Source organism: Streptomyces lichenis (assembly GCF_023218175.1).
Lineage (GTDB): Bacteria > Actinomycetota > Actinomycetes > Streptomycetales > Streptomycetaceae > Streptomyces > Streptomyces lichenis.
The window spans coordinates 168385-217200 of sequence record NZ_JALPTH010000008.1 but is presented as its reverse complement, the minus strand read 5'-3'; the positions used below and the strand labels follow the sequence as shown (position 1 = coordinate 217200).

Sequence of the window (48816 nt, the reverse complement as noted above, 5' to 3'; positions counted from 1 at the left end):
GCGGTCGCCGTGCCGCCGCCGCGCGGGGTGTCGTCGGCGCACAGGGCCCAGATGACGAAGACGGCGATCGCGATGGAGATGACCGCCCAGACCGGCTGGTACGGCAGCCAGAGGAAGTTGGCGATCAGCGCCAGCGCCGCCAGTGCCACGCCCCCGGCCCTGGCCCAGGTGGCACCGGACAGGATGCCCGCGCCGATCAGCGCCACGATCAGGCCGATCACCAGGTGGATCCAGCCCCAGGTGCGGGCGTCGAACTCGAAGACGTAGTCGCCGATCTCCGCGTACACGTCGTTGCGGGCGATGCCGACGATGCCCTGGAGCATGTCGATGATGCCGAGCACCATCATCAGCACACCGGCGAACATCGCCCCGCCGGCGGCCCAGCCGGTGCCGGGGGAGCGGCCCTGGGTGCTCCGGGCGCCCGGGGCGGCCCCGGAGGCGGTGTGATGGGCGTAGGCGTGCGGGGCGGACCCGGCGGGGTCCTGGGGTGCGTTGCTCATGCTTACGAGAGTGGCCCCGCCCGGCCGGGGCGGCGACGGGACGGGGCCGTTCGGGTGAAGCGTCCCCGGCGCGCTCAGCGCAGCCGGGCGACCAGCAGGGCCACGTCGTCCTGGCCGTCCGGCGGGAAGCGCTCCAGCAGGTGGTCGCAGAGCCGATCCGGGTCCTCCGGCGCCTCGGCCAGCGCCTTCTGGAGCAGCCCGAGGCTGGTGTCGATGTCGATGCCCCGCCGCTCGATCAGCCCGTCGGTGACCAGCAGGATCTCGGTGCCGGGCGGGGCGGTGACCTCGGTGGGCGGAGCGTGCGGCAGGCTCAGCCCCAGCAGCGGGCCGTGCTCGGTGACCATGCGGATCCGGCCGTCCGGACCGCGCAGCAGCGGCGGGATGTGCCCGGCGTTCGATATCCGCAGCACGTTCCCGTCATGCGGTACGTGGATGATGCACAGGGTCACCGCGACCACCCGCTCATGGGTGCCGAGGAGCCGTTCGAGGCGGCGGTGGATCTCGTGCGGCGCGTGCCCGTCCAGGGCGTAGGCGCGCAGCGCGTGCCGCACCTGCCCCATCAGCATGGCCGCCTCCAGCGAGTGCCCGGCGACGTCCCCGACCGCGATGACCAGGCCGGTCGGCGTGTCCACCGCCTCGTAGAAGTCGCCGCCGATCTCCGCGTGCTCGCTGGCCGGCGCGTACCGCACGGCCAGGTCGGCCCGGCCGCTCGCGGGCAGCGCCTCGGGCAGGAAGCTGCGCTGGAGGGTCAGCGCCAGGGCGTGCTCCTCGTTGTAGGAGCGCAGGGCGTCCAGGGCGAGCGCCGTGGTGTGGGCGAGCTGGGTGAGCAGGTCCCGGTCGTGCGGGGTGGTCACGGCGGCGGCCGGCACCACCACGGCGGCGGGCGGCCGGCCGGGCTTGGTACGCGCCAGGGCGACGGCCAGCGCGCCGTCACCGTCACCGGTGTCAGCGCCGGAAGGCCCGCCGTCACCGTCACCGCCGTCACCGCCGTCACCGCCGTCGCCGTCGTCGGTGTCCTTGCCGGCGCCGGCGGGCCCGATGGGCAGCGGCCAGTCGGCCCGGGCCACCGTGTCCACCGCGGCGCCCACCCGCTCGCCCAGGCTGTGCCCCTCCCAGTACGGACGGGCCCCCGGCGCCGACGGCAGCGCCTCGGCCGGGAGTTCGGCACCCGGGCCGGCCAGATGGGTCACCTCCCCGTCCGGAGCGGTGAGCAGGGCGTCGGCCGGGGCGTCCAGCACCGCGGCGGCGCCCTCGGCGGCGGTGCGCGCCAGTTCGCCGGTGGTGATCGCCCCGTACAGCCGCAGGGTGATCTGGTTCAGCCGGGCCAGCCGGCCCGCCAGGTCCTCGGCCCGCCGCCGGGCCCGGGTGTAGCGCAGGGTGGCGGTGAGCGTGGCGAGCAGCTCGTCCGGGGCGATCGGCTCGGTGAGGTAGGCGTCGGCGCCGCGGTTGAGGCCCTGGGTGCGGTCGGAGACGGTGATCGCGGAGGCCGAGATATGGATGACCGGCAGGTACGCGGTGCGGGCGTCGGCCTTGATCCGCTCGCAGACGTCGAAGCCGGTCATGTCCGGGAGGCGCACGTCGATGATGGCGGCCTCGGGGCGCGGCCCGGCCCGCTCCAGCAGCGCCAGCCCCTCCGTGCCGTCCGCGGCCTCGACGACCTGGTGCCCGGCGCGGCGCAGCGTGGTGCCCAGCACATAGCGGTTGGTCGGGTTGTCGTCCACCACCAGCACCAGGGCCGGCCGTTCGTCGTTCTGCCGCTGGAGGGTCACGCGATCCCCGTATCGGTCTCGGTGCCGGTGTCCGCGCCGGTGTCCGCGCCGGGGGACGGCCGGGGCTCGCGGTCGGGCCGGACCACGTCCAGGGCCGCGGCGAGGCGTTCGGGGGTGAGATGGGTCTTGCTGAGCACGGCCCGGGCGCGGGTGAGCCGCGAGCGGTCCAGGGTGTCCTGGTCGGTCGAGGTGAGGACCAGCACCGGCACCTGGGACAGCGCCGGTACGGCGGCGATCTGCTGGAGCACCTGGTAGCCGTCGGGTGCCGGCATGGCGAGGTCCACCAGCACCGCGTCCGGCATGGTGGTGCGGATCATGCGCAGCGCCTGGCTGCTGTCGGTGACCTCGGTGGTGTGCTCGGCCAGCTTGTCGAGGACGGGCCCCAGGGTCCGTACGAAGTCGGGGTCGTCGTCGATGATCACCACACTGCGCAGCAGCGGGCCCTCGCCGAGGGTGCCGGGCCGCCCCTGGGCCGGGGGGTCGGCGGGCAGTTCGATGACCACCCGCGTACCGCTGCCGACCCGGCTGGTGAGGGTCAGCCGGCCGCCGAGCAGTTCGCTGAGCCGGCGGGCGTACGGCAGTCCCAGTCCGGTGCCGGAGCGGCCGCGCTGGTGGGCGCCGCGTACCTGGTAGAACTCCTCGAAGACCCGGTCGAGCTGGTCCTCGGGGATGCCCACACCGGTGTCCGTCACGGTGAACACCGCCCACAGGCCGTCCGCGCGCTCCTCGCCCCGGATGGTGAGCCGCACCGAGCCGGCGGCGGTGAACTTCAGCCCGTTGGAGAGCACGTTGCGCAGGATGCGGGTGAGCATCACCTCGTCGGTGGTGAACCGGCCCGGGAACGGCACGTCCTCGATGTCGAGCTCCACCCCCTCCCCGGCGGCGGTGGAGAGGGTGCCGCGCAGCTGGTAGAGCACGGTCCGCAGATCCGTCTCCACCAGCTGCGGCTCCAGCCGGCCGGACTCGGCCTTGGCGGTGTCCAGCAGCTCCTCGACCAGGGCGAGCAGGGTGTTGCCGGAGGAGGCGATCAGCGACACCTGGCGGTGCTGCTCACCGGTGAGCGGATCGGCGTCCGCTGCCAGCAGCAGCTGGGCCAGCGCGATCACCGCGTTGACCGGGGAGCGCAGCTCATGGCTGACATTGGCCCAGAACCGGGTCTTGGCGGCGCTGGCCAGGCGGAGCTGGCGGCTGCGGTCCTCCAGGTCGGCGTAGAGGGCGACGACGCCCCGGTTGGTCTCCTCCAGCTCGTTGGAGAGCTCCTTGTAGAGGGCCATCACCCCGGTGTTGGTCTCCTCCAGCTCCTGGTTCAGGCGCTGCAGTTCCTCCTGCTGGGCCCGCGCCTCCTCCAAGGCGGCCAGCAGTTCGCGGTTCTGGTTGCGGAGTTCCTCGCTCATGTCGGTCCCGCGCAATGCTGCCAGTTCCTCCTGGACCCGCGCCGAGAGGTCCTCGGCGCTACGGGGGCCGGGCAGGTTCTGCCCGAGCACCAGACGGTGCCTGTCGTGCGCGCACAGGTCAAGCAACCGGCGCGAGGCCGCCATGATCTCGGCCGACGGCTCCCGTTCCTCCGCCCACCCGAAGCGCACCTCCAGCCGGTCCGGCCCGGGCGCGGACAGCCGGAAGGCGAACTCGGCGGACAGCCCGGCGGCGCCCAGCAGACTCGACCCGGCCTCGCTGACCAGGGTGATCAGACGGACCCGCTCGGGCTCCGCCAGGCCCAGCGCGCGGCACAGCGCCTGGCCGTGGCGGCGCAGCCGGAAGAGATCGGGATGACCGGCCAGTTCCACCCGCGCGAGCACGCGGGCCGCTTGCGCGCGGTCCGCTTCCGCGCGGACATGGCGGTCGTCGGCCGGGGGGCCGCTCACGGCCGGGGCGCCTTGACGGCCAGGATGCCGATGTCGTCCCGGCGGCCGCCCGCCTCGCGCAGGATCTGCGCGCTGATCACGGTGGAGCGCCGGGCGAACAGCCCCGGGAAGGTCTGCGGCGACCAGCGGTCGCTGAGCCCGTCGGTGTGCATCACCAGCACGCTGCCCGGACCCGCCTCGGCGCCGAACGACCGGGTGTGCGGCATGTGGTGGCCGACGATCCCCGGGACGGAGAGCAGCGAGGAGCGCCGCTCGTCCCGTACCAGGAAGGCGCTGACGTTGCCGACCCCGGAGAACTCGACGGTGCCCGCGGCGAAGTCCACCCGGGCCACGGCCACCGCCGCGCCGCGGGTGCCGCGCAGCGCCCGGTGCAGGTCCTCCAGCACCCGGTGCGGCCGGGTGTGGGCGCTGTCCCGGAAGGCCTCCCGGGCCACGTCGCCGGCCCGGGCCGCCTGCGGCCCGTGGCCCAGCCCGTCGCACATCATCGCCAGCACCGGCCCGGCGTCCGGCCCCGGGGCGGACACGTCCTGCGCGGAGCCGCCCCCCGGACCCGTCTCCGATACGGATCCCGGGCCGTTCGCCGATACAGGTCCCGAGCCGCCCCCCGGACCCTGCGCCGGTACGAGTCCCGGGCCGTTCGCCGATACGGATCCCGGGCCGCCCCCCGCGCCCCTGCCCGCGGAGGCGTTCGCCGAGCGGAGCGCCCAGGTGTCCCCGCACAGCTCCTCCCCGCCGATCGGCCGGGTCAGCCCGCCCGCGTCGATCCCGGCGGGCTCCGCGCGGCGGGCCTCCTCGCCCGCCCAGAACTGGGCCAGCACCGTCGTGCCGCGCCCCGGCAGGGTGTGGATGTCGAACACGTCCGCCAGCCGGGCGATGGCGCCCAGGCCCACCCCCAGGGTGCCGGTGGAGGAGGTGCCGTCGGCGAGCGCGCTCGCCAGGTGGGTGATACCCGGACCGGTGTCGGTGGCGACGAACTCCACCCCGGCGCGCGGCCCGGACCGGGTCACCCGCAGCGCCAGCGCCCCGTCCACCGCGTGCTTCTGGAGGTTGGTCGCCGCCTCGGTCGCGGCCAGCTCCACCGCCGAGACCCGGTCGGGCGGCAGCCCGACGCGCTTGGCCAGCCGGGACGCCTCCCGCCGGGCGGACATCGCCAGCCCGACATCCACCCGGAGCCAGGTGATGTGCTCGGCCTCGGTCAGGATGGGGGAGTTCACCGGGGAGCTCAACGGACCCACTTCACGATCGTGACCTGGGTGCCCTTGCCGACCTCGGTCTCCAGTTCGAACTCGTCGACCAGGCGCCGGGCGCCGCTCAGACCGAGGCCCATACCGCCGCCGGAGGTCCAGCCGTCGGTGAGCGCCAGCTCCACGTCCGGGATGCCGGGGCCGGTGTCGGTGAACGCCAGCCGTACGCCGGAGCGGCCGTTGACCGTCAGCGTCTCGGCCTGCATCCGGCCACCGCCGCCGTAGACCAGGGTGTTGCGGGCCAGCTCGCTGGCCGCCGTCACCAGTTTGGTCTGGTCGACGAGCGAGAGCCTGGCCTCCTGGGCCAGGGTGCGCACCAGCTGGCGTGCCTTGACCACCCCCGCGCTGCTGTCCAGGACCACCTCGTCCCGCCGCTGCGCGGTGCCGCCGGGCGGATGGCCGCTCATCACGTACGGTCCGGGCGGAAGCCGGAAGTGGGACGCCCCGGAACGTACCCGAGGCCGGCGGCCCGGGCCCGGCGCAGCACGGCGAGACCGGACTCCAGGTTGAGCGCGGTGCGGACCCCGCCCAGCGACAGGCCCAGCTCGACCAGGGTGATGGCCACCGCGGGGCGCATGCCCACGACCACGGTCTCCGCGTCGAGCACCCGGGACATCGCGGCGACGGTCGCCAGCATCCGCCCGACGAAGGAGTCCACGATCTCCAGCGCGGAGATGTCGATCACCACCCCGCGGGCACCGGTCTCCACGATCCTGTTGGACAGGTCCTCCTGGAGGTCCATGACCACCCGGTCCTCCAGGTCCACCTGGATGGACACCAGCAGGACGTCGCCGATCCGCAGGATCGGCACGCGCTCGGTCACAGCAGGCCACCCCCGTACTCCTCGGCGAGCTTCCTGTCCCGCTCGATCGCGGACAGCGCGTGCCGCAGGGCGTCCGCGAGGGTGCCCTTGGTCGGGATGTCGCCGAACTCGATGCCCAGCGCCACGATGGTCTGCGCGATCTGCGGGCGGATACCGGAGATGACGCACTCGGCGCCCATCATCCGGGCCGCCACCACGGTCTTCAGCAGGTGCTGCGCGACCTGGGTGTCCACCGCGGGCACCCCGGTGATGTCGATGATCGCCTGGGTCGAGTCATAGTCGATCAGCGCCTGGAGCAGCCGCTCCATCACCACCTGGGTACGGGCCGAGTCCAGCGTGCCGACCAGCGGCACCGCGACGACCCCGTCCCACAGCTTGACCACCGGCGTGGACAGCTCCAGGAGCTGGTCGGCCTGCGAGGAGATGATCTCCTCCCGGGTCCGGGCGTAGGACTCCACGGTGAACAGGCCCAGGTCGTCCAGCAGCCGGGCGAACTGGAGGTAGGCGCGCACGTCCTCCTCGCCGCCCCCGCTGAGCGAGCGCTCCAGCACGTCCTTCAGCGCGAAGACGCTGATCGCGGTCTCGGTCGGCGTGAACCCCTGGCGGGCGCGGTTGCGGGACAGCTCCATCAGCAGGCTGCGCACCTCGGCGAAGGCCTCGCCGCGGGACGCCAGGCCGCCGTGCTGCAGACCGCTGAGGATCGCCGCGTAGAGCTCGTTCAGCTCCTGGCCCAGCTCGGTCAGGCTGATGCGCCCCCTGAGCGATTCGCCCACGGACCGTACCCATTGGGAAATGAATTCGTCACTCTGCGCGGTCAGCAGATCGACCAGTCGCTGAGCTCCACCGTCGTGGGTCACGTTCACGCTCCTCGGTATCGACGGCCGATGCTACGGCACCGTCCCCTCCCGCCCCCGGGCCGCGGAACCACCCGCTCACCGGCCCGTCCGCCGGCTTGTCCGCCGTGGTCGCGGCCCCTTCCCCGTCCGCGGCCGCGGTCCGGAGCCCCCTGGGGCAGGACGGGGGCGAGCTGCCATGATGTCGCGCCGGAGGACGAAGGACGGGGGAACGGTGGCGGAACGGGGGAGACCGTGATCGAGACACGGGAGGAGCGGGGGCCCGGGCTCCGGGAGCCGGCGGTGGCGGCCGGGGTGCCGCAGCGGACGGACGAGGCCCGCGACCTGGTGGCGGCGCTGCTGGCCGAGCAGGCCGGGGACGCCGACCCGTTCGCGGTGGCGGACGCCCTGCTGGTCACCTCCGAGGTGGCGACCAACGCCCTCCGGCACGGCGGCGGCATCACCGGCTTCGAGGCCGCGGTCACCCGGGACGGCCCGCGGCCGGTCCTGGTGGTCTCGGTCGCCGACCGCTCCCGCGCCCTGCCCGCCTCACCGTCCGGGCCGCGCCCGCCCGGAGCCGTCGGCGGCTACGGCTGGGCCATGGTCCGCCGACTGGCCGCGCACACCGCCACCACCGCCACGGCCGACGGCAAGGTGGTCCACGTCCACCTCCCGCTGGCCACGGGTGGGTCTACGGGGCCGCCGGCGCCAGCGCCTCCCACCGCACCGTGACCTCCCCCTGGCGCCGGCGGCGGCCGTCCACCAGCGGCCAGTCACCGGCCAGCGCCCCGGCGGCCGCGATCCACCGCTGCCGGGCCCCCAGCGAGGCGTACGGCGCCGCCGCCGCCCACGCCCGGTCGAAGTCGCGCAGGAAGGCGTGCACCGGCTCACCCGGCACGTTCCGGTGGATCAGCGCCTTCGGCAGCCGCTCGGCCAGGTCGGAGGGGCGCTCCAGCGAGCCGAGCCGGGTCGCGAAGGTCACCGTCCGCGGCCCCTCAGGCCCCAGCGCCACCCACACATGGCGGCGCCCCACCTCGTCGCAGGTCCCCTCCACCAGCAGCCCGTCCGGCGCCAGCCGCCCGCACAGCCGCGCCCACACCGCGGCGACCTCGTCCTCCTCGTACTGCCGGAGCACGTTCGCCGCCCGGATCAGCGACGGCCGGCCGTCCACCGGCACCTCGAAGCCGCCGTGCGCGAACCGCAGCCCCTCCCGCTCGTACGGCCCGGCTGCGGCCACCCGCTCCGGGTCGATCTCCACCCCGACCACCCGGACCCGCGGGTCCGCCGTGCGCAACCGCGCCAGCAGCTCGACGGCGGTCCAGGGCGCGGCCCCGTAACCGAGGTCCACCGCGACCGGCGGCCTCTCCGCCCGCCGCAGCACCGGGCCGTGCACGGCGGCGATCCAGCGGTCCATACGGCGCAGGCGGTGGGGATGGGTGGTCCCGCGGGTGGCGGTGCCGACCGGGCGGGTGGTGCGCGGGGCCATGGCACGAGGGTACGGGCCACGGCCCGGCCCATGTCTCACGCCCATGCCCCATGCCCCATGCAACGAATTGGCAAAGCGGAAATGCGGGGAGGACCGCCCGCTGTTGACCGTGATGACACCGCCCGTGTGCCGCCCGCCCCTGAAGTCTCCCCTCTCCCCGCAGCGGAAGGACCCGCGCCCCCGTGAGCCAGTACGCGTCCCGGATCGCCGGCTCCCTGTCGTCCCCCCACCGGCTCCGGCTGCCGAGCCTGGCCGGCCTCTCCGGCCGGGCGCGCACCCCGCGCCGGGTCGCCATGCTCAGCGTCCACACCTCCCCGCTGCACCAGCCGGGCACCGGGGACGCCGGCGGGATGAACGTCTACATCGTGGAGCTGGCCCGCCGGCTGGCCGCCATCGGCATCGAGGTGGAGATCTTCACCCGGGCCACCACCGGCGCCCTGCCCCCGGCCGTCGAACTCGCGCCCGGGGTCCTGGTACGGCATGTGGACGCCGGTCCGTACGAGGGGCTGGCCAAGGAGGAGCTGCCGGCCCAGCTGTGCGCCTTCACCCACGGGGTGATGCGGGCCTGGGCGGGGCACCGGCCCGGCCACTACGACCTGGTCCACTCCCACTACTGGCTCTCCGGGCACGTCGGCTGGCTGGCCGCCGAGCGGTGGGGGGTGCCGCTGGTGCACGCCATGCACACCATGGCCAAGGTGAAGAACGCCGCACTGGCGGAGGGGGACGCGCCGGAGCCGGCGGCCCGGGTGATCGGCGAGACCCAGATCGTGCGCGCCGCCGACCGCCTGATCGCGAACACCGCCGAAGAGGCCGACGAGCTGGTCCGCTTCTACCAGGCCGAGCCGCACAAGACCGCCGTCGTCCACCCCGGGGTCAACCTCGACCGCTTCCGCCCCGCCGACGGCCGCGCCGCCGCCCGCGCCCGCCTCGGGCTGCCCCCCGACGCCTTCATCCCCGTCTTCGCCGGCCGGATACAGCCCCTCAAGGCCCCCGACATACTCCTCCGCGCCGCCGCGCTCCTCCTCGACCACGATCCGACCCTCCGCGGCCGGATGCTGGTCCCGGTGGTCGGCGGGCCCAGCGGCAGCGGCCTGGCCAAGCCCGAGAAGCTCCAGAAGCTCGCCGCCCGGCTCGGCATCGCCGACGTCGTCCGCTTCCACCCGCCCGTGGACCAGGATCGCCTCGCCGACTGGTTCCGCGCGGCCTCCGTCCTCGTCATGCCGTCCTACAGCGAGTCCTTCGGCCTGGTCGCCATCGAGGCCCAGGCGGCCGGCACCCCGGTGGTCGCCGCCGCGGTGGGCGGGCTGCCCGTCGCCGTACGGCACGGCGAGACCGGCTTCCTCGTCCCCGGCCACGACCCCGCCGCCTACGCCGAGGCCCTGCGCCCCTTCACCACCGACCCCTCCCTCTCGGCCCGCCTCGGCCGGGCGGCGGCCCGGCACGCCCGCTCCTTCGGCTGGGACACCGCCGCGGCCGCCACCGCCGAGGTCTACACCGCCGCCCTGCACGAACACCGCCGTCACGTACGCTCGCGCCATGTCTGACTCTTACGCGACCGTCATCGAGTCGGCCCTCACCGATGCCGAGCTGACCTGGGAGTCCCCGCGCCCCGGCGACTACGTGGTCACCCTCCCCGGCACCGCCAAGCTCTCCACCACCCTCTCCCTCCGGGTGGGCAACCACTCCCTCTCCCTCAACGCCTTCGTCATCCGGCACCCCGACGAGAACGAGGCAGGCGTCCACCGCTGGCTGCTGGAGCGCAACCTCAAGCTCTACGGCGTCTCCTACGCGATCGACACCCTCGGCGACATCTACCTCACCGCCAAGCTCCCCCTCTCCTCCCTCACCCCCGAGGAGATCGACCGCCTGCTCGGCTCCGTCCTGGAAGCGGCCGACGGGGCCTTCAACACCCTCCTCGAACTGGGCTTCGCGAGCGCGATCCGCAAGGAGTACGAGTGGCGGACCGCCCGCGGCGAGTCCACCCGCAACCTCGACGCCTTCAGCCACCTCACCAAGCCCTCCACCGGCTGACCGCCCCTCCGCCCGCGGGGAAACCCGGGGGATCGGGACGGGCCCCGTTCGCTACGATGGCGGTCGCCGCCCGCACCGCCCCGTCACCCGCCGTGACGCGCACGCGACGGCCCCGGGGCCCACTCGCCCCCTCATCCCCTCATCCATGAAATGGAGCATCCAAGGATGGCTCGACACCTGGTAACCAGCGCGCTTCCCTACATCAACGGGATCAAGCACCTGGGCAACATGGTCGGGTCGATGCTTCCGGCGGACGTGTACTCCCGGTACCTCCGCCGCCGTGGTCACGACGTCCTCTACATCTGCGCCACCGACGAGCACGGCACCCCCGCCGAGCTGGCCGCCAAGGAGGCCGGGCTTTCCGTCGCCGAGTTCTGCGCCCAGGCGCACGACGCCCAGAAGGCCGTGTACGACGGCTTCGAGCTGGCCTTCGACTACTTCGGCCGCAGCTCCTCGCAGCAGAACGTCGAGATCACCCAGCACTTCGCGCGCCGGCTGCACGAGAACGGCTTCATCGAAGAGCGCGCCATCCGCCAGGTGTACTCGCCCGTCGACGGCCGCTTCCTCCCCGACCGCTACGTGGAGGGCACCTGCCCGCACTGCGGCTACGACAAGGCCCGCGGCGACCAGTGCGAGAACTGCACCCGCGTCCTGGACCCCACCGACCTGATCGACCCCCGCTCCGCCATCAGCGGCTCCACCGACCTCGAAGTCCGCGAGACCAAGCACCTCTTCCTCCTCCAGTCCACGCTGCAGCACGAGGTCGAGGCCTGGATCGCCACCGTCGGCGACCAGTGGCCGGCGCTCTCCTCCTCCATCGCCCGCAAGTGGCTGACCGAGGGGCTCAACGACCGCGCCATCACCCGCGACCTGGACTGGGGCGTGCCCGTCCCGGCGGACACCTGGCCCGAACTGGCCGCCGAGGGCAAGGTCTTCTACGTCTGGTTCGACGCCCCGATCGAGTACATCGGCGCCACCAAGGAGTGGGCCGACGCCGCGCCCGCCGGCGAGACCCGGGACTGGAAGTCCTGGTGGTACGAGGCCGACGACACCGTCCGCTACACCCAGTTCATGGCCAAGGACAACGTCCCCTTCCACACCGTGATGTTCCCCGCCACCGAGCTGGGGGTCAGGGAGCCGTGGAAGAAGGTCGACGTCGTCAAGGGCTTCAACTGGCTGACGTACTACGGCGGCAAGTTCTCCACCTCGCAGAAGCGCGGCGTCTTCACCGACGCCGCCCTCGCCACTCTCCCCGCGGACTACTGGCGCTACTTCCTGATCGCCAACGCCCCCGAGTCCGACGACTCCTCCTTCACCTGGGAGCACTTCACCGCCACGGTCAACAAGGACCTGGCGGACACCCTGGGCAACTTCGTCAACCGCGTCCTGTCCTTCTCCCGCAAGCGCTTCGGTGACGAGGTCCCCGCCGGCCACGCCGCCGGCGACCCGGAAGCCAACCTCGGCGCCGAGATCGCCCGCCTCCTCGCCGAGTACGAGGAGCACATGGACGCCCTCCAGTTCCGCAAGGCCGCCGCCGCCCTGCGCGCCCTCTGGTCCGCCGGCAACTCCTACCTGGAGGAGAAGGCGCCCTGGCTGGAGATCAAGTCCGACCCCGACGCGGCCGCCCTCACCCTGCGCACCGCGATGAACCTGATCCACCTCTACGCGGTCGTCTCCGAGCCCTTCATCCCGGCCACGGCCGCCGCCATGCGCGGCGCCTTCGCCCTGGAGTCCGACACCGCCACCTGGGCCACCCCCGAACAGGCCCGCGCCCTCTCCTCCGTCCCCCCCGGCACCCCCTTCACCGTCCCCCCCGTCCTCTTCGCCAAGATCACCGAAGAGGACCTCGACTCCTACCGCACCCGCTTCGGCGGCTCCCCGGAGTCCTGACCCGCCGCCCCTCCTCACCCGCAGGGCCGCCCCACCTACTTCCCGTGCCGGCCCTGCGGCCGCGTCGTCCCACCTCTCACCGTGGACATCCGCGGACAGCCGCAGGGTCATCTCCGCCGAGGCAAGCATCCGGACGATCTCGACGGACGGGCTCCGGAGTTCCCCCTGCACCACATCCACCGGGTCGATCCTGCGGGTCTCCCCATCGCGCCCTACCACCTCGATGACGAAGCGGTAACCGCGCGAGGTGCCGCCCCGGGCCGGCCCGGGTAGCCGCCTGGCGGTGCTGGGCGCAGGGTGGGGTGCATCGCCCCTCGGCTACCGGCGGGCGCGGGATGATCGCGTGCCGCGGGGGTCGCAGGGAGGTCCTGGGAATCGCCTACGGTGATCGAGCGGACTGGGGTCCTGGTGGCGACCGTGGTGCTGGATGACCCGCGATGGGTCGAGTGGCGCGGCGGCCCCGCGCACCAGCGGACGGCCACCACCACGGCGGGCCATCCGCCCAGACCCACCCGGTGGGTCGAACCCGTCGGACACGGAGCGAGCGCACCCGCCCCCACGGCTCCGGGGAGTGGGCGCCTTTCCGTAGCAGGGTGCTCAGCCGGCCTGGGTGTCTCCTGGTTCCGGAGCTATCCTCCCGGCCATGAGCGACTACGTGCAGGTATCGACCGCCACGGAGACTGAGGAGCAGGCCGTCGAGCTCGCCGGAGGGGCAGTCCGGAGGCGTCTCGCCGCTGGCGCCCAGATCGACCAGGTGACGTCCGTGTTCTGGCACCTCGGGGAGTACGGCACCGGGCAGGAGTACAAGGTGCTTCTCACTACGACGCGGGATCGGTACCCGGAGCTGGAGACGTATCTCCGGAAGGAGCACCCATGGGAGACGCCGGAGGTGATCGCCGTTCCGATCGTGGCCGGCTCTCCGAGCGCCCTGGAGTGGATTCGGGAATCCGTGAGCCCGCAGAGGGGCTAGGACGCCACGCGATCGAGTACCGCTCGTACCTGGGGGAGCCCTTTGTGAGGGCGTAGGCCATGCAGAAGGGGCGTGATGCGCTGCATAGGGCGGATGGATGAGACGCCTACGGCGAGGTCGAGCGCGCGTCCAATGGTCACGGCGGCCTGTTCTGCTTCCCCGGCACCCAGGTACGCCTCCGCGAGCCAGGAGAGATAGAGCGCCTTGTCGCGGGCGTACTCGTCCGGGTAGCGGTCTAGTGCGTCCGTGAGCGCGGGGACGGCGCGGAGCGGGCGGGCGAGCTCCGTCCAGCAGCGGCCCGTCATGATGCCCAGTTCGGTCCGATCCACCCACACCGACCAGTCCGGTTGCGGCTCCCCATCCTGCGTGCGCTCCACTGCGTCCCGAGCGGAGTCGAGGGCGCTTTCCGCCCCGTCCGCCTGGCCGTCTACAGCGCAAGCCCATGCGAGCCGCTCGTAGAGGAGGGCTCGGACGGTCGCCGGGGTGCGGGAGGTGATGGTGGCGCAGGAGTCCTGCGCGAAGGTGACCGCGGTCCGTCGGTCATGGGCGAGGGCGCCGTACGCCAGGAACGCGAGGGAGTTCCCGTAGAGGTCGGCGTCCCCGGACTCTTGGGCATAGGCGCGGCTCTCTCGGTAGAGGTCCGCCGCCTCTTTCCCACGGCCACTGTCGAAGGCAGACCACCCGGCCTGCTGGGCTTGCTCGGCCAGGAGCGCGGTGAGCTGGCGCCGGACGTCGTCGCCGGTGAAGCTGCCGCGATGCAGAATGCCCTTTGTCCGCTGTACTTCTGCGAGGTAGACCCGGTAGGTGTCACCGCCGCCGAGGATGTCATCCAGACGCCGGAGGCGGGCTGTTCGCTCCCTGAGCCGGTTCACGAAGGAAGTGGTGATGCGAGCCGGGGGGGTTGCATGGTGAAGAGCGGGGAGCGCGGCGGCCAGGCCGGTAGCGGTGGCCACTTGGAGCACGGTGCGGCGGTGCATGTCGTGTCCTGTCCAGTCCTGCAGGGCAGGAGCGCCGTCGGCCTCCCACGGTCGGGGAGCGAGACCGGCCATGTGGCCGGGGAGTCGTAAGGCGTCCGCGATCTGCACGATCTTGCCGAAGCTGCTGATGCGGCCCCGGCCGCGTGCCAGCGTGCCGACCCGTTCGGGCTTGATATCGCACTCGGTGGCGATCCGGGAGTAACTGATTCCGGCCCGCTCGCGCGCCAGGCGGAACACGGTGCCGAAGTCATGCGCGGTAAGCGCGTGCTGCAGGGCTGCGTCGTCCAGGAGGTCACGCGGGAGCGCGGTTGGAGGCTGATAGCTCATCGGTCCCTTCCTGCCCTGGTAAGGCTGCACGCCTGATTGTCGGCGTGCCTACCCATGATGGGGATACCCGGCATGAGGACGCGGGGTAGTTGCCGGAACTCCACCCTGAGCGCATGGACCCCGGGGCCGCAGTGCGGCTCCTCGGGGCGTGGACGACTGGTAGGGAGTCGCCGTGCGCGAGCGTTTCCACATGCCTGGTGAGGGCGGTGAAGTTCGTAGAGCGCTGCCCGCTCCGGTGGTGACCAGGCCGGGCGGGCTGGCGCAGTCCCGCCGGGACCAGGAACCGGCTGCCGAACCGTGGCTCATTCTGCCTGTGCCACGAGCCGACCTCACCCTGGCGGATGCCCCCTGCATCCTCGACGGCGCCTTCCTCGGCGTCCCGGTGTGGCGGGCTTGGCGGTCTACGGCCGCAAGGCGGCGCGGGAGGGGGCCGAGAGCGATGGCTGAGCGTCAGCAAGGCCGGCGTCGGCCCCGGCTATTGGCCCGGGCGGTGACGGTCAAGCCGGGGTACTGGGAGATGCTGCCGCGCGAGCGGGAGTCCGCCGCTGTCGCGCGGGAGCTGGTGCGCGCGGCCCTGGATCGCTGGGGCTTGACCGAGCTGGTCGACGACGCGGCGCTGGTCGTGACCGAGCTCGTGGCGAACGCCGTCGACCACGCCCCCGACGGCGCCACGATCCGCGTCGCCGTGATCCGCATCAGGACGACCCGCATCCGCATCAGCGTGGTGGACGGCGCCGCACATCGGCTACCGCCGCTGCGGGCAGCCGGCCCGGATGCCGAGCGAGGGCGCGGTCTGCTGCTGGTCGAGGCCCTGTCGGACCAATGGGGGGTCGACCTGCTGCCGTGGGGCAAGCGGGTGCGGGCCGACCTGGAAATGAGGGTGTCATGAGGGCGGCCACCGCATCGCTGCCGTACCTGCCGCCCGCCGGCCAGGTGGCCTGGGTGGAAGTCGATGAGCGCTGGAGCGCCGTCTCGCTGCCCGGCATGTGGGGCTCCCTCGTCGTGGACGTCCTCGCCGACCATGCCGGCCCGGTCCTCGAAGACCCCGCCGTCCTCCGGCTGATCTGGCCCCTGCCGCCCGGCGGCGCCGAGCACTGGCCGGACGCGAGCGGAGGCGGGGTCGTGCGCCACCGGATCGGCGACGGCTTCCTCGTGCCGGGCCCGGGCGGCTACCACCCCGGGACCCGCTGGGCCCGGCACCCCAACAGCTGCTCCCGGTACGCCGACCCCGCCCTGCTGCGGGCCGGGATCGAGGCCGTCGCCGGACCGTTGGCCGACCTCGGCGCGCTCGGGCCCCTCGTGGTGTGCGCGTCCTGCCGGACGCCGACCCGGCACTCGGCCGACTCGACCTGGCGGGAGAGCCTGTCCGGGCCCGGGGCCTCCTCCTACACCTGTCGGTCGTGCTGGGCCGACCAGTGCCGCGGCGGCCCCGGCCGGCACCTCCGCCTCGTCCGAGGGGGAACGCGATGAGCGAGGGCACCGAGCAGGTGCTGTGCGTCCTGACGGTGGCCGCGCTCCTCGGCGCCCTCGTCTACGGCGTGATGTACCGGTGAGGCCGCCCGGCCGCACGTCGGCCACCGTGGTCCAGCCTCCGATCTTCTCCGCGGCGAGCCGGAACCAGGACGTCGGCAGCCGGGCGGCGCCCAAAGCCTCCGACCCGGCGGTACGGCCGGTCGAACCGAAGTGGGTGAGCGGCCGCTGCTGGCGGTGCGAGGACGAGGCGTCGCCGGTGATGCGGACGGGAGACGTCCAGAACGTCGACCTCGGCCACGTCGGGTTCTACGCCTGCGAGCTGTGTATCCGCCGACTCACCGACCTGATGCGCGCCCACGTCCTCGGGATGCGACCTCCACCACCGGATCCGATGCCCTCGGCCCCGCCCGTCCCCCCATCACCACGGAGGTCTGCATGACGTTACGCCGTCTCCACCCTCGCCGACAGCCTCGTCCAAGACCCAGGCCGGGTTCTGCCACCGGATCTCGTGGCGGAGCTGTCGGAGTCCACCCGGCGGCACCTCCAGTTGCTGGTCGGCGTTGTTCGCAGGGCGTACGAGGCGATCGGCGCGGGAGAGCTACGGGCCTACATCGACAGCGCGCTCGCGCCCTGCGACCGCGTCCTGACCGGCCCGCCGCTCACTGGGCTGCCCGCCCTGCTGGTACCGGCCGGGCTGTGCCAGTGGCTGATCGTGCTCGTTATGGGGCGGGAGGCGTTCGCCGCCGCTTTCCCCGGCCCCGACCACTGGTCCCCGCCGAGGAGGTCCCAGTGACCTTCCGCCGGCACACCGCCGCGCCGCTCACGCCGGAGGAGCAGGCGGCAAGGAACCGGGAGCGCAACATCGCGCTGATCATGAACGGACCCCGGCGTCCTCTGCGCGACCGCCTGCTGTGGATCCCCCGGCGGATCGAAGACCTATGGAGCCACCACGTGCGGCACCGGCGCCTGCACCGCGCGCTCCGCTTGCGCCTGCACGTCGACCGAGTAGCCCCCGCCGAGCCTCCTGCCAATGAGCCGTAGACGAACACCAACCGCGCCCGGTCCGACCACCACTGCTCACCGCGGAGTTCCTCCATGCCCTATCGCCTCCACGACGACCTGGTCACGAGCGTGTCGGCACTGCGCCGCGCGCTGTCGGCCGCCGGAATCGGGTGCCCGAGCCCCTCCCTGGACGAGGACGAGCGCACCGAGGGGGCCCACGTCACCTCCATCCGGTATCTGGGCGGCCCCGACGCCGCCAGGATGGCCGACGTGCTGGCCGCCGGACAGCGCGACCGGCCCGCCGACCGCTCGCGTACGGCGGATCCGGCGGCCGTGGTCTACCCGTCGTTGGACAGGGCCGTCGCTGCCCGCAAGGCGCTGCACGGGGTGCTGGCCGAGATGGGCGTCGGCGGGTTGAGCGGGGTGGAGATCAGCGGCCGGACACAGCGGCCGGTCATGCACCTCGAGCACCTCGACCACGGCGGCATTACCCGCCTGGTCTCCGCCCTTCGGGCCGACATCCGCCCCTACGACCACGCGGCCAAGGCCCTGGAGAAGGCCGTGCGGGCGGCCGAACTGGACGACTTCCCAGTCCCGGACGTGAACGGTCTGCGCATCCGGCTGGGCCACGTCTCCGTCGCCACGGCGGCACGCCTGGCCACCCTGCTCGGCGCCGACCCCCTGCCGGGCGATCTTGCCGAAGTTCCCGACTGGCCCGAAGCCGACGCCGTCATGGACCGCTTGGTCGCCACCGTGAAGGAGGTGACCGATGGCGGCTTCATGGACGCGCAGCTCCATCCCAACTGCGAGATGTGCGGCCACCTGCCCACCATCGAACTGGGAGACCTGAGCCACGAGGTGGCCACCGGCCTGGCCGAGGCCCTGCGCCGGTCCGCATCCGACCAGTTGCGAATCACCGGGGAGGCGTGATGGACGACGTATGTCCCTGGGAGCGGGTCGCAGCGCGGATCACCGAGCTCCGAGAGGAACTGGACGGGCGCGACCGGAACCAGACGGAGCCGGAGCGGCGGCTGCTGCGCACCCTCGCGATCGGCCAGGACTCGCAGCAGGCGGCGGAGGCGGCGCGCGCGGCGGCCGGGGCGTCCTCCCGGCGAGGCCGGGACACCCACTCCTGGTCGGACGTGCGCACCGAGCTGTGCCGGGTGATCACCACCGCGCTGATCGCCTTGGACACCATCAGCGGCGACCCCATCGGCCTGCTGGACACCCACCTCCGCCACCCGGCCGACCCCGCGCAGCCGCACCGGCCGGAGCCGACGCCAGAGCCGTAGAACCGGGCCGCGCGTCCACGACGGCACGGCGCCGGCGCGAGATCGCTGCCCCCTTCCACTGCCCACCCCCGGTCGCGCTGATCTGCCGCCCGGCCGGGGCGCGGGCCACCACCCCGTCACACCCGCCTGGAGGTTCCGATGACCGTCCGTCCCATCCGGACCGAGGAGCAGGCCACGTCCTGCTACTTCCGCACCTCGGTGGACCACCCCTACCGCAAGGCCCTCATCCAGATCTGCGAACCCTGCAACGAACGGTGCGCGCACTGCTTCGTCTCCGCCACCAAGCGGGGCGAGTACATGCCGCTGGAGCGCATCCGGACCTCCCTCATCCCGCAGCTGGCCGAGGCCCGGGTCACCCGAGTCACGATCACCGGCGGCGAGCCGTTCATGCACCCGGACCTGATGGACATCGTGGCCGCCTTCCGCCAGGCCGGCATGGGCGTGGGCGTATGCACCAACGCCACCATGGTCACCGACGAGCAGATCACCGAACTCGCGGCGCATCAGGCGCACATGAACGTCAGCCTGGACGGTTTCGCGGCAGACTCGCACGGACGGTTCCGCGGTCGCCCGGAGGGCTTCGAGGAGACCGTGACCACGGTCAGGCGCTTCGCCCGAGCCGGCATTCTCCAGGGCCTGCTGTGCACGCCGAACAACTTGGCCGAAGACGACGAGTACCGGCAGCTCTGCGAATTCGCCCGGGAGCAGGGCGCCGCCTACGTGCTGATGAACCCCCTCGGGGAGATGGGGCGCGGCGCGAACTCCTCACGCACGCTGCGCCGGCCGGACGAGCACATGCACGACATCCGGGACCTGACCCTGCCCTTCGCCGAGGACGGGCAGCTGGACGTGGTGCACATCCGCTTCCCCAACGAGGACAAGCCGTTGGGCGGGTGCGAGGCCGGGACCATCATCTACGTCTTCACCAAGGGCGAGGTCGCCGTCTGCCCCTACCTGGTCTTCGCCGCCCGGACCAAGGCGAGCCGGCACCCGGACACCGACTTCATCGTCGGCAACGTCTGGACGGCCACCGACATCGCCGCCCGGCTCGACGCCTACCGCTTCCACGAGCGGTTCAAGGTCGGCGCCAACACCTCCTGCGGTAGCTGCTCCCTGTCGCCCTCGTGTGGGAAGGGTTGCCCGGCTGCCGTGGTGGCGGCCGGCGAGCGGATCGGGGCCGTCTACACCGAGCTGTGCCCGGTCGTCCCCCGGCAGGCCCGCATGCTGCCCGTGGTCGGTGTCTCGTGACCGGGCGCCGCGGCCTCTTGGTCGCCATCGAGGGCCCGGGCGGGGTCGGGAAGTCCACCGTGACGGCCCTCGTCGTCCGGCGCCTCAGCACGGAGGGCGTGCCCGTGCTCGCGACGCGGGAGCCCACGGACACCACCCTCGGCAGCCTGGCCCGGCATGGCACGGACGACTACCGGGGCGAGGCCTTGGCGTGCCTGATCGCGGCCGACCGCTTCCAGCATGGCGAGGTGATCGGACCGGCACTGGAGCGCGGCCAAACGGTGGTCTGCGACCGGTACATCGCCAGCAGCCTCGCGCTCCAGTGCATGGACGGAGTGGACCGCGAGTTCGTGTGGCTCCTGAACGAGAAGGTGATCCAGCCGGATCTGACCGTGGTGGTGAGCGGCCGGCCGGACGTGATCGAGGCCCGGTTGACCGCGCGGGGCGCGCACTCCCGCTATGAACGCGCCGAGGACTCCACCCGCGTGGAATGCGCGTACTTCGCGGAGGCCGCTAAGTTCCTACGCAGCAAGGGCCACCGCCTCCTGGATGTGGACGCCTCCCACGTGCCGGCCGACGAGATCGCCCGCATGATCGTCGCCGCGGTCACTCGCCTTCGGAAGGACCAGCCGCACCATGACGCTGGACGTGCTCACGTTCAACCTGAACAACCCGTCCCGGGAACGCGCGGAGAGACAGCTCCGTTACCTGGCGGACCGACCGGAGGCGGTGCTCGTGCTGACGGAGACGGCGCGCAGCGCGGGATGTGAGTTCCTGGCCGAACGGTTCGAGCGGGCCGGGTACTCGGTGATCTTTCCGCGGCCGCCGCACGGCACCCGGGAGCGGGGCGTAATGATCGTCTCGCGCCTCGCCACGGACCCGCTCCGGCTTCCGATGGGCTACCTGCCGCACCGGGTGGCCGCCGTGACCGTGCACACCAGCACGGGCCCGCTGGAGGTGGTCGGGCTGTACGTGCCGTCCCGGGACGCCACGGAGGTGAAGGTCACCAGGAAGCGCACCTTCCTGGAAGACCTGGCTGCCGCACTACCCACCGGGAAGACCGGCTACCGCCTGGTCCTGGGGGACTTCAACATCCTGGAGCCCACCCACGTCCCGCGCTACCGGGTCTTCCAGGCGTGGGAGTACGGGTTCTACACCGGGCTCGCCGCGGCCGGCTACCGCGATGCCTTCCGCGTCCTGGCGCCGGACGCCCTGGAGTACTCCTGGGTGGGGCGCACCGGCGACGGCTACCGCTACGACCACGCGCACGCCTCCGGTCCGCTCCTGGATCGGCTGCGCGGCTGCTCCTACGTCCACGAGCCGCGGACCATGACCGACCGTCTCACTGACCACTCCGCGCTGACGGTCCAGCTCGCCGTCACCGCCATCGCCCACCTGCCCGTGACCGACCCGACCCTGGCCGCTACGCCCGCAGCCACCCTGTTCTGACCCCACCCTCAGAGGAGAGAGACATGCACGACGAGGACCACCAAGGCGAGGACCATCAGGACGACCTGTTCGACCGGATCCTCGAAATCCACGCGTGGCTGGACGCGAACGCCCCTGAGCAGACCGACCGCGAGCGGCGCCTGCTCCGCATCCTCAAGATCAGCGAGGAAGTCGGCGAGGTCTCCGAGGCCGTGCACGGCGCGCTCGCCGCGAACCCCAGGAAAGGGGCCTCCCACACCTGGGACGACGTCGAGAAGGAGCTGTGCGACGTCATCGTCACGGGGCTGGTCGCGCTGTGCACGGTGTCCAGTGACCCGGAGAAGGCACTCGACGGACGGCTCCGCCAGCTCCTTGACCGCCTCCGGCCGAAGGGCGGAGAAGCGGCCGCGTAGCTGCACGCTCCGGACGGCGCGGCCGCCCTTACCGGGGTGGCCGCGCCCTCATAAGCGGTTGGTGATGCCACTTCAGACTTCTGGGTGTCGCATACGTCTGACGCACTTTTGCGGATCTTGGGTGTGAGCTGGGTGTGATCTTGAAGAAGTGAGACGTGCGCGAAGGACGTTTCATTGGTGGTGCGCAAAATTGATGACACAGAGGGCGATCCAAGGACCTTGGGCCCCTGATCTGGGTGTTTGCGACGCGAAATTGCTGCTCAAAGGGTCGCGGGAACCGCGTTGACCCGAGATTTCGGCAGAAACAGAACCAGGGCCGGCTTTCCAAAAGTAAACCGGCCCTGACCTGCTATTTCACTGTCGGGGTGGCGGGATTTGAACCCACGACCTCTTCGTCCCGAACGAAGCGCGCTGCCAAGCTGCGCCACACCCCGATGCCGCCGTGTCTCTCGGCGACGACGTTTACTCTAGCCCACCCGGGCCCGGAGGCGAAATCCGGTTGATGGGCTCGCGCACCGCGGGGCGGAGGCGGTCGAGGCCGGCCAGGGCGAGGCCCAGGGCCAGGATGAGGGCGCCGAGCAGGAGGGCGCCGGCCAGGACGGCGCCGTAGCCGTGGGCGGGGACATCGAGGAAGGGGTACGGGTAGCGGGCCGGGGTGCCGGGGGAGAGGGCGGCGCCGCGGAGGAGGGCGAAGGCCAGGTAGGCGGCCGGGTAGAGGAGCCAGAGCAGCGCGTGGCGGGCGCGGAGGCCGCCGGGCCGGGTGAGCAGGAACCAGTCGGCCAGCAGGGCGAGCGGGACCGCGGTGTGGAGCAGCTGGTCGGCCAGGGTGTGCCAGCCGGGGGCGGCGCCGTTCGTCGTCAGAGGGGACAGCAGCAGGTGGCGGACGAGGCCGGCGGTCAGAGCGTAGAGGAGCACCGCCGTGGTGAGCGCGGGCCGCAGGGGTCGGCGGCCGGACCAGGCGCGGCGGGCGGAGACGGCCAGGACGAGGGCGACCAGCAGGTTGCTCTGGACGGTGAAGTAGCCGAGCACCCGGCCGGGGGAGGCCAGGGACAGGTCGATGGCGATGCCCGTGGCCGCCGCCAGCGCGATCAGCAGGCGGAAGACGGCGGCGTACGGACGGCGTACCGGGGGGACGACCGCGGAGGCGGGCACATGCGTCGATTACGGGGCAGACATCCCTCCAACGTACGAAACCCATGATCGAGAGCTCTGGGCGCGCCCGCACCGAGGTCGGAAGCGGCCCCGAGGCGATGGCCGGTCCCGACGCGATCGCCGAGCCCCCCGGACCGAGGTGAGGAGGGGCGGCTCGGTGGTTACTCCTCGCGCGGGGCGAGGGTCAGCAGGGTCGCCTCAGGGGGGCAGGCGAAGCGGACCGGGGTGTAGCGGTTGGTGCCGCAGCCGGCGGAGACGTGCAGGTAGGAGGTGTGGCCGCCGGCCTGGTGGGTGGAGAGGCCCTTGACGCGGTCGGTGTCCAGGTCGCAGTTGGTGACCAGGGCCCCGTAGAAGGGGACGCACAGCTGGCCGCCGTGGGTGTGGCCGGCCAGGACCAGGGGGTAGCCGTCCGCGGTGAAGGCGTCCAGACAGCGCAGATAGGGGGCGTGGACGACGCCGATCGAGAGGTCGGCGTCCTGGTCGGGGCCGCCGGCGACCTTCTCGTAGCGGTCCCGCTTGATATGCGGGTCGTCCAGACCGGTGAAGGCCAGCTCAAGGCCGTCCAGCTTCAGCTTGCCCCGGGTGTTGGTGAGGTCCAGCCAGCCCGCCGCGTCGAAGGCGTCCCGGATGTCCTCCCAGGGGTTGTGGACGACGCCCTCGGCGGGCGCGTTGCCGTTCAGCCCGTGCCGCCCCTGCGTCTTCTCCAGCAGATAGCGGGCCGGGTTGCGCAGCTTGGGGCCGTAGTAGTCGTTGGAGCCGAAGACATAGACGCCGGGGAAGGAGAGGAGGGGGCCGAGGGCGTCCAGGACCTCGGGTACGCCCTCGGGGTCTGACAGGTTGTCACCGGTGTTGACCACGAAGTCCGGCCGCAGTCCGGCCAGCGACTGGAGCCAGGCGCGCTTCTTGCGCTGACCGCTCACCATGTGGATGTCGGACACCTGGAGTACGCGCAGGGGGCGGGAGCCGGGGGGCAGTACGGGGACGGTGACACGTCGCAGCCGGAACGAGCGGGCCTCGAAGCCGGCGGCGTAGAGCAGACCGGCGGCGCCGGCCGCTGCGATTCCTGCGGTGACTTTCAGGGGGACTCCGTATCGCGCGCGCATGACGCCATCGTCCCAGACTCGGAAAGTCGCGGAAAATGGGTGCGCGGCCGGTGCGGCGCACCTGACACACTTGTCCGTATGACCACCCTCAAGGCCAAGCTCCACGAAGACCTCACCACGGCGATCAAGGCGCGGGACGAGCTGCGCTCCTCGACGCTCCGCCTCACCCTCGCCGCCGTCAGCAAGGAGGAGGTCGCGGGCAAGGAGGCCCGTGAGCTCTCCGACGACGAGGTGCAGAAGGTGATCGCCCGGGAGGCGAAGAAGCGCCGGGAGGCGGCCGAGGCGTTCGCCCAGGGCGGTCGTACGGAGCAGGCCGAGCGGGAGCGGGCCGAGGGCGTCGTGCTCGACGAGTACCTGCCGAAGCAGCTCGGCGACGACGAGCTGCGGGGGATCGTCGCCCAGGCGGTGGAGGAGGCCCGCGCCGCCGGTGCCGAGGGCCCTCGCGCGATGGGCGCCGTGATGAAGATCGTCAACCCGAAGGTGGCCGGCCGCGCCGAGGGCGGGCGGGTCGCGGCGGTCGTCAAGCAGTTGCTCGCGGGCTGAGCGGAGAAGACGTGGGACGAAGGGGGCTTGTCACCGGTTGGCCGGTGACAAGCCCCCTTCGGGTGCTACGGAGAAGAAGACGGGGACGCGGTCAGCGCCAGCCGCCGTCGGTGCCGCCGTCGCGCTGGCCGCCTCCGCCGCCGATCACGTCCGGCGGGAGGGTGATGCCGCCCAGCGGGTCGTCGTTCCCGTCCCGGCCGCCGTTGTCGTCGTCCCAGTCGAACCAGCCGCCCTTATCGTCACCGTTTCCGCTGTCCCCGTCTCCGTCCCCGTCCCCGGTCCCGCCGTTGAAGGCGCCGTTGCCGGGCTTGGCGTCGTCGACCGGAGGGCTCGTGCTCGGGTCGGGCTGGTTCTCCTTGGGAGCGTCCGGGATGGTCACGTTGGCGAAGGGCGTGGCCGTCACGCCGTCCAGCGCACCGGTCATGGCGTCCCGCCAGATCGGCCCCGGCACCTGACCACCGAAGACCTTCTCGTGGTACTCCCCGCCGATGGTGATGTACTCCATCTTCACGGTCTGCGTCGGGCTGCCGACCCAGACCGCTCCCGAGAGGTTCGGCGTATAGCCGACGAACCAGGCGTTCTTGCGGAAGTCCGTGGTACCGGTCTTGCCCGCGTTGTCCCGGCCGGAGAGACCGGCCTGCTGACCCGTACCGGAGTCGACCACTCCACCCAGCAGCTGGTTGATCGTGTCGGCGGTCTTCTCCGACATGGCCCGGCTGCACTGGGTCTTCGGCACCGCCAGGCTCTTGCCGTCCGCCGTCTTGATCGACTCGATCGCGGTCGGGGTGCAGTACGTGCCCCGGTTGGCGAAGGCCGCGTAGGCGGTGGACATGGTCAGCGGCGACATGCCGTCCGAGCCGAGGGTCAGGGAGGAGGGGTTCTCGGGGAGCTTCTTCCCGTTGCCCATCACCACGCCCAGCTTGTCGGTCATCTCCGTGACCGGGCACATGCCGATGTCGGCGAGCATCTGCACGAAGTAGGTGTTGACCGACATCTCCATGGCCTCACGGAGCGGGTACGGGCCGACCTCCTTCTCGTTCTCGTTCTCGAGCTTCTCCTCGCTGTAGTTGCGCCACGGGGAACCGCTGCACTTGGAGATGTTGTCCGGGTACGGCATCTCGTACGGGGCCGGGTACACCTGGTTCGCCGGCTTGCCCTGCTCTATGGCCGCGGCCGCCACGAACGGCTTGAAGGTCGAACCGACCGGGAAGCCGAAGTTCGACCCGCCCATGGAGTGGTTGACCGAGTAGTTGATCTGGGTCTCGTTCTTCCCGAAGCCGTACGGCTTGGACTGGCCCATCGCCAGCACCTTGCCGGTGCCCGGCTGGACCATGGTCACCGCGGTGGCGACCTTGTCGTTCTGGTAGACGTGGTTCTTGATCGACTCCTGGGCCGACTTCTGGGCCTTCGGGTCCAGGGTGGTCCGGATGGTCAGGCCGCCCTGGTTCCAGACCTTGCCGCGCTCCTCCCGGGTCTTGCCGAAGACCGGGTCGGAGAGGAAGACCTCGCGCACGTAGTCGCAGAAGAAGCCGGCGCCGTCCACCGCGGTGATGCAGCCGTTCTTGGGCCGGCTGATCGCCAGCTTGATGGGTGTCGCCCGGGCCTCCTCGGCCTCGGCGGCGCTGATGTCGCCGACGGCCGTCATCCGCGCCAGCACGGTGTTGCGGCGCTTGGTGGCCTCCTCGACGTCGTTGACCGGGTCGTACCGGCTCGGTGACTGGACCAGGCCGGCCAGCATCGCCGACTCGGGGAGGGTGAGGTCCTTGGCCGACTTGGAGAAGTACCGCTTGGCGGCCGCCTCGATGCCGTAGGCCTGCTGCCCGAAGAAGGTGATGTTGAGGTAGTTCTCCAGGATCTTCTTCTTGCCCAGCTCCTCCTCGACCTGGATCGCGTACTTCAGCTCCTGGATCTTGCGGCCGAGGGTCTGCTGGGTGGCCTGGGCGACCTTGTCGGGGTCGTCGCCGGCCTCCTCCACGAAGACGTTCTTCACATACTGCTGGGTCAGGGTCGAGGCACCCTGCGCCACCCCGCCGGACTGGGCGTTCCGGTTGACCGCGCGCAGCACGCCCTTGAGGTCGATCGCCCCGTGCTCGTAGAAGCGCGAGTCCTCGATCGCGACGATCGCCTTCTGCATGTACGGGGAGATGTCCTTGAGGTCCACCACCGTGCGGTCACGGGAGTAGACGGTGGCGATCTGCCCGCCGTTGGCATCGAGGATGGTGGTGCGCTGGCTCAGCGGGGGGCGCTTCATGTTGGCCGGGATCTCGTCGAACCCCTGCACCGTGCCCTTCGCCGCGAGGCCCAGCACACCGGCGGCGGGCAGTGCGAGTCCGGCCAGGACGGCTCCGGACAGCACGCTGACCCCGAGGAACTTGGCGGCCTGCTGGGTCCCGGTCAGACCCCCGCCCGAGCGCTTCTTTGGCATGCCCGAAGCCTAATCCGTCGTCCGCGCCGTTCCGAGGGCAGACGGGGCCTTTCGGGGGCTTCGCGTACGGATAGGTACCGGATCGGAACATCCGGGAGCCCGGAGAGGGAGGAAAGCAAGAACAGGGGGAGGGGGAAGGGGAGGAGAAGGGGGAGAGGGGGCCGCCGGGGAATCCGGGCAATCGCCGGACAGCGGGCAATGCCTTGGCCTAAGGTGGTCTGGACCGCCCCGACACCCCACCCCCACCGCGGTCGGCCCGCCCACCGGACCCGTTCGACGCCGCTCCCCCACCCCGCGGCCGGGTACCGCACCCCGCACACCGCGCCCGTACGCCGTACCGAACGCCACCGCCGCCCGTCGCACACGGCCCTGCCCGGGCAAGCCCGGAACACCCCGGGGGCGTGAAGGCGCAGGTTCGGAGGAGCTTAGGCGAGGAAGCGTCAGTTATGGAACCCGCTCACTCCCCTGGGTGATCTCTCGCGCACACATAGTCCGATCGGGCCATTCAAGATTGGGCCCCACGGGGGTGTTGCGCTCTGCCCACCTTCCGTAACGTCCTCAACTGGTAGCGGTGAATATGCCGCAACCGCCGTGGGGGAGCCTCGATTCGGGAGAGGACGGCGCCGGTATGGGCTGGGTAGCTGACTGGAGTGCGCAGGCCGCCTGCCGCACCACCGATCCGGACGAACTATTCGTACAGGGAGCGGCGCAGAATCGGGCCAAAGCGGTCTGCACCGGTTGCCCGGTGCGCACGGAGTGCCTCGCGGACGCCCTCGACAACCGTGTCGAGTTCGGAGTGTGGGGCGGTATGACGGAGCGTGAGCGCCGGGCGCTGCTGCGCAGACGGCCCACCGTCACCTCGTGGCGCCGTCTGCTGGAGACCGCGCGGACGGAGTACGAGCGGAGCGCCGGCATCCTGCCGGTCGCGCTGGAGGACGACGAGACCTACGAGGAGTACGCGGCGGTCGGCTGAACCACGGAGGACGGCCGCTCAGCCGCCGTGGCCCGCCGCCAGCCGGTCGCCGATGGCGCGCAGGCCGGACAGGTCGTGCACATCGCCTGGCAGTGCGGGCACCGCCGTCACCGGGACCTCGGGGTGCAGCGAGGTGAAACGGTCCCTCGTACGCTGCTCACGCGCTATCACCTGCATCCGCTCGGCATGGAGGTGGAGCAGACCGGCCGCCAGGTCGGAGGCCGAGGCGCCCCCCGGTTCCTGTTTCAGGGTCTCGGCCGCGGCCAGGGCGCGCTCCGCGGAGAGTCCGGTCGCGCCGGTGCCGTGGACGCGGTTGAGCACCAGCCCGGCCAGCGGCATGCGCTCCGCCCCCAGCCGCTCCACGAAGTACGCGGCCTCCCGCAGCGCGTCCGGTTCGGGCGCCGCCACCACCAGGAAGGCGGTGCCGGGGGCCTGGAGCAGCCGGTACGTGGCGTCCGCCCGGGTCCGGAAGCCGCCGAACATGGTGTCCATCGCGGCCACGAAGGTCTGGATGTCCTGGAGGAACTGACCCCCCAGCAGCTTCCCCAGCGTCCCGGTCATCATGGACATGCTGGCGTTGAGGATGCGCATCCCGGCCCGGCCGCCCGCCTTCGCCGGGGCCATCAGCAGCTTGATGAACCGCCCGTCGAGGAAGGAGCCCAGGCGCTTCGGCGCGTCCAGGAAGTCCAGCGCCGAGCGGGACGGCGGGGTGTCCACGATGATCAGGTCCCACTCGTCCCGGGCCCGGAGCTGGCCCAGCTTCTCCATCGCCATGTACTCCTGCGTGCCCGCGAAGCCGGCCGACAGGGACTGGTAGAAGGGGTTGCCCAGGATGGCGGCGGCCCGGGCCGGGTCGGCGTGCGCCTCGACGATCTCGTCGAAGGTCCGCTTCATGTCCAGCATCATGGCGTGCAGTTCGCCGTCCTGGCCGGTGGCGCCGGGGCTGATGCCGTCCACCCGGCGCGGCACGTTGTCGAGCTGGTCGATGCCCATGGACTGGGCGAGCCGGCGGGCCGGGTCGATGGTCAGCACCACCACCCGCCGCCCGCGCTCCGCCGCCCGTACGCCGAGGGCCGCCGCGGTCGTCGTCTTGCCGACCCCGCCCGCGCCGCAGCACACCACGATGCGGGTCCCCGGGTCGTCCAGCAGCGCGTCGACCTCCAGGCCGGGCACGCCTTCCAGGGAGGTGTCGAGGGCGGTCTCCGCCACCGGCTCCGTGCTCACGCCACTCACGCGCCCACCCCGAGCTTCCGCAGTTCCCGCGCCAGCCGGTAGACGCCGGCGATGTCCGCGCCCTCCCCGAGGAAGGGCAGTTCGTAGCTGGGGACCCTCAGCTTCGCCAGGGTCTCGCGCTGCTCCCGCTCCAGGGCCACCCGCTCGGCGTGCTCGGCGGCCTCGTCCAGCAGCGGCCCGACCAGGGCCTCTGTCCCACCGAGCCCGGCGGCGGTCAGCGCCCGGGTGATCTCCTCGCGGTGGTCGCCGCCGGCCGCGCGTACCGCGTCCTCGTCCAGCACGTGCGGACGGACCATGTTGACCAGGACCCCGCCCACCGGCAGATCGGCCTCGCGCAGCTCGGCGATGCCGTCCGCGGTCTCCTGGACCGGCATCTCCTCCAGCAGGGTCACCAGGTGGACGGCGGTCTGCGGGGACTTCAGCACCCGCATCACCGCCTGCGCCTGGTTGTGTATCGGGCCGATCCTGGCCAGCCCGGCCACCTCGTCGTTGACGTTGAGGAACCGGGTGATCCGCCCGGTGGGCGGGGCGTCCATGACCACATGGTGGTACGCGGGCTCCCCGGTGCGCCGGTCCCGGCGGCGTACCGCCTCGCACGCCTTCCCGGTCAGCAGCACGTCCCGCACCCCGGGGGCGACGGTGGTCGCGAAGTCGATCGCGCCGAGCTTCTTCAGGGCCCGGCCCGCCGAGCCGAGCTTGTAGAACATCTGGAGGTAGTCGAGCAGCGCCCGCTCGGCGTCGATGGCGAGCGCGTACACCTCCCCGCCGCCCGGAGCGACGGCGATCTTGCGCTCCTCGTACGGGAGCGCCTCCGTCCCGAAGAGCTGGGCGATGCCCTGCCTGCCTTCGACCTCCACCAGGAGGGTCCGCTTGCCCTCGGTGGCGAGGGCGAGCGCGAGGGCGGCGGCGACCGTCGTCTTACCGGTACCGCCCTTGCCGCTGACGACCTGGAGCCTGCTCACGTCATCGAGCCTAACCAGTCGGGTCCCGGCGCAATCAGCGGCCCGACGGTTTCCGCTGCGGATACCGGCCCCGGGGTCGGGGTGCGGGGGGCGTCTGCGGCAGCCGATACAGTCGGCCCCATGACCAAGTGGGAATACGCGACCGTGCCCCTTCTCGTGCACGCGACCAAGCAGATCCTGGACACCTGGGGCGAGGACGGCTGGGAGCTCGTCCAGGTCGTGCCCGGGCCGAACAACCCCGAGCAGCTGGTGGCCTACCTCAAGCGGGAGAAGGCGTGACCGGGCGGGTCGAGTCGGCGCTGGCCGAGCTGGGCCTGACCCTGCCCGACGTGGTGCCGCCGCTCGCCGCGTACCAGCCGGCGGTGCGGACCGGGGTGTACGTGTACACCGCCGGCCAGCTCCCCATCGTGGACGGCAAGCTTCCGGTCACCGGCAAGGTGGGCGGTGAGGTCACCCCGGAGGAGGCCCGCAAGCTCGCCCGGATCTCCGCGCTGAACGCGCTGGCCGCCGTGAAGTCGGTGGCCGGGGACCTGGACCGGATCGCCCGGGTGGTGAAGGTCGTCGGCTTCGTCGCCTCGGCGCCCGACTTCACCGGTCAGCCCGCGGTCCTCAACGGGGCCAGCGAACTGCTCGGCCAGGTCCTCGGTGACAAGGGCGTGCACGCGCGCAGCGCGGTGGGTGTCACGGTGCTGCCGCTGGACGCGCCGGTCGAGGTCGAGATCCAGGTCGAGCTGGTCGAGGACTGATCCGCCGCGGCGGGCGGGGCGCCCGGAGGCGGAGGGGTACGGGCCGGGGTACGGGGCACACGCGGCACGCGCGTCGGCGCCCGTACCCCGGTGGCTGCGGTCGCGGAGGAGCCGAGGGGTCCGCGAGATCCCCTCTCGAACATCGGGGCCGATACGCATAGGCTCCGGCCATGTCCAATGGTCAGTGGTATCCGCCCGAATGGCCTGACCGCATCCGCGCCCTGGCCGCCGGTGAGCTGGCGGTCGCCGAGCCCCGGCGGGCCGCGACCGTGCTGCTGCTGCGTGACGGCTGGCGCGGGCGGCCCGAGGTCCATATGCTCCGGCGCCGCACCAGCATGGCCTTCGCCGGCGGTGCGTACGCCTATCCGGGCGGCGGGGTCGACCCGCGGGACGAGCAGCCGGTGCGCTGGGCCGGTCCGGCGCCCGCCGAGTGGGCCGGCCGGCTCGGGGTGCCCGGGCCCGCCGAGGCGCAGGCCATCGTGTGCGCCGCGGTCCGGGAGACCTTCGAGGAGGCCGGCGTCCTGCTCGCCGGGCCCAGCGCGGCGACCGTCGTCGAGGACACCACCGGGGACGACTGGGAGGCGGACCGGGCCGCCCTGATCGCCCGGGAGCTGGCCTTCGCCGACTTCCTGGACCGGCGCGGGCTGGTCCTCCGCTCCGATCTGCTCGGTGCCTGGGCGCGCTGGATCACCCCCGAGTTCGAGCCCCGCCGCTATGACACCTGGTTCTTCGTCGCCGCGCTGCCGTCCGGGCAGCGGACCCGGGACGCCGATGCCGCCGACTCCTCCACGGAGGCCGACCGCACGGTGTGGACCGGGCCCGGCGAGGCGGCCGCCGGCTACGACCGGGGCGAGCTGCTGATGATGCCGCCGACCATCGCCACCCTGCGCTCGCTGCTGCCGTACGGGGCGCCCGCCGAGGCGCTGGCCGCCGCCGGTGAGCGGGACCTCGCCCCCGTACTGGCGCGGGCCCGGCTGGAAGGGGACCAGGTGGTGCTGAGCTGGCCGGGGCACGAGGAGTTCACCAAGCTGGTGGCGGCCGACGGCGCCCCGGCGAACGGGGGGAAGACCGGATGACCGAGGCCGCCGCCCTGCCCGGGCAGCCGCGCGATGCCGTGGCGAGCGGCCCGGCCACCGAGCGGGCCGTCAACATCCTGGCGCCCAACCCGTCCCCGATGACGCTGGACGGCACCAACACCTGGCTGCTGTCCGAGCCGGGCTCCGAGCTCGCGGTCGTCATCGACCCCGGGCCGCTGGACGAGGGCCATCTGCGGACCGTGGTGGAGACCGCGGAGCGGCTCGGCAAGCGGATCGCGCTCACCCTGCTCACCCACGGCCACGCCGACCACGCCGAGGGCGCCGGGCGGTTCGCCGAGCTGACCGGGACCAAGGTGCGCGCCCTGGACCCGGCGCTGCGGCTCGGCGACGAGGGGCTGCGGGCCGGCCAGGCGGTCCGGGTCGGCGGGCTGGAGCTGCGGGTGGTGCCCACCCCCGGGCACACCGCCGACTCGCTGAGCTTCCACCTCACGGCCGACCGGGCGGTGCTCACCGGGGACACCATCCTGGGCCGCGGTACGACGATGGTGGCGCATCCGGACGGGCGGCTGGGCGACTACCTGGACTCGCTGCGCCGGCTGCGCTCGCTGACCGTGGACGACGGGGTGCACACCGTGCTGCCCGGGCACGGTCCGGTGCTGGAGGACGCTCAGGGTGCGGTCGAGTTCTATCTGGCGCACCGGGCCAGCCGGCTCGCCCAGGTGGAGACGGCGGTCGAGGACGGCTACCGGACCGCCTCGGAGGTGGTGGCGCATGTGTACGCGGACGTCGACCGGAACCTGTGGCCGGCGGCCGAGCTGTCGGTCCGCGCCCAGCTGGAGTACCTCCGCGAGCACGGGCTGATCTGAGGCCCGGCGAGGACAGGCGGGTACGGCGGAGGGCCGCCCCGGGCTTCCGGGGCGGCCCTCCTGCGTACAGCCGTACGGCGCGGGGGTCAGCGGGAGCGCTTGGCGAGCCGCTCGACGTCCAGCAGGATCACCGCGCGCGCCTCCAGCCGCAGCCAGCCGCGGCCGGCGAAGTCGGCGAGGGCCTTGTTGACCGTCTCACGGGAGGCGCCGACCAGCTGGGCCAGCTCCTCCTGGGTGAGGTCGTGCACCACGTGGATGCCCTCCTCCGACTGCACACCGAAGCGGCGCGAGAGGTCGAGCAGCGCACGGGCGACCCGGCCCGGCACATCGGAGAAGACCAGGTCGGACATCTGGTCGTTGGTCTTGCGCAGCCGCCGGGCGACGGCGCGCAGCAGGGCGCTGGCGACCTCCGGGCGGGCGTTCAGCCAGGGCTGGAGGTCGTTGTGGCCGAGGCCCAGCAGCTTGACCTCGGTCAGCGCGGTGGCGGTGGCGGTACGCGGGCCCGGGTCGAACAAGGACAGCTCGCCGATCAGCTCGCCGGGGCCGAGGACGGCCAGCATGTTCTCCCGGCCGTCGGGCGAGGTGCGGTGCAGCTTCACCTTGCCGTCGGTCACCACGTACAGCCGGTCGCCCGGGTCGCCCTCGTGGAAGAGGGCGTCGCCACGGGCGAGCGTTGCCTCACTCATCGAGGCGCGGAGCTCCGCGGCCTGCTCGTCATCGAGCGCCGCGAAGAGCGGGGCGCGCCGCAGAACGTCGTCCACGAATCTCTCCTATGTCGACCTGCTCAGGGACGTCGGATCCCATGATGCCGGACGGTAAAACAGTGCGATCAATCACAACAAGTTTGACGCACTGGTACGCGTGTCCGTACGGCAGGGCCCCGATTGGGTCGTGATCGCCGGTGCCCGGGGCGGATGAGGGTGCCGGCGCTTAGGCTGGCCGGGTGCCCAACCCGCCGGTGGGAACACGGGTCGCGGGGATACGGGTGCGGTTGCCCGAACGGAATTCCGCTGTGGGCGAACAGGCGTCGACTCTTGAAAGATAAGCATACAAGTCGGACACGTTGCCCAGAGGGTCGGAAGGTGGCCGAAGCCGGTCCAGTGCGGTGCGGTTGTCTCCGGTGGGGAGGCAGGGGTCGGCAGGCGGGGACCGGGTCGGCAGGCGGGACAGCGGGCGGCGACGGGGAAGACGCTCCGGAAGAGGTCGAGGGCGACGGGATACGCGGAGGAGATGATCGTGGCAAAGGGTTCCGCTGAGGCCGGGGCGGCCGAGACGGCCGCGGCGAAGAAGACGGCCGCCGGTGGAAGGACGGCCGCGGCCAGGAAGGCCACCGCTGAGGGAAGGACGGCCCTGGCCAAGAAGGCCGCCGCGGCGAAGAAGACGACCGCCGGTGGAAGGACGGCCGCGGCCAAGAAGACCACCGCGGCCAAGAAGGCGACCGGGGCCAAGAAGACGACCGGCGCCCAGAAGTCCGCGGGGAACGCCGCGGCCGAGGGCTCGGCGGGTGCCGGAAGCGGTGGGGCCGCCCGCAAGCCGGAGTCGCATCTGGCCATGGTGCGCCGCGCCCGGCGGATCTACCGCGAGCTCGGCGAGGTCTTCCCGTACGCGCATCCGGAGCTCGACTTCCGCAACCCCTTCGAACTGCTCGTCGCCACGGTGCTGTCCGCCCAGACCACCGATCTGCGGGTCAACCAGACCACGCCCCGCCTCTTCGCCGCGTACCCGACGCCCGAGGACATGGCCGCCGCGGCGCCGGAGGAGCTGGAGGAGCTGATCCGGCCCACCGGCTTCTTCCGGGCCAAGACGAAGTCGCTGCTCGGGCTCTCCGCGGCGCTCCGGGACCGGTTCGACGGCGAGGTGCCGGGCCGCCTTGAGGACCTGGTCACCCTGCCGGGCGTCGGGCGCAAGACGGCGAACGTGGTGCTGGGCAACGCCTTCGGGGTCCCGGGGATCACGGTCGACACGCACTTCGGCCGGCTCGTCCGGCGCTGGAAGTGGACCGAGCAGGACGACCCGGAGAAGGTCGAGGCGGACGTGGCCGCGATCTTCCCCAAGTCGGAGTGGACGGACCTCTCGCACCGGGTGATCTTCCACGGCCGCCGGATCTGCCACGCCCGCAAGCCGGCCTGCGGCTGCTGCCCGATCGCACCGCTCTGCCCCTCGTACGGGGAAGGGGAGACGGACCCCGAGAAGGCGGCCAAGCTGCTCAAGTACGAGAAGGGCGGCTTCCCCGGCCAGCGGCTCTCCCCACCGCCCGACTACCCCGGCAAGCCGGCCCCGCCGCTCGGCGAAACCGCGCAGTGAGGCGAGCAGGGGAGGAGAGAGGGGAACCGGATGGCAGCCGCGAGGCGTTGGGTAGGCCGGGGGTGTCGATGAGGCGCGAAGACCGGTCGTACGACCATGCCGAGCCGGGGCGGTACGGCGGCCGCCGCGCGTACGACCCTCCCCGTGACCACGCCTGTGAACCGGCCCGTGAACCCGTCCGCGACCACCCCCGTGACCGTGCGCGCGGGGCGTCCCCCGCCGTGGCGGCGCCCGCTCCCGTACCGGCGCCTCCTGCCGTAACGGAGCCCGCCCCCGTGCCGGAGTCCGTCCCCGTGCCGGAGGCCCCGGCCGTACCGGGGCTTCCGCCCGTACTCGTGTCGGAGGAGGGGCTGCCCGGGTGGCTGGAGCCGGTGGCCCGGGCCGCCCGGAGTGTGGCGCCCGAGCAGCTGAGCCGCTTTCTGCCACCGGAGACCGGTGGGCGCCAGGCGGCCGTGCTGGTGCTGTTCGGCGAGGGGGCGCGGGGGCCCGAGCTGCTGCTGATGGAGCGGGCCGGCAGCCTCCGTTCGCACGCGGGGCAGCCGTCCTTCCCGGGTGGGGCGCTGGACCCGGAGGACGGTGACCCGGAGGACGGCGGGCTGCTGCGCGCCGCCCTGCGGGAGGCCGAGGAGGAGACCGGGCTGGACCCGGCCGGCGTCCAGGTCTTCGGGGTGCTGCCCCGCCTCTACATCCCGGTCAGCGCCTTCGTGGTGACCCCGGTGCTCGGCTGGTGGCGCAGCCCCAGTCCGTTCCGGGCCGTCGATCCGGCCGAGACCGCCCGGGTCTTCACCGTGCCGGTGGCCGACCTCACGGACCCGGCCCACCGGGTGACCGCCGTCCACCCCAGCGGCTTCCGGGGTCCCGCCTTCGCGGTGGAGTCGACCCTGGTCTGGGGGTTCACGGCCGGGGTGATCGACCGCATCCTGCACTTCGCCGGCTGGGAGCGCCCCTGGGACCGGGAGAAGAGCGTCCCGCTCGACTGGCGTGCATGACAGGCTGTCGCGCGTGACAGGGTGACAGCTGTGCTCCGGGGGCGATCGGGGCGGCCGGAGACGAATCTGCGAGGCTAACGACGGTGAACGTGCTCGACATTCTGCTGCTGGTCGCCGCCGTGTGGTTCGCGATCGTGGGATACCGACAGGGGTTCGTGGTCGGCATCCTCTCGGTGATCGGCTTCCTCGGCGGCGGCCTCATCGCCGTCTATCTGCTGCCGCTGGTCTGGGGCCCCCTCACCGGGGATGCCAATGTCTCCACCACCGCCGCGATCGTCGCCGTGGTGGTGGTGATCGTGGTCGCCTCGGTCGGCCAGGCCCTCACCACCCATCTCGGCAACAAGCTGCGCCGCCACATCACCTGGTCGCCGGCCCGGGCGCTGGACGCCACCGGCGGCGCGCTGGTGAACGTGGTGGCGATGCTGCTGGTCGCCTGGCTGATCGGTTCGGCGCTCGCCGGGACCTCGCTGCCCACGCTCGGCAAGGAGGTCCGCAACTCCAAGGTGCTGCTCGGGGTGTCCCGGGTGATGCCGGCGGAGGCCTCGACCTGGTTCACCGACTTCACCTCCGTACTGGCGCAGAACGGCTTCCCGCAGGTCTTCAGCCCGTTCGCCAACGAGCCCATCACCGAGGTCCGCCCGCCCGACCCGGCGCTGGTCGGCAGCCCGGTCGCCGCCCGCGCGCAGCGCTCCATCGTCAAGGTGGTCGGCACCGCCCCGAGCTGCGGCAAGGTCCTGGAGGGCACCGGTTTCGTCTTCGCCGAGCGCCGGGTGATGACCAACGCCCATGTCGTCGGCGGTGTGGACGAGCCGACCGTCCAGATCGGCGGCGAGGGCCGGCGGTACGACGCGAGGGTGGTGCTCTACGACTGGGAGCGCGACATCGCCGTACTCGACGTACCGGACCTGGACGCCACCCCGCTGCGGTTCACCGAGACCGACGCCCGCAGCGGCGACAGCGCGATCGTCGCCGGCTTCCCGGAGAACGGCGCCTACGATGTGCGCTCGGCGCGCGTCCGGGGCCGGATCAACGCCAACGGCCCCGACATCTACCACCGGGGCCAGGTCCGCCGCGATGTCTACTCGCTGTACGCCACGGTCCGCCAGGGCAACTCCGGCGGCCCGCTGCTCACCCCCGACGGCAAGGTGTACGGGGTGATCTTCGCCCGCTCGCTGGACGACGCGAACACCGGTTACGCGCTGACGGTGGACGAGATCCGCGAGGACATCCGGCTGGGCAGCACGGCGGGTCAGCAGGTGGACAGCCAGGGCTGCGCCCTCTGAACCTCTGGACGTCTTGGAGGGGGTCCGGGCGGCGAGCCCGGCCGGGCCCCCTGGCGCCGGACGGGACGCGCGGCCCTAGGCCCGGGTGTGACGCAGTCGGGCGGAGACCCAGCGGGCCCGGCGGCGGAGGATGCGGGAGATCCCGAGGCGGGGATCGGGGCCCTGGCCCGGGCGACCGCCCCTGGGGGGAAGCGGCTCGGAGGCCGAGCGGCGGTTGCGTACTGCGTCAGCGTGGTCGTGCGTCCAGCCCATACCCCGACGTGTGCCCGGCACCCATGGTCCATAACCGCCCGGGGAGCGCCGAATTGGCGTATGCGCCCGGCAAGTGGCCGCTTTCCGGCGCCCGGTGGCGGGCGGTCGGCGGGATGTCGGCGGGCGAGCGCCGGGAGGTCGCTACCGGTCGGGCTCGGGGTCCTTCAGCCAGTTGACCAGTTCGGTGGAGAACGCCACCGGGTCCTCCTCGTGCGGGAAATGGCCGAGTCCGTCGAACAGCCGCCAGCGGTACGGCGCTTCCACGTACTCGCCCGAACCGGCCGCGCTGCGGGTCCGCATCGCCGGATCCAGGGAACCGTGCACATGCAGGGTGGGCACCCGCACCGGCCGCTTCATCCGGCGGTTGAACTGGAAGCCGTCCGGGCGGGCCAGCGAACGCACCATCCACCGGTACGGCTCGATCGAGCAGTGCGCCGTGGAGGGGATCAGCATCGCCCGGCGGTAGGTCTCGACCGCCTCCTCGTCGGGCAGCCGGGGGCCGGACCAGTCGCGGATCAGCTCGCCGACCAACCGGCCGTCGTCGGCGGTCAGCTGACGCTCGGGCAGCCAGGGGCGCTGGAATCCCCAGACGTACGACCCGGCGCGGGACTGGGCGAAGTCCGACAGCATCGAGGAGCGCCAGCGCCGGGGGTGCGGCATCGAGGACACCGCGAGCCGCCGCACCAGCTTCGGCCGCATCACCGCCGCCGTCCAGGCCAGATAGCCGCCGAGGTCATGGCCGACCAGGGCCGCGTCGGGCTCGCCCAGGGACCGGACCACGCCGGTGATGTCGAGGGCGAGGTTGGCCGGGTCGTAACCGCGCGGGGTGCGGTCGCTGCCGCCGACCCCCCGCAGGTCCATGGCCACGGCCCGGAACCCGGCCTCGGCGAGCGCCGGGAGCTGGTGCCGCCAGGTCCACCAGAACTGCGGGAAGCCGTGCAGCAGCAGGACGAGCGGGCCCTCGCCCATCTCGGCGATATGGAAGCGCGCTCCGTTGGCCGCCACGTCGCGGTGGGTCCACGGTCCGTCGATGCGGACCGGACCGCCGCCACCGTTGCCGCCGCCGTTGCCGCTGCTGCTCTCGGGGACCGTCATGCAGACGAGCGTCCCACAGTCCCGGTGCCGCTCTCGCCGCTCTTCTCCGATACGGACACCTCCGATACGGACACGGAAGCGGCGGAGGCGGGGAGCGGGCGGGCGTCGGCGGGTACGGCGGTGAGCGGCTTCATATCGGCGCTCACCCCCGCCAGCGGGGCCGGGCGCGGATGCGGCTTGGCGTTGCCGAGGATCGCGGCCGTCTGCTTCGCCGAGGCGATCGACCGCTCCGGCGGCTTGACCTTCTTGAACTTGGTCACCGCCAGCAGCGCCAGCAGCCCGGCCAGCACCAGGTACGCCGCGCCGACGATCAGGAAGGACCAGGCCAGACCGAGGCCCAGGTTGTGGATGCCGTACGCGGCGGCGAAGCTCAGCACGGGCAGCGAGAACAGGGCGAACACGCCCGCGACGCTGACCGCCGCCCCGCCCGTCGCGCCGCGCTTGACGTCCTGCCGCAGCTCGGCCTTGGCCAGGGCGATCTCGTCGTGCACGAGCGCGGACATCTCGGCGGTGGCCGACGCGACCAGCTGGCCGAGGCTGCGCTCGGCGCTGTTGGCCTCGTTGCCGACGGGGTGGCTCATCGTCGCTCCCTCTTCTCTTCAACCCTATGGCGGTCCGACGGACCCGTACGGCTGCTGCCCCGGTTTCCCGGAATCCACCGGATCCGGTCGTCGAGGGTGTGGTCCGACCTCAGATCATGCCGGACGGCCGCCGTCGTCGTGCGGCGCCCCCGCCGCTTCGGCCCCTTCCGCCCGCTCGACTCCTTCCGCCCGCTCGGCTTTGTCCGCCCGCTCGGCCGCCTCCGTCACCTCGGCGGCGTCCGAGGGGCTGCCGCGTTCGGCGGCCTCGGCCAGCTGCCGGTGCGCGGCGGCCTTCGCCTCGTACAGCGCCGCCATCCGCCGGTGGTGGGCCGGATCGTCCTGCTCGTAGATGTCGGGCACGCCGCTGCGGTCCTCGTCGCGCTCCTCGTCCTCGTACAGCGCCCGGTATCTGCGGACCCGGAGCCTGAGCAGCACGGTGGCGAGTACGGCGGCGATCAGCGAACCGGTCAGCACCGCCGCCTTGACCTCGGCAGTCGTCCCCGGGTCGTCCCCGAAGGCCAGTTCGCCGATGAGCAGCGAGACGGTGAAGCCGATCCCGGCGAGGGCGGCCAGCGCCAGGACATCGCCCCAGTCCAGGTCCTCGTTGAGGGAGGCCCGGGTGAAGCGCGCCGCCAGCCAGGTGCCGCCGAAGACGCCCACGGTCTTGCCGACCACCAGGCCGAGGACCACGCCCAGGGTCTCCGGCTGGGTGAAGACCTCGGCCAGGGCGCCGCCGCTGACCGGCACCCCGGCCGAGAAGAGCGCGAACAGCGGTACGGCCAGTCCGGCGGAGAACGGCCGGACCAGGTGCTCGACGCGCTCACCGGGGGAGCGGCTCTCGCCGTCCCGGCGGTGGCAGCGCAGCATCAGGCCCATGGCGACCCCGGCGACGGTGGCGTGGACGCCGCTGTTGTACATCAGCGCCCAGTCGACCAGGGCCAGCGGAACGTACACGTACCAGCCGCGCACTCCCGCGCGCAGCAGCAGCCGGAAGAGCACCAGTCCGGCGACCGCGCCGCCGAGCGCGGCGAAGTCCAGGTCGCTGGTGAAGAACACCGCGATGATCAGGATGGCGAAGAGGTCGTCCACCACGGCCAGGGTCAGCAGGAACGCGCGCAGCGCGGACGGCAGCGAGGTGCCGATCACGGCGAGTACGGCGAGCGCGAAGGCGATGTCGGTGGCGGTCGGTACCGCCCAACCGCCGAGCGCGCCGCCGCCGAGGGTGCTGGTCAGGACGTAGACCAGGGCGGGTACGGCCATCCCGCACACGGCGGCGACCACCGGGAGGGCGGCGGCCCGGGGGTCGCGCAGCTCCCCGGCGACCAGTTCGCGCTTGAGCTCGATGCCCGCGACGAAGAAGAAGACGGTGAGCAGCCCGTCGGCGGCCCAGTGCTGGACGGACAGGTCGAGCCCGAGCGCGGAGGGTCCCAGATGGGCGTCGCGGACGGTCTCGTAGCTGCCGGCGAGCGGGGTGTTCGCCCAGACCAGCGCCGCGATGGCGGCGACCAGCAGCAGCAGTCCGCCGACCGTCTCGGTGCGCAGCGCGTCGGTGAGGTACGTGCGCTCCGGCAGCGGCAGCCTCCCGAACAGGGACGCCGCCGCACCGCTGCGGGGGCCGGGCTCACGGGAGCCGGTCCCTGCGGAGGCGGACTGGCCGGGGCCGGGCCGGCCGGAGTCGGGCTTACGGGGGCTGGGCGCGGCCACGGGGTGGACCTCCGGTCGCTGGGCGTGCGGGCAGGGCTGAACACCTGCCGACCAGACTTCCCGGCGCACCTGTGCGGGCGTCAGGGCGGAAGCCGGTGTCACCGCTTCCGGTGATACCGCACCGCCGATCTTGACGGACCCTTGTCGCCTCTCACCGTACCGGGCGGCCGGGGGAGACGCTCGACCGGTCCTGCGGCTGTGCGCCGGACGGCTGTGTGCCGGACGTACGAGGGCGCCCGGCCCACCGTGTGGTCCACGGCGGGCCGGGCGCCCCGTTCTCCTTCTGGGCGGTCCTCGTCCGTCAGTCGTCGCTGGAGGCGCTCGGCAGCTTGGACTGGATGAGGTCCATGACGGAGGAGTCGGTGAGCGTGGTGACGTCACCGAGCTGGCGGTTCTCCGCCACGTCCCGCAGCAGCCGGCGCATGATCTTGCCGGAGCGGGTCTTGGGCAGCTCGGCGACCGGCAGGACCCGCTTGGGCTTGGCGATGGGGCCGAGGGTGGCGCCCACGTGGTTGCGCAGCTCGGCCACCAGGGACTCGTCCTCGCTGGCCGTGCCGCGCAGGATGACGAAGGCCACGATCGCCTGGCCGGTGGTCTCGTCCACGGCGCCGACGACCGCCGCCTCGGCCACCTTGGGGTGCGAGACGAGCGCGGACTCGACCTCGGTGGTGGAGATGTTGTGGCCGGAGACCAGCATCACGTCGTCCACCCGGCCGAGCAGCCAGATGTCGCCGTCCTCGTCCTTCTTGGCCCCGTCGCCGGCGAAGTACCTGCCCTCGAAGCGCGACCAGTAGGTGTCGATGAACCGCTGGTCGTCGCCCCAGATGGTGCGGAGCATGGACGGCCACGGCTCGGTGAGGACCAGGTAGCCGCCGCCTCCGTCGGGCACCTCGTTGGCGTCGTCGTCCACGACGGTGGCCGAGATGCCCGGCAGGGCGCGCTGGGCGGAGCCCGGCTTGGTCTCGGTGACCCCCGGCAGCGGCGAGATCATCATGGCGCCGGTCTCGGTCTGCCACCAGGTGTCCACGATCGGGGTCTTTCCGGCACCGATGTTCTCCCGGTACCAGATCCAGGCCTCGGGGTTGATCGGCTCGCCGACCGAGCCCAGCACCCGGAGGCTGGACAGGTCGAACTTGGCCGGGATGTCGTCACCCCACTTCATGAAGGTGCGGATCGCGGTCGGCGCGGTGTAGAGGATGGTGACGCCGTACTTCTGCACGATCTCCCAGAACCGGCCCTGGTGCGGGGTGTCCGGGGTGCCCTCGTACATCACCTGGGTGGCGCCGTTGGCCAGCGGCCCGTACACGATGTACGAGTGGCCGGTGACCCAGCCGATGTCGGCGGTGCACCAGTAGACGTCGGTCTCCGGCTTGAGGTCGAAGACCGCGTGGTGGGTGTAGGCGGCCTGGGTGAGGTAGCCGCCGGAGGTGTGCAGGATGCCCTTGGGCTTCCCGGTGGTGCCGGAGGTGTAGAGGATGAACAGCGGGTGCTCGGCCTCGAACGCCTCCGGGGTGTGCTCGGCGGACTGGCGGCCCACGGCCTCGTGCCACCACACGTCCCGGCCCTCGGTGAACGCGGTGTCCTGCCCGGTGCGGCGCACCACCAGCACGTGCTCGACCTGCGGGCACTTGGCCACGGCCTCGTCGATGGCGGGCTTGAGCGCGGACGGCTTGCCGCGCCGGTAGCCGCCGTCGGCGGTGATGACCAGCTTGGCGTCCGCGTCCTGGATGCGGGAGGCGACGGCGTCGGCGGAGAAGCCGCCGAAGACCACCGAGTGCGCGGCGCCGATGCGGGCGCAGGCCAGCATGGCGACGGCGGCCTCCGGGATCATCGGCAGATACACCGCGACCCGGTCGCCCTTGCGGACGCCGAGCTCGGTCAGCGCGTTGGCCGCCCGGGAGACCTCGTCCTTCAGCTCGGCGTAGGTGAGGGCCCGGCTGTCACCCGGCTCGCCTTCGAAGTGGATGGCGACCCGGTCGCCGTGCCCGGCTTCGACGTGCCGGTCGACGCAGTTGTACGCCACGTTCAGCCGGCCGTCGGCGAACCACTTGGCGAACGGCGGGTTCGACCAGTCCAGGGTCTCGGTCGGCTCGGTCTCCCAGCTGAGGCGACGCGCCTGCTCGGCCCAGAAGCCGAGCCGGTCCGCCGTGGCCTGCTCGTACGCGTCCGCCTTCACATTGGCGTGCGCGGCCAGCTCGGCGGGCGGCGCGAACCGCCGTTCCTCCTTGAGGAGGTTGGCCAGGCTTTCGTTGCTCACGACATCTCCCGTTCTCAGGGCGTCCTATGTGTCCCAGCCCATAGCTCATCAGCCGAAAGCCCCGGGTGACAAGAGCCCCCCGTGAATTGGTTTAGACCTTTTTGGAGTCGGCGGGGGGTGGTGAGGGGACGCCTGTACGGCCCGCCACCCGCACGGGTGGCCCCGGCCCCCGGACGGCGACCCCCTCCTCCCGGGCGGTGGACGGAGGAGGCCGCCTCCCCTGTTCACGGGGCCCACCGGACCCCGGTTCACGGATACGTCAGTTCGAGTGCGTCACCCGCCCTCGCGGAGAGGAGGGCTGGGTGGTGGGTGGAGAGGAGGCGGTGATCCGGTCGAACAGATGCCCCTGGTCCGGCGCCTGGTCCGGTGCCCGGTCCGGTTCTCGGCCCAGGGGCCGCATGTCCGTGCCCCGCGTGCCCTCGCCTCGCATGTCTTCATCTGCGTCCGGTCGCGGTGGGCGGGAATCGTCGCGCGCCTCCGGGTGCGGCGGCCGGGGGCTGTGCGGTTCCGCTCCGCTCGTCGCCGGGGCGCCGCCCGTGTGCGCCGACGAGACCGCCTCCGCCGGCACCGCGTCCCTCGGCACCGCGTCCCCCATCACAGCCCCCGTCGGCACGGCCCCCACCGCCACCGCTTCCTCCGTGCCCTCGCCACGGACCTGGTCGCCCGTCAGGAGGTAGGCCTGGGCCTCGCCCACGTGGAAGTACATCCCATGCAGCTCCAGCGTGCCCAGGGCCAGACCTCGGGCCACCGAGGGGTGGGCCCGCAGATGCTCCAGTTGCTGGACCACGTTGGTCAGGCAGAGCTGCTCGACCGCGTCGGCCGGTTGCCGGCCCGCGAGCCGGACTCCGGCGCGGTGGCCGTCCCTCAGCCGGAGCAGGCTGGGCTTGCCGTGCCGCAGCCAGCGACCCAGCGGCGTGGTGCCCGCCGCCGGGGCACCGTCCCCTGCCCAGTCGCCGCCCCCCACCGCGTTGCCGTCCGCGTCGCCGTCCGCCGCCGGGGTGCCGTTCGCGTCGCCGTCGGCGTCGAGCAGGGCCTGCATGGCGCCGCAGCCCGAGTGGCCGCAGATGGTGATCGACTGGACGTGCAGCACATCCACCGCGTACTCGATGGCCGCGGCGACCGAGTCGTCGCCGCTTTCGTCACCGCTCGCGCGGCCGGGCGGTGGCACCAGGTTGCCCACGTTGCGCACGGTGAACAGGTCGCCCGGGCCGCTCGCGGTGATCATGCTGGTCACCACCCGGGAGTCGGAGCAGGTGAGGAAGAGCTGCGAGGGCCGCTGCCCCTCCCGGGCCAGCCGGGCCAGCTCCTCGCGTACCAGCGGAGCCGTGTCGCGCTGGAACGAGCTGATCCCGCTGGCGAGTTGGTAGCCACCGCCGCCGGTCTGCCCGGTGGCCCGGCCACCGCCGCCGGTCTCCTCGGGCGCGGAGGCCGGGTGGGTGCCGCAGTGGTGGTTGCGCCAGGGCGTCCATGGCCGGCAGCACGTGGACCGGACGGACCGGCCGGACCGCTCACCGATCCGTACCCCCGCCCGGCCCGTCATCTCCACTCGGCCGCCCCGGGCGGTGTGGGCGGTCTGCCAGTCCTGGAGGGCCTCATAGGCGGCGTGGTCCATGAAGGACCCGTCCAGCTCGACCACCACCCGTGCCCCGTGCGGGATCTGGTGCAGGGCGCGGCTCAGGCGGGGCACGGCCAGGAAGGTCAGCTGGCCCCGCACCCGTACCCGCTGGAGGCCGTCCTCCGTCTCCCGGGTGATCCGGGTGTGGGTCAGCCGGTGCATGGCGGTGCCGCCGGCGACCAGGATGCCGAGGGCCACGCCCTCCAGGATGCCGATGAGCACGACCCCGCTCACCGTCACCGCGTACACCAGCGCCTCGCGGTGTCGGGTGACGGTGCGGATCCGGGTGATGCTGACCATCTGCACGCCGATGACCATGACGAGCGCGGCGAGCGCCGGCAGCGGGATCAGATCCAGCACGGGGACGAGGACGAGGGCCGCCAGCACGATCCACAGCCCGTGGAGCATCGTGGAGTGGCGGCTCATCGCCCCCGCCGACACATTGGCCACGCTGCGCACCGCGACCCCGGCGACGGGCAGGCCCCCGAGGGCGCCGGAGAGGATGTTGGCCGCGCCCTGGCCGGCCAGCTCCCGGTCCAGGTCGGAGCGCGGGACATGGGTGGCCGGGTCCGGCCGGGCGGCGACCAGCTTGTCGACGGCGACGGCCGACAGCAGCGACTGGACGCTGGTCACCAGGGTGATGGTCAGCACGCCCGTGGCGATGCCGAGCACCGGGCCCTCCGGGAGCCCGGGCAGGGCGTGGCTGGACCAGGACGGCAGCTCCACCCGGGGGACGGCGATCCCGCCGAGCACGGCGAGCAGGGTGGCGGCGCCGACGGCGACCAGTGCGGCCGGGGCCTTGCGCAGGGCGTGCCCGATCCGGCCGCCGAGCCGTGGCCACAGCAGGAGCACGGCGATGGTGACCAGGCTGACGGAGAGGGCCGCCGGATGCAGGTCGGCCAGCTGGGCGGGCAGGCCCAGGACGTTGGCCACGGCCGAGCTCTGCGGGGTGCCGCCGAGCACCACGTGCAGCTGGGCGAGGGCGATGGTGACCCCGATCCCGGCCAGCATGCCGTGCACGATCGCCGGGGAGACGGCGAGGGCCGACCGGGCCACCCGCAGCAGGGACAGCCCGAGCTGGGCGAGACCGGCGAGCACGGTGATGGCGCAGGTGGTGCGCCAGCCGAACCTCTGGATCAGGTCGGCCGTGACCAGGGTCAGTCCGGCCGCCGGCCCGCTGACCTGGAGGGGTGAGCCGCCGAGCCGCCCGGCCACCAGGCCGCCCGCGGCCGCCGCCACCAGACCGGCCTGGAGCGGGGCGCTGGTGGCGAGCGCGATACCGAGGGAGAGCGGCAGCGCGATGAGGAAGACGGCGATGGAGGCGGACACATCGACGCCCCGGACGTGCACGCGCCGGCCACCGCCGCCGGGACGGCCGTACCGCCCCCGTAGGCCGCCCCCGCCGGACCGGCCGTCACCCCGCCGACCGGAGCCGCCTTCCTCCCCCGGGCCCGAACGGCGGTGGGTCCGTCGGAAACGGGTGCCGCGTGAAGGGGGAGAGGTGGGCTCGGACCGTCCGGTGTGGTCGGTCCGAGCCGAGGTGCAGACGGTCATGGCTTCCGTCTCCTCCGGATCGGCTCGGGTGTGGGGGAGCACAGCGTGGGAGCCGACCCGGTCCGCCGCGTTGCTGCGGTTACGGGCTCGACGTCAAACTCTGCGTAAATAGAAAGTAATGGAGAGTAAAGACTCCGACAATTTTTTCGAGGCGTTTGGGCGTTACTTTCACCCGATGCAGTGATTGGTACGTCTAGTACGGCTTGTCATATTTTCTTCTCTTCGTTTCGGGTGTGACGGTGGCGGCGCTCGGGGGGACCTCCAGGACCAAGAAGGGTGGGCGGATCATGGCCGCCACGAAGAGGATCACTGCCGGCGCGATCACCGTGGCGCTGACCGCAGGCCTGGCCGGCTGCAGCGCCCTCGGCGGCGCCGCCACCGAGGGCGCTGCCGGCCCCAAGAAGGCCGCGCCCCCCAAGAGCGTCGTCCGGCTGATCGGCGACGGCTCGACCGCGTTCACCGGCATCCAGCCCGGGCTGCGCAGGCCCGAGCGCCTGAAGCCCGGTCAGAAGCCGCCCCAGTTCGTCGTCTTCTCCTGGGACGGGGCCGGTGAGGACAGCCAGAAGCTCTTCTCGCACTTCCGCCAGGTCGGCCGGAAGCACGGCGCGACCATGACCTACTTCCTCAGCGGCGTCTATCTGCTGCCGGAGGACAAGTCCACCCTCTACGACGCGCCCGGCCACTCGCCCGGCCGCTCCGACATCGGCTTCAACGACACCGAGGGCATCCGGGCCACCGTGCGGGAGCTGCGCGGCGCCTGGCAGGAGGGCAACGAGATCGGCACCCACTTCAACGGCCACTTCTGCGGCCCGGAGAGCGGTGTCGGCACCTGGTCCGTCGAGGACTGGAAGAGCGAGATCGCGCAGGCCAAGGCGTTCGTGAAGAAGTGGAAGACCAACTCCGGCCTGAACGCCGAGAACCCGCTGCCCTTCGACTACGAGAAGGAGCTGATCGGGGCCCGCACCCCCTGCCTGGAGGGCCGCACCAACTTCGTCCGCGCGGCGAGCGACCTGGGCTGGCGCTATGACACCAGCGGCGTCAACAACCAGGTCTGGCCGGGCAAGGACCACGGGCTGTGGGACCTGTCGCTCCAGATGATCCCGGTCCCCGGGCGCGCCTTCGAGACGCTCTCCATGGACTACAACTTCATGGTGAACCAGTCCGGCACGACCAAGGGCGACCCCTCGATGCACCAGGAGTGGGGCGACCAGTTCCGGGACGGGATGCTGGAGGCCTTCGACCGGGCCTACGAGGGCAACCGGGCGCCCCTGGTGATCGGCAACCACTTCGAGTCCTGGAACGGCCAGACGTATATGCGGGCGATCGAGGAGACCATCGCCAAGGTCTGCGGCAAGAGCGAGGTCCGCTGCGTGTCGTTCCGTCAGCTGGCCGACTGGCTGGATGCCCAGGACCCGGCGGCGTTGGCGAAGCTGCGGACCCTCAAGGTCGGTGAGGCCCCGAAGGCCGGCTGGCCGGCGTTCCTGGCCGCCCAGCCGCCGGCCTCGGCCCGGCCGTCCGGCGCGGCGCCGTCCGCCGCCGCCCGCCCGGCCGGACAGGCCCAGCCCGCCCGCCAGGAGGGCTGACCCGCTGCCAGAAGGGCTGAGTAGGCGCTCACCCTGACAGGCCGCCGAGCCGACGGCCTGTCAGGGAAGCAGGGTGTTCAGTCGGATTGGGCGGCGGAGGTCGCTCCCGCCGGAACGGCGCCTTCCCGCTGTTCGCCGACCGGCTGCCCGGAGCCCGTGGTCAGCCCCTCGTGGAGGACGAAGCCGGGATCGACCTGCGCCGCCAGGTCGGTCCCGGTCCTGGCGTTGCCCCAGCTCTCCGCGTTCCGCAGATGGAAGTGGACCATCTGCCGGGTGTACCGCTCCCAGTCCCGGGAGTGGTACGAGGCGTCCGCCACCTCCTGGAGCGTGCCCAGTGCCCGCCGGTCCGCCTCCGCCAGCTGGGCGAACGGTGTGGGGCGGCCCTTCTCCATGGCCCGTACCCAGTCCGAGTGGCCGACCGTGACCAGCAGGTCGTCGCCCACCTCCGCCCGCAGGAACTCCACGTCGTCCCCGCCCTGCACCTTGTTGCCCACCACCCGCAACGCGACGCCGTAGTCCCGGGCGTACTCCTTGTACTGGCGGTAGACGGAGACCCCCTTGCGGGTCGGCTCGGCGACCAGGAAGGTCATGTCGAAACGGGTGAACATCCCGGACGCGAACGAGTCCGAGCCCGCCGTCATGTCGACCACCACGTACTCGTCCGCCCCGTCGACCAGGTGGTTCAGGCAGAGCTCGACCGCGCCGACCTTCGAGTGGTAGCAGGCCACCCCGAGGTCCGACTCGGTGAACGGCCCGGTCGCCATCAGGGTGACCTCGCCGTCGTCCAGGCGTACCGGCCGCGCGCAGGCCGCGTAGACCGGGTTCTCCTCCCGTACCCGCAGCAGCCGGGAGCCCTCGCCGGGCGGAGTGGTCTTGATCATCGCCTCGGCGGAGGCGATCCGCGGGTTGGAGCCCCGCAGGTGGTCCTTGATGAGCGGCAGCTGCGCCCCCATCGGCGGTACGGCCGCCGCTGCGGACTCGTCGAGTCCGAGCGCGACGCCCAGGTGCTGGT

Annotated in this window: 46 protein-coding genes and 1 tRNA gene (1 of these 47 only partly in view); 25 read left to right on the top strand and 22 right to left on the bottom strand. The window is 72.5% G+C overall.

What is annotated here, in order from left to right; translation table 11 throughout:
- The 7 genes from M1O15_RS11475 to M1O15_RS11445 form a co-directional block, all read right to left on the bottom strand.
- Positions 1–500: DUF7144 family membrane protein (locus tag M1O15_RS11475; protein ID WP_248633477.1), on the bottom strand; the 500-nt coding region annotated here is incomplete at its 3' end.
- A gap of 74 nt (positions 501–574) precedes the next feature.
- A complete protein-coding gene (locus M1O15_RS11470) occupies positions 575–2269 on the bottom strand; it encodes a SpoIIE family protein phosphatase (RefSeq protein WP_248633475.1) in 1695 nt (564 codons plus the stop codon).
- Positions 2266–4065, bottom strand: a complete 1800-nt coding sequence (locus M1O15_RS11465) for an ATP-binding response regulator (RefSeq protein WP_372499459.1) — start codon at positions 4063–4065, stop codon at positions 2266–2268. Before M1O15_RS11465 ends, M1O15_RS11470 begins: the two co-directional genes overlap by 4 nt.
- 62 nt (positions 4066–4127) lie before the next feature.
- Complete coding sequence (locus M1O15_RS11460; protein ID WP_248633473.1) at positions 4128–5345, bottom strand: ATP-binding protein; 1218 nt, start codon at positions 5343–5345, stop codon at positions 4128–4130.
- A gap of 8 nt (positions 5346–5353) precedes the next feature.
- Positions 5354–5782, bottom strand: coding sequence for an anti-sigma regulatory factor (locus tag M1O15_RS11455; RefSeq protein WP_248633471.1), 429 nt, complete (start codon positions 5780–5782; stop codon positions 5354–5356).
- Positions 5782–6198, bottom strand: a complete 417-nt coding sequence (locus M1O15_RS11450; RefSeq protein WP_248633469.1) for an STAS domain-containing protein — start codon at positions 6196–6198, stop codon at positions 5782–5784. The genes M1O15_RS11455 and M1O15_RS11450 overlap by 1 nt, the downstream gene beginning before the upstream one ends.
- The gene (locus M1O15_RS11445; RefSeq protein ID WP_248633467.1) at positions 6195–7055 is read right to left on the bottom strand and encodes an STAS domain-containing protein; all 861 of its coding nucleotides are present in this window, start codon (positions 7053–7055) and stop codon (positions 6195–6197) included. Before M1O15_RS11445 ends, M1O15_RS11450 begins: the two co-directional genes overlap by 4 nt.
- A 231-nt stretch (positions 7056–7286) precedes the next feature.
- Here M1O15_RS11445 and M1O15_RS11440 point away from each other — a divergent pair, with 231 nt between their 5' ends.
- Entirely contained in the window at positions 7287–7763 is a 477-nt protein-coding gene (locus M1O15_RS11440; RefSeq protein WP_248633465.1) for an ATP-binding protein, read from the top strand.
- Here M1O15_RS11440 and M1O15_RS11435 read toward each other — a convergent pair.
- A complete protein-coding gene (locus M1O15_RS11435) occupies positions 7723–8517 on the bottom strand; it encodes a class I SAM-dependent methyltransferase (RefSeq protein ID WP_248633463.1) in 795 nt (264 codons plus the stop codon). The genes M1O15_RS11440 and M1O15_RS11435 overlap by 41 nt on opposite strands.
- Positions 8518–8699: 182 nt before the next feature.
- Here M1O15_RS11435 and mshA point away from each other — a divergent pair, with 182 nt between their 5' ends.
- From mshA to cutA, 4 genes are all read left to right on the top strand, one after another.
- Positions 8700–10061: a D-inositol-3-phosphate glycosyltransferase gene (mshA, locus tag M1O15_RS11430; RefSeq protein ID WP_248633461.1), complete on the top strand. Its 1362-nt coding sequence runs from the start codon at positions 8700–8702 to the stop codon at positions 10059–10061.
- Positions 10054–10548 carry a type III secretion system chaperone family protein gene (locus M1O15_RS11425; RefSeq protein WP_248633459.1) on the top strand — a complete coding sequence of 165 codons (495 nt, stop codon included), beginning with the start codon at positions 10054–10056 and terminating at the stop codon, positions 10546–10548. The genes mshA and M1O15_RS11425 overlap by 8 nt, the downstream gene beginning before the upstream one ends.
- Before the next feature lie 165 nt (positions 10549–10713).
- On the top strand, positions 10714–12438 hold the full coding sequence (gene metG / locus M1O15_RS11420; protein ID WP_248633457.1) for a methionine--tRNA ligase: 1725 nt from the start codon (positions 10714–10716) through the stop codon (positions 12436–12438).
- 643 nt (positions 12439–13081) lie between these two features.
- Positions 13082–13408, top strand: coding sequence for a divalent-cation tolerance protein CutA (gene cutA / locus M1O15_RS11415; protein ID WP_248633455.1), 327 nt, complete (start codon positions 13082–13084; stop codon positions 13406–13408).
- Here cutA and M1O15_RS11410 read toward each other — a convergent pair.
- Positions 13405–14712 carry a helix-turn-helix domain-containing protein gene (locus M1O15_RS11410; RefSeq protein WP_248633453.1) on the bottom strand — a complete coding sequence of 436 codons (1308 nt, stop codon included), beginning with the start codon at positions 14710–14712 and terminating at the stop codon, positions 13405–13407. The two genes, cutA and M1O15_RS11410, sit on opposite strands and share 4 nt — an antisense overlap.
- 439 nt (positions 14713–15151) lie before the next feature.
- Between M1O15_RS11410 and M1O15_RS11405 the strand changes: the two genes are divergently transcribed.
- The 10 genes from M1O15_RS11405 to M1O15_RS11360 all read left to right on the top strand — a co-directional run bounded on the left by M1O15_RS11405 (position 15152) and on the right by M1O15_RS11360 (position 21547).
- Positions 15152–15601: an ATP-binding protein gene (locus M1O15_RS11405; protein WP_248633452.1), complete on the top strand. Its 450-nt coding sequence runs from the start codon at positions 15152–15154 to the stop codon at positions 15599–15601.
- Positions 15598–16182 carry a hypothetical protein gene (locus M1O15_RS11400; RefSeq protein WP_248633450.1) on the top strand — a complete coding sequence of 195 codons (585 nt, stop codon included), beginning with the start codon at positions 15598–15600 and terminating at the stop codon, positions 16180–16182. Before M1O15_RS11405 ends, M1O15_RS11400 begins: the two co-directional genes overlap by 4 nt.
- A 511-nt stretch (positions 16183–16693) precedes the next feature.
- Complete coding sequence (locus tag M1O15_RS11395; RefSeq protein WP_248633448.1) at positions 16694–16978, top strand: hypothetical protein; 285 nt, start codon at positions 16694–16696, stop codon at positions 16976–16978.
- Complete coding sequence (locus M1O15_RS11390) at positions 16975–17226, top strand: hypothetical protein (RefSeq protein ID WP_248633446.1); 252 nt, start codon at positions 16975–16977, stop codon at positions 17224–17226. Before M1O15_RS11395 ends, M1O15_RS11390 begins: the two co-directional genes overlap by 4 nt.
- Before the next feature lie 54 nt (positions 17227–17280).
- Positions 17281–18117: a hypothetical protein gene (locus tag M1O15_RS11385; protein ID WP_248633444.1), complete on the top strand. Its 837-nt coding sequence runs from the start codon at positions 17281–17283 to the stop codon at positions 18115–18117.
- Positions 18117–18479, top strand: coding sequence for a nucleoside triphosphate pyrophosphohydrolase family protein (locus M1O15_RS11380; RefSeq protein ID WP_248633443.1), 363 nt, complete (start codon positions 18117–18119; stop codon positions 18477–18479). Before M1O15_RS11385 ends, M1O15_RS11380 begins: the two co-directional genes overlap by 1 nt.
- Before the next feature lie 138 nt (positions 18480–18617).
- On the top strand, positions 18618–19727 hold the full coding sequence (locus tag M1O15_RS11375; protein WP_248633441.1) for a radical SAM/SPASM domain-containing protein: 1110 nt from the start codon (positions 18618–18620) through the stop codon (positions 19725–19727).
- Positions 19673–20476: a dTMP kinase gene (gene tmk, locus M1O15_RS11370; protein WP_308282284.1), complete on the top strand. Its 804-nt coding sequence runs from the start codon at positions 19673–19675 to the stop codon at positions 20474–20476. The genes M1O15_RS11375 and tmk overlap by 55 nt, the downstream gene beginning before the upstream one ends.
- Complete coding sequence (locus tag M1O15_RS11365) at positions 20370–21155, top strand: endonuclease/exonuclease/phosphatase family protein (protein ID WP_372499458.1); 786 nt, start codon at positions 20370–20372, stop codon at positions 21153–21155. Before tmk ends, M1O15_RS11365 begins: the two co-directional genes overlap by 107 nt.
- A 23-nt stretch (positions 21156–21178) precedes the next feature.
- On the top strand, positions 21179–21547 hold the full coding sequence (locus M1O15_RS11360; protein WP_248633437.1) for a MazG-like family protein: 369 nt from the start codon (positions 21179–21181) through the stop codon (positions 21545–21547).
- A gap of 360 nt (positions 21548–21907) precedes the next feature.
- On the opposite strand, the gene M1O15_RS11355 is transcribed toward M1O15_RS11360, so the two are convergent.
- From M1O15_RS11355 to M1O15_RS11345, 3 genes are all read right to left on the bottom strand, one after another.
- Positions 21908–21981, bottom strand: a tRNA-Pro gene (locus tag M1O15_RS11355).
- A gap of 28 nt (positions 21982–22009) precedes the next feature.
- The gene (locus M1O15_RS11350) at positions 22010–22699 is read right to left on the bottom strand and encodes a Pr6Pr family membrane protein (RefSeq protein ID WP_248633436.1); all 690 of its coding nucleotides are present in this window, start codon (positions 22697–22699) and stop codon (positions 22010–22012) included.
- 161 nt (positions 22700–22860) lie between these two features.
- Positions 22861–23802 carry a metallophosphoesterase gene (locus tag M1O15_RS11345; RefSeq protein ID WP_248633435.1) on the bottom strand — a complete coding sequence of 314 codons (942 nt, stop codon included), beginning with the start codon at positions 23800–23802 and terminating at the stop codon, positions 22861–22863.
- 78 nt (positions 23803–23880) lie between these two features.
- On the opposite strand from M1O15_RS11345, the gene M1O15_RS11340 reads away from it, so the two are divergent.
- A complete protein-coding gene (locus M1O15_RS11340) occupies positions 23881–24345 on the top strand; it encodes a GatB/YqeY domain-containing protein (RefSeq protein ID WP_248633434.1) in 465 nt (154 codons plus the stop codon).
- A gap of 91 nt (positions 24346–24436) precedes the next feature.
- Here the strand turns inward: M1O15_RS11340 and M1O15_RS11335 are convergent, their stop codons facing one another.
- Positions 24437–26770: a transglycosylase domain-containing protein gene (locus M1O15_RS11335; RefSeq protein ID WP_248633433.1), complete on the bottom strand. Its 2334-nt coding sequence runs from the start codon at positions 26768–26770 to the stop codon at positions 24437–24439.
- 628 nt (positions 26771–27398) lie between these two features.
- Here M1O15_RS11335 and M1O15_RS11330 point away from each other — a divergent pair.
- Positions 27399–27743, top strand: coding sequence for a WhiB family transcriptional regulator (locus tag M1O15_RS11330; protein WP_181160367.1), 345 nt, complete (start codon positions 27399–27401; stop codon positions 27741–27743).
- Between the two features lie 18 nt (positions 27744–27761).
- Here the strand turns inward: M1O15_RS11330 and bagB are convergent, their stop codons facing one another.
- Positions 27762–28967: an ATPase BagB gene (gene bagB, locus M1O15_RS11325; protein ID WP_248633432.1), complete on the bottom strand. Its 1206-nt coding sequence runs from the start codon at positions 28965–28967 to the stop codon at positions 27762–27764.
- A gap of 5 nt (positions 28968–28972) precedes the next feature.
- A complete protein-coding gene (gene bagA / locus M1O15_RS11320) occupies positions 28973–29938 on the bottom strand; it encodes an ATPase BagA (RefSeq protein WP_248633430.1) in 966 nt (321 codons plus the stop codon).
- Between the two features lie 120 nt (positions 29939–30058).
- On the opposite strand from bagA, the gene sp36 reads away from it, so the two are divergent.
- The 4 genes from sp36 (at position 30059) to M1O15_RS11300 (ending at position 32587) form a co-directional block, all read left to right on the top strand.
- On the top strand, positions 30059–30217 hold the full coding sequence (gene sp36, locus M1O15_RS11315) for a Sp36 family protein (protein WP_003967454.1): 159 nt from the start codon (positions 30059–30061) through the stop codon (positions 30215–30217).
- A complete protein-coding gene (locus M1O15_RS11310) occupies positions 30214–30684 on the top strand; it encodes a RidA family protein (RefSeq protein ID WP_248633429.1) in 471 nt (156 codons plus the stop codon). Before sp36 ends, M1O15_RS11310 begins: the two co-directional genes overlap by 4 nt.
- Positions 30685–30854: 170 nt before the next feature.
- Complete coding sequence (locus M1O15_RS11305; protein ID WP_248633427.1) at positions 30855–31760, top strand: NUDIX hydrolase; 906 nt, start codon at positions 30855–30857, stop codon at positions 31758–31760.
- The gene (locus M1O15_RS11300) at positions 31757–32587 is read left to right on the top strand and encodes an MBL fold metallo-hydrolase (RefSeq protein WP_248633425.1); all 831 of its coding nucleotides are present in this window, start codon (positions 31757–31759) and stop codon (positions 32585–32587) included. Before M1O15_RS11305 ends, M1O15_RS11300 begins: the two co-directional genes overlap by 4 nt.
- 86 nt (positions 32588–32673) lie before the next feature.
- Here the strand turns inward: M1O15_RS11300 and M1O15_RS11295 are convergent, their stop codons facing one another.
- Entirely contained in the window at positions 32674–33348 is a 675-nt protein-coding gene (locus M1O15_RS11295; RefSeq protein ID WP_248633424.1) for a Crp/Fnr family transcriptional regulator, read from the bottom strand.
- A 475-nt stretch (positions 33349–33823) separates the two neighbouring features.
- Here M1O15_RS11295 and nth point away from each other — a divergent pair, with 475 nt between their 5' ends.
- From nth to M1O15_RS11280, 3 genes are all read left to right on the top strand, one after another.
- Positions 33824–34891, top strand: coding sequence for an endonuclease III (nth, locus tag M1O15_RS11290; RefSeq protein WP_372499455.1), 1068 nt, complete (start codon positions 33824–33826; stop codon positions 34889–34891).
- A gap of 275 nt (positions 34892–35166) precedes the next feature.
- Positions 35167–35880 carry an NUDIX hydrolase gene (locus tag M1O15_RS11285; protein ID WP_248633422.1) on the top strand — a complete coding sequence of 238 codons (714 nt, stop codon included), beginning with the start codon at positions 35167–35169 and terminating at the stop codon, positions 35878–35880.
- Positions 35881–35963: 83 nt separating this feature from the next.
- The gene (locus tag M1O15_RS11280) at positions 35964–37163 is read left to right on the top strand and encodes a MarP family serine protease (RefSeq protein ID WP_248633421.1); all 1200 of its coding nucleotides are present in this window, start codon (positions 35964–35966) and stop codon (positions 37161–37163) included.
- A 393-nt stretch (positions 37164–37556) separates the two neighbouring features.
- Here the strand turns inward: M1O15_RS11280 and M1O15_RS11275 are convergent, their stop codons facing one another.
- The 5 genes from M1O15_RS11275 to M1O15_RS11255 form a co-directional block, all read right to left on the bottom strand.
- Positions 37557–38510, bottom strand: coding sequence for an alpha/beta fold hydrolase (locus M1O15_RS11275; protein ID WP_248633414.1), 954 nt, complete (start codon positions 38508–38510; stop codon positions 37557–37559).
- A complete protein-coding gene (locus M1O15_RS11270) occupies positions 38507–39091 on the bottom strand; it encodes a phage holin family protein (protein ID WP_248633413.1) in 585 nt (194 codons plus the stop codon). The genes M1O15_RS11275 and M1O15_RS11270 overlap by 4 nt, the downstream gene beginning before the upstream one ends.
- A gap of 114 nt (positions 39092–39205) precedes the next feature.
- On the bottom strand, positions 39206–40681 hold the full coding sequence (nhaA, locus tag M1O15_RS11265) for a Na+/H+ antiporter NhaA (RefSeq protein WP_248633498.1): 1476 nt from the start codon (positions 40679–40681) through the stop codon (positions 39206–39208).
- Positions 40682–41096: 415 nt separating this feature from the next.
- Positions 41097–43052, bottom strand: coding sequence for an acetate--CoA ligase (acs, locus tag M1O15_RS11260; RefSeq protein WP_248633411.1), 1956 nt, complete (start codon positions 43050–43052; stop codon positions 41097–41099).
- Positions 43053–43311: 259 nt separating this feature from the next.
- Positions 43312–46017, bottom strand: coding sequence for a bifunctional SulP family inorganic anion transporter/carbonic anhydrase (locus M1O15_RS11255; RefSeq protein WP_248633409.1), 2706 nt, complete (start codon positions 46015–46017; stop codon positions 43312–43314).
- 488 nt (positions 46018–46505) lie between these two features.
- On the opposite strand from M1O15_RS11255, the gene M1O15_RS11250 reads away from it, so the two are divergent.
- Positions 46506–47804, top strand: a complete 1299-nt coding sequence (locus M1O15_RS11250) for a polysaccharide deacetylase family protein (RefSeq protein WP_372499457.1) — start codon at positions 46506–46508, stop codon at positions 47802–47804.
- Positions 47805–47881: 77 nt separating this feature from the next.
- Here M1O15_RS11250 and M1O15_RS11245 read toward each other — a convergent pair whose 3' ends face one another.
- On the bottom strand, positions 47882–48816 hold the 3' portion of the coding sequence (locus M1O15_RS11245; protein WP_248633406.1) for an ATP-binding protein. Its footprint extends 115 nt past the window's final position; the window shows 935 of its 1050 coding nt (coding positions 116–1050); its start codon lies off the right edge, out of view; the stop codon is at positions 47882–47884.

Coding starts and splice junctions, on each gene's coding strand:
- M1O15_RS11455 (WP_248633471.1), bottom strand. CDS start 5,782: ATGAGCGGCCATCCGCCCGGCGGCACCGCGCAGCGGCGGGACGAGGTG.
- M1O15_RS11435 (WP_248633463.1), bottom strand. CDS start 8,517: ATGGCCCCGCGCACCACCCGCCCGGTCGGCACCGCCACCCGCGGGACC.
- M1O15_RS11425 (WP_248633459.1), top strand. CDS start 10,054: ATGTCTGACTCTTACGCGACCGTCATCGAGTCGGCCCTCACCGATGCC.
- metG (WP_248633457.1), top strand. CDS start 10,714: ATGGCTCGACACCTGGTAACCAGCGCGCTTCCCTACATCAACGGGATC.
- cutA (WP_248633455.1), top strand. CDS start 13,082: ATGAGCGACTACGTGCAGGTATCGACCGCCACGGAGACTGAGGAGCAG.
- M1O15_RS11410 (WP_248633453.1), bottom strand. CDS start 14,712: ATGAGCTATCAGCCTCCAACCGCGCTCCCGCGTGACCTCCTGGACGAC.
- M1O15_RS11405 (WP_248633452.1), top strand. CDS start 15,152: ATGGCTGAGCGTCAGCAAGGCCGGCGTCGGCCCCGGCTATTGGCCCGG.
- M1O15_RS11400 (WP_248633450.1), top strand. CDS start 15,598: ATGAGGGCGGCCACCGCATCGCTGCCGTACCTGCCGCCCGCCGGCCAG.
- M1O15_RS11385 (WP_248633444.1), top strand. CDS start 17,281: ATGCCCTATCGCCTCCACGACGACCTGGTCACGAGCGTGTCGGCACTG.
- M1O15_RS11380 (WP_248633443.1), top strand. CDS start 18,117: ATGGACGACGTATGTCCCTGGGAGCGGGTCGCAGCGCGGATCACCGAG.
- M1O15_RS11375 (WP_248633441.1), top strand. CDS start 18,618: ATGACCGTCCGTCCCATCCGGACCGAGGAGCAGGCCACGTCCTGCTAC.
- M1O15_RS11360 (WP_248633437.1), top strand. CDS start 21,179: ATGCACGACGAGGACCACCAAGGCGAGGACCATCAGGACGACCTGTTC.
- M1O15_RS11345 (WP_248633435.1), bottom strand. CDS start 23,802: ATGCGCGCGCGATACGGAGTCCCCCTGAAAGTCACCGCAGGAATCGCA.
- M1O15_RS11340 (WP_248633434.1), top strand. CDS start 23,881: ATGACCACCCTCAAGGCCAAGCTCCACGAAGACCTCACCACGGCGATC.
- M1O15_RS11335 (WP_248633433.1), bottom strand. CDS start 26,770: ATGCCAAAGAAGCGCTCGGGCGGGGGTCTGACCGGGACCCAGCAGGCC.
- M1O15_RS11330 (WP_181160367.1), top strand. CDS start 27,399: ATGGGCTGGGTAGCTGACTGGAGTGCGCAGGCCGCCTGCCGCACCACC.
- sp36 (WP_003967454.1), top strand. CDS start 30,059: ATGACCAAGTGGGAATACGCGACCGTGCCCCTTCTCGTGCACGCGACC.
- M1O15_RS11305 (WP_248633427.1), top strand. CDS start 30,855: ATGTCCAATGGTCAGTGGTATCCGCCCGAATGGCCTGACCGCATCCGC.
- M1O15_RS11300 (WP_248633425.1), top strand. CDS start 31,757: ATGACCGAGGCCGCCGCCCTGCCCGGGCAGCCGCGCGATGCCGTGGCG.
- M1O15_RS11275 (WP_248633414.1), bottom strand. CDS start 38,510: ATGACGGTCCCCGAGAGCAGCAGCGGCAACGGCGGCGGCAACGGTGGC.
- M1O15_RS11270 (WP_248633413.1), bottom strand. CDS start 39,091: ATGAGCCACCCCGTCGGCAACGAGGCCAACAGCGCCGAGCGCAGCCTC.